The sequence below is a fragment of the Sphaerisporangium sp. TRM90804 genome (genome assembly GCF_029846175.1).
Lineage (GTDB): Bacteria > Actinomycetota > Actinomycetes > Streptosporangiales > Streptosporangiaceae > Sphaerisporangium.
Genome location: NZ_JARWAC010000004.1, coordinates 1 through 57,671 on the forward strand (window position 1 = coordinate 1; position 57,671 = coordinate 57,671).

Below are 57,671 nucleotides of genomic sequence, written 5' to 3' on the forward strand. Positions count from 1 at the left end.
TGGTGCTGCCGCTCACCCGCGCCGCGATCGCCGTCGGCGCCGACGGCGTCATCATCGACGTCCACCCCCAGCCCGAGCAGGCCCTGTGCGACGGCCCGCAGGCCCTGGTGGACGGCGACCTGGAGGAGCTGGCGAACGTCCTGCGGGCCTTCGCGCCGCTGACCGGCCGCACCCTGGCGACCACGCTGACCCCGGTCGCCTGACCCGAGCCGCGCTTCCGGCTCCCGGACGGCACAGCGCCGGGCCCCCGCGCCCACTCGCGCGGGGGCCGCGCGGCCGACGTGGACGGCGCCCTCGGGCCTCCCGCGCCCAGGGCCGCCCGTTCCGGCGGTGGCGCGGGCCGCCACCGCCGAACCCGCGCCATGTGCGGGCCGCCTCCGGTCAGCGCTCGCCGGCTCCGGCGACCAGGCGGCGGTGGTACTCCTGCGTGCCCTCCGGGAGGGCGTCCGGGGGGAACCAGCGCGCCTGGAGGATCTCGAAGGCGTCGACCTCCAGCGTGCCGCCGGTGACCTCGGCCTCGTAGGCGACCTCCACCCGGAGCCGGTAACCGCTCCTGAGGCCGGCCAGGCCGTGGACGCGGACCTCCAGGCCGGTCTCCTCGCGGACCTCCCGCGCGACCGTCTCACGCAGGGTCTCGCCCCGCTTGGCGTAGCCGCCGGGCAGGCCCCACCTGCGGCCCTCGGGCCAGAAACGGTGCTCAAGGAGCAGGACGCCGCCCTCGGCGTCGCGGACCACGCCGGTCACCCCGACCATGAACGTCGCGTTCCGGAGCCGGACGACCCGCCACTGCAGCGGGCCCTCGATCATGCGCCAGAGCCGCGCCAGCAGTGTTCTCAACGGTGCCTCGCCGATCGTGTTCGCCGGACGACTCGCGTGGGCGGCCTCAGGACTCGATGGTGTAGTGCTGGATGGAGTCGGCGAGCTGGACGGCGAGCTCCTCGGCGTCCAGGCGCTTCTCGATCTGGCGCAGGTCGGCGATCTTGGCGCGGGTCTCGGCCCGGCGCGGGGTGAGCAGGGTGCAGCAGTCCTCGTCGGGCAGCTCGGAGATCTCCAGGGTGCCGATGCGCCGCGCCTCGGCCATGATCTCGGTCTTGTCCATGCCGATCAGCGGCCGCAGGATCGGCAGGGTGACGGCGTCGTCGAGCGCGGTGATGTTCTGCAGGGTCTGGGAGGAGACCTGGCCGAGGGAGTCGCCGGTGACCAGCACGCGGCGGCGCATGCGGTGGGCGACCTCCTCCGCGGTCTTGAGCATCAGGCGGCGCTGGGCGACCACCTGCAGGCGGTCGGCGCCGGAGGTCTTGAGCGACTGCTGGGCCTTGCCGAACGGCACCACGAACAGCCGGCCCTGCGGCTGGAAGCGGTTCAGCGCCCGCACCAGGGCGTACGCCTTGTAGATCGACTCGGACGTGGTGAACGGGATGCCCGAGAAGTGCAGGAAGTCGACCTGGAGGCCGCGGCGGATCATGCGGTAGGCCGCCACAGGCGAGTCGATGCCGCCGGACATGAGCACCAGGCCGCGCCCGCTGGTGCCTACGGGCAGGCCGCCCTGGCCGGGCAGGCCGTCGGTGAAGACGAAGACCTCGTCCCTGTCGACCTCGATGTGCACGGTCAGCTCGGGGTTCTTCAGCCGCACCGGCAGGCCGTACTTGTCGTTGATCTCCCCGCCGACCATGCGGTCGAGCTCGTTGGAGCGCAGCGGGAACCGCTTGTCGCGGCGGCGGGAGCGGACCGCGAACGTCGCGCGGCGCTCGACCTCGGGACGCCCGGCGACCAGCTCCAGCGCGGCGGCGGTGACGGCGTCGGGGTCCTTGGCGACCCGCCAGGCGCGGTGGACCCACACCAGGCCGACCACGTCGGTGAGGCGGCGGGCGACGGCCTCGGCGACCTCGACCGTGGTGCCCTCGGGCAGCAGCACGGCGATGACGCCGTGGCGCTGCCGGACGTCCGCCTTCAGGTCGAAGTCCTTGAGCGCGTGCCGGATGTTGGCCTGCAGGCGCCGCTCGAACACTTCGCGGTTCTTGCCCTTGAGCACGACCTCGCCGAGTTTGAGCAGCACGCAGGGCTCGCCCAGAGCTGACGGGGGCACGACGGACATGGGGTTGCCTCCGGGCGGTGGGAAACGGGCGGGGCCGCGCTCGGAACTCGGATCCGGTGCTCGGCACCCATCAATTTATCCCGGATGAGCAGATGCCGGATCCCTACCGGCCCGGCACACCACCGTGCGGCCGTACACGGCCGCGGCGCCCCGCCCGCCGCGGGCGGGGCGGAGCGCCGATCGTGCGGACGCGGAGAGCCGCTTGGGCCGGCACGGGCGCCGAGCGGGGTACGCCGGCGCCCGCGGGGCCGGTCAGCCGAAGAAGACCTCGGACTCCTTGTAGCGGGACTCCGGCACGGTCTTCAGCTCGGAGGTGGCGGCGTCCAGGCCGACGCGGACGATGTCGGTGCCGCGCAGCGCGACCATCTTGCCGAAGTCGCCGTCGTGCACGGCGTCGATCGCCTGGAGGCCGAATCGGGTGGCCAGCACGCGGTCGAACGCGCTCGGGGTGCCGCCGCGCTGGATGTGGCCCAGCACGGTGGTGCGGGCCTCCTTGCCGGTGCGCTTCTCGATCTCGTGGGCGAGGTGCTCGCCGATGCCGCCGAGGCGGACGTGGCCGAAGGCGTCGAGCTCGCCGGCCTGCAGGGCCATCTGGCCCTCGATCGGGTGCGCGCCCTCGGCGACCACGATGATCGGCGAGTAGCGGATCTTGAACCGGCTCTCGACGTACTCGCACACGCGGTCGATGTCGAAGGGCTTCTCGGGGATGAGGATGACGTTGGCGCCGCCCGCCATGCCCGCGTGCAGCGCGATCCAGCCGGCGTGACGGCCCATGACCTCGCAGATCAGCGCGCGGTGGTGGGACTCGGCGGTGGTGTGCAGCCGGTCGATCGCCTCGGTGGCGATGTTGACGGCGGTGTCGAAGCCGAAGGTGTAGTCGGTGGCGTTCAGGTCGTTGTCGATCGTCTTGGGGACGCCGACGACCTTGACGTCGAGCTCGGAGAGCTGCTTGGCGACGCCCAGGGTGTCCTCGCCGCCGATCGCGATGAGCGCGTCGACCCCGCCCTCGGCGAGGTTCTTCTTGATGCGGTCGACGCCGCCCTCGATCTTCATCGGGTTGGTCCGCGAGGAGCCGAGGATGGTGCCGCCGCGCGGGAGGATGCCGCGTACGGTCGAGACCTCCAGCGGCATCGTGTCGCCCTCGAGCGGGCCGCGCCAGCCGTCGCGGAAGCCGACGAACTCGTGGCCGTAGACGCCGACGCCCTTGCGGACGACGGCGCGGATCACCGCGTTGAGGCCGGGGCAGTCTCCGCCCCCTGTCAGTACTCCGATACGCATGCCGGGTCCCTCCCGATGGGGTCAAAGTCAGACTACGTCGAGCTCCACGGCCGCCGGAAACCGATACCGGCATACCTGCATGTGAGCCGCCAACGCATGGCATTGTGCCCGAGCCGCCAACATTGGTCTAGACCAACGTGTGAGAAGCCGTCCGCGGTCTCGGCACGCCGATGAATCCTAGCCGCTGCCCGCCGCCCGCCCGCCGTCCGGGCACCGCGGCCGGACGCGCGGGGGCGCGGGTCGGTCGGGCGGCGCGGGGACACCGGAGGGGCCGCCCGCCGGGGCCCGGGTCAGGCGGGCAGCGCCAGGACACCGGAGAGCCGCCCGCCGGGGCGCGCGTCAACCGGGCGTCAGGCGGGCGGCGCCAGGACGCAGGAGGGGCTGCCGACCTCGAACGTCTCCGCCACCGGCCCCGGGACGCCGTCGAGAAGGGGCAGGGCGGCGACCGTGCCGGAGCGCTGGCCCGCGACGTACAGGTAGCCGTCCACGAGCGCGAAGTGCCGGGGCCAGGCCACGCCCGCGGAGACCTCGGCGACCAGGGTGAGCCCGGCGGCGCCGCCGGGCTCGAAGACGCCGATCGTGTCGGGGCCGCGGTTGGCGACGTAGAGGTGGCGGCCGTCGGCGGAGAACTCGAGGTGGGACGCCAGGTTCGGGCCGGGGGCCCCGCTCGCCGCCACGTGGCCGATCTCGTGCCACCGCTCGTCGTACACCCTGACCGTGCCGTCCAGCTCGCAGGCGAGGTGCCAGCGGCCGTCGCGGCGGGCCAGGTGGCGGGGGCCGCAGCCCGGCGTCAGCCGCACCGGGCCGCCGGGGTGCGGGGCGGGCTCGGGGCCGAGGGTGTAGCGGCGGATCTCGTCGGCGCCGAGGTCGGTGAGGTACAGCACGCCGTCGGGGCCGAAGGTGGCCTGGTGGGCGTGCGGCCCGGCCTGCCGTTCGGCGTCGGGCCCCCGGCCGCCGCCGGGGAACACGAGCGGCGGGCCGTCGAACAGCCCCTCCTCGTCGAGCCGGAAGAGCGCGAGCACGCCGTCGCCGTAGTTGGCCGCCGCGAGCCAGGAGCCGTCCGGCGCGACCGCCACGTGGCAGGGGTGGGACCCGCCGCTGGACCGCTCGGCGAGCGGGCGGGGGCCGCCGGGATCGGCCGAGAAGGCGGCGACGCGGCCGGCCTCCTCCTCCAGGGCCGCGTACAGCACCGGGAGCCGGGGGTGCAGGGCCAGGAAGGACGGCCCGGGGGCGGGCGTCTGGGCGACGGTCTTGAGCACCCCGCCGCCGTCCCTGCGGGCGACGGTCAGCCCGGGGCCCGTTCCGCCGGTGCCGGAGGTGTACCCGCCTATGTAAAGCACGTCGAGGCCCGCAGTCATGTGATCGAGAATAGCGCCGCCCCCGCGAGCGGAATCCTGCCGCGCCGAGTCTCGGACGCCGGGGCCTCCGGCGGCGCGCCCCCGGCGGACGTGGGCCTCGCCGAGGGTCTGGATGCCGGGCACGCGCATATGCTTGACTGAGTCAACTGATCTGTTGATTGGAGCAACGATGGACGAGCAGATCGCGGGCGTCCGCGCGTTCAACCGCTTCTACACGCGTGTCATCGGCGTGCTCGGCGCCGGCATGCACAACACCCCGTACTCGCTCACCGAGGCCAGAGTGCTGTTCGAGCTGTACGGGCGCGAGGAGGCCGAGACGGGAGAGCTGCGCGGGCCGCTCGGCCTGGACGCCGGCTATCTCAGCAGGATGCTGACCCGCTTCGAGACCGCCGGGCTCGTCACCCGCGAGCGCTCGGCCGCCGACGCCCGCCGCCAGGTCGTCCGCCTCACCGAGGAGGGCCGGGCCGTCTACCAGACGCTCGACAAGGCATCGGCCTCGGCGGTGCGCGAGCTGCTCGACCCGCTGACCGAGGAGCGGCGGCGCCGCCTGCTGTCGTCCATGGCCGCCGTCCAGCGCGCCCTGGACCCCGCCGCCCCGCCGGAGTCGTACGTGATCCGCCCGCTGCGCGCCGGGGACCTGGGCTGGGTGGTGCACCGCCACGGCGTCCTGTACGGCCGGGAGCAGGGCTGGGACGAGACGTTCGAGGCGCTGACCGCGCGCATCGTCGCCGACTACGCCGACGGCCGCGACCCCAGGCGCGAGACCGCGTGGATCGCCGAGGTGGACGGCGAGCCCGTCGGCTCGGTCTTCTGCGTCCGCAGGGACGACCGCACCGCCCAGCTCCGGCTGCTCCTGGTCGAGCCGTCCGCGCGCGGCATGGGCCTGGGCGGGCGCCTGGTGGAGGAGTGCCTGACGTTCGCCCGCGCCGCCGGATACGAGCGCATCGTCCTGATGACGATCGCGGTCCTGGCCGCCGCCCGTCGCATCTACGAGCGCTCCGGCTTCCACCTCGACGAGGAGCACACCGAGCGGGCCTACGGCACCGAGGTCACCCACCAGACCTGGAGCCGCGACCTGTGACCGCCGGCGGGCCGTGACGCCCTGAGCCGCCGGGGCCGTCCGCCAGGCTGATGCGGCGAGGCCGGCGGGCCGTGACGCCCGGGCCGTCCACCCGGCCGATACGGCGAGCCTGCCGGGCCGCCGCGCCCCGGGCCGCGGCGCGGGTGCGCAAACCGCGGGCAAAGATCCGGCCGGGCGCGCTCGTGCCTGGCGGAGCGGCGATCGGGGCTCTGGCAGCATCGGCGGTGCGCCTACCACGCGGCCGTGCGGATCCCGGGGCGACGAGCCCGCCCCCCGGCCATGGGAGACCGCCAATGACGTCGATGATCGTGTCCGCGCCGCCCGCCCCGACGATCAGGACCCGCAGGGCCCTGGTCTTCCTCGACCGCGACGACGGCGCCGAGCGCCGCGGGGCCGCGCGGCCGGGGACCGGGGCCGACCGCCGGCTCGTGCACGCCCTCTCCTCCGAGGGGTACGCCGTGGAGACCGCCGAGGGCGACGCCGGCGACCACCGCCGGGTCGCCTCCTTCCTGGACGCCGTCCAGCCCGGCGACCTGCTGCTGATCCGCTGGTCCACCGAGTCGGGGTGGGGGCGGCGCGAGTTCGGCGCGCTGATGAGCGAGTTCGCCCGCCGCGTCGAGCGCTCGGACGGCGCCGCGCTGCTGCTCGTGGTCGACTTCGGCTGGCTGGTGACGGCCAACCCCGACGGGCCGCACGAGGGGCTGGGCAGGCTGCGGGTCAGGGGCGAGCCGGTCGCGGCCGCCGCCGCGCTGACGACCAGCGCCACCATGCCCGGCGAGCGCCCCGGGGGCGCGGTGTCGCTGACCGCGATCCTGGCCGACGGCATCCTGTCGGGCGAGGCCGACCTGGACCGGGACGGCACCGTCTCGGTCGGCGACCTGTTCCGGTACGCCGAGGAGCGCTGCGCGGAGATCGGCGCCGACCGCCGGCCCTACCTGCTCACCTACGGGGAGGGCGAGCTGATCGGCGTCGCCGCCACGCGCGGCCCGGCGCGCGACCTCGGCCCCGCCTTCGGCACCGCACTGGCGCGGCTGGCCGTCCTGGGCGACACGGTCCCGCCCGCCTCCGCCGCCGAGCTGGTCGGCAGGGTCTACGAGGTCCATCTCAGCGAGGACGCCCGCCAGCTCCTGCGCCGCGCGGCCCTGCTCGCCGAGGACGAGCCCCTCACCCCCGAGCTGGCCCGCCTGCTGGCCGAGGAGGAACCCCCCGCCCCCGACCCGGACGCACGACGTCCCGAAGGGACCCGGCCGGAGCCCGGCCGCCGTCACCCGGGGCAGGCCCCGCCCGACTCGGACGGACGACGTCCCGCAGGAGACCCGCCCGAGCCGGCCCGCCGGGGCCCGGCCGGGCCGGGCAGGAGGGTCCCGGCACAGGGGGCGGCGCGAGGGCGGGCCGGGCTCGACGAGGGCGGGACGGCGGGCGGCGCGGAGCCGGGCGCGCCCGGAGCGCGGGGCGGCGCGGAGCGGGCGCTGCTCGAACTGGCCGACTGGGGCCTGCTAGGGCGGGGCACGCCGTTCGCCGACCCCGCGGTCCGCCGGGAGGCCGCCCGGCGGCTGGAGCCCGAGGAGCAGGCGCAGGTCTCGGCGGCGCTGCGGCGCCGGCGGGCCGCGCGCCGCGCGGTGCGGCCCCGGGCCCGGCTGACCGGCGACCGGTGGACCACCCACGACCAGCTCGGGCACCGCGTGCACGCCGAGGCGGTCGCCGCGTTCATCCGGCACCCCGACACCCGGCCGCCGCTGACGATCGGGATCAAGGGGCCGTGGGGCGCGGGCAAGACGTCCCTGATGCGCATGGTCCAGGACCTGCTGGACCCGGGCGCCGCCGAGGACCGGCCCGCCGAGATCCACCTGGCCCGGCTGCCGCGCGGCACGGCCAGGCTGACCAACGCGCAGCTCCTGGCCGAGGTGGGGGCGGCCGGCGACCGGCACGGCGCCGAGCGGGCCGTCCCCGGCGAGCTGCCGATGCGCGACGGCGACTGGCGGCCGACCGTCTGGTTCAACCCGTGGATGTACCAGAACGGCGAGCAGGTGTGGGCGGGGCTGGCCCACGAGATCATCAGCCAGGTCACCGGCCGCCTCCCGCGCGGCGAGCGCGAGCGCTTCTGGCTCACGCTCAACCTGTCGCGCGTGGACCGCGAGGCGGTGCGCCGCCGGGCCTACCGGCTGGCCGCGACGCGACTGCTGCCGGTGGCCCTCGGCTTCCTCGCGGCCCTGCTCGTCACGGCGGTGCTGGCGTCGGCCGCCCTGGTGCCCGCGATCGCCTCGGTGCTGCGCGGCGCCGCCGCGGCGATCGGGTCGGGCGGCACGCTGCTCATGCTGGGCGCCGCGGCCGTGCGGCTGACGCGGTTCCTGCGCGAGTCGGCCGACACCGCCTTCGGCAGGCTGGTGCGCCAGCCGGACCTGCTCGGGCCGGCGCCCGGCCTGGCGGGCGACCTGACGCCCGACCCCGGCTACCGGGCCAAGACGGGGTTCCTGCACCTGGTGCAGACCGACATGCGCCGGGTGCTGGGCATGGTGGCCACCGTGGAGCGTCCGCTGGTGGTCTTCGTCGACGACCTGGACCGGTGCTCGCCGGGCACGGTGGCGCAGGTGATCGAGGCGGTCAACCTGTTCCTGGCCGGGGAGTTCCCCAACTGCGTGTTCGTGCTGGCGATGGAGCCGGAGGTGGTCGCGGCGCACGTGGAGGTGGCCTACGCCGACCTCGCCCGCTCACTGCCGGTCCCGGCCGAGGACCGCTCGGGCCTGGGGTGGCGGTTCCTGGAGAAGATCGTGCAGCTTCCGCTGAGCGTCCCGTTGCTGGACGACGCCGACCGGGTGCCCGCGTTCCTGCGAACGCTGCTCGGCGTCCCGTCCGCACCGCCCGGCACGCCGGAACCGGCCGCGCCTGCGGCCTCGGTGCCCGATCCCGGCCTGGTGGACCGCATGGAGGCCGCGATCAGGGCCCTGTCCCCCACGGCCGACGATCTGGACGCCGTCGCCCGCCGGGTCCAGGCCGACGCCCTGGAACGGCCCGCGCCACGGGCCCGGGCGGAGACAGGGGACGGCCCCGGGCCGCGACTGCGGGCGAACGGACGGCCCGCGCCGCGCATCCGAACGAAAGCGGCGGAAGGGCCCGCGCTGCGGATCCCCCTGGACGCCGCGGGACGGCCCGTGCCGCGGCTCCGGGCGAGGGCCATGGCGGGGCCCGCGCGGTGGATGCCGGCGAACACCCCGGGTCGGCCCGCGTCACGGGCGGACGGCGGCGGCCGGGACGCCTGGACGCACGGCGGACCGGCCGAGGACCGCGGCCTGATCGGCGGGCTGTCGGCCGCGGCGCGGCTGGCCGCCGACCGTGTCTACGACGACCTGTACAGCGACCAGAACGCCTACGACGCGATCCGGCGGATCCTGCCCACGCTCACCGCCGGGAACCCCCGGGAGCTCAAGCGGTACGTCAACGTCTTCCGGTTCTACTCCTTCGTCACCTACCGCCACACGCTGGCGGGCGCGCCCCGGACCGGCGAGGACGAGATCGCCAAGCTGGCGATGCTGACGATTCGGTGGCCGCACCTGCTCTCGGCCCTGGCCCGGGAGCAGGACTCCGGCCGCCGGCCCCGGCCCCCGGCCCCGGCGGCGCGGGGCAGAACGGTGCTGGAAGCGCTGGAGGAGGCCGCTTCCGGCGACGACGGCGAGTGGGCCCGCGTCCTCACCGAGACCGGGCTGCTGCGTCCCCCCGCCGGCGAGGCCTTCCGCTGGGAGGCCCTGCGGACGCTCCTGTCGACCGCCCCCTCGATCACCCGCATCGCCCGCGACCTGCTGTGAGCGCCTCACCGCCGCCCGGCACGACCCGGCCGGGCGGGCCGGCGCGCGCCGCGCGACGGGCGGCTCGGCCATCGACGGGCGGCGCGCCATGGGGCGGCTCGCCCCGCCGGCGGGCGGCGCCCGGGGGGTTCCCGCCGCCCCGGCCGTTCCGTCACCCGCCAGGCCCGGCCGGGTGCGCGCATGAGGCAGGGCCACGACGTGACGCCGCGCGGCGGCAACGGCCTCGCGACGGCGGCACGCCGTGGCGCACCGCGACCGGCCCCCGTCCGTCGCGGTGTTCACCGGCGCGTCACGCGGTCAGCGCTGCGCCTGGATCATCCAGTGCTGCTTCTCCAGCTCCTGCGTGATCTCGATGATCAGATCCTGCGTCACCGGGTCCGCCTCCTCGGTGGCCTCGACCCGGTCGCGCATCCGCTCGATCAGCATGCCGAGGATGTCGGTGAACGCGGCGATGACCTTTCCGTCCTCGATGTAGCCCCCGTCGAGCTGGTCGAGCCGGGTGTCCCGGGCGATGGTCGCGGAGCGGCCGTCCGGGTTGACCCCGAGGGCCACGGCGCGCTCGGCGACGGTGTCGGCGCCTTCGCGGGCCATGGTGACGATCTCGTCGAGCTGGAGGTGCAGCGTGCGGAAGTTGCGGCCGATCAGGTTCCAGTGCGCCTGCTTGCCCACGAGCGACAGGTCGAGCAGGTCGATGAGCGCGCCCTGCAGGCACTCGCCGGTGATCCTCTGGTTCTCGCCGGTCAGCGGGCTGGTGATCTGGGCCATGAGATATGTCCCCTTAAGCGGTTGTTTGTGCCTTTTACGTGAAAAGCCGTAACCCGTTCCAGGAGTTCTAAACGTTGACACTGTAATCATTGCAGTGTCAGTATGGGGGCATGAGTGACACCTGGACCATCGGCGAGCTCGCGGAGCGGGCGGCGGAGACGCTGCGCCCCGCCTCGCAGCAGCCCAACGGCCGGGTCCGCGACGTGCCCAACGAGCGGCTCATCCGGTGGTACACGACGATCGGCCTGGTCGACCCGCCGCTGACCCGGCGCGGCAGGGTCGCGCTGTACGGGCGCCGCCACCTCCTGCAGCTCGTGGCGGTCAAACGGCGCCAGGCCGAGGGCCGGTCGATCGCCGACATCCAGACCGAGCTCGCGGGCGCCACCGACACCGCCCTCGAAGGCATCGCCCTCCTGCCCGCTCCCCCGGCCGGCCGCACGCCCCCGCCACCGCCCCCCGCCCGCCCGCGCTTCTGGGCGCAACGCCCCACCGCCCCGCCCACTCCGGCACCCGCGCCCGCTCCGTCCCCCGCACCCGCGCACCCGCCGTCGGCCCCCGCCGTCGACGGCCGCCCCCGGCCGGCCGGCCGGCCCGCGCCGGTCACACCGATCGGGACGCCGCCGGCCGGCACACCGCCGGAAGCGTCCCTCACGGACACACCGCCGGAGGCGTCCCCTGCAGGCACGCCCGCCGGGCTCGTCCACGGCGTGCGGCTCGCGCCGGGCGTGACACTGCTGCTGGAGGGCCGCGCCCCGTCGCCCGAGGACGTCGCGGCGCTGCGCCGGGCCGCCGAGCCGCTGCTGGCCGCCGTCCAAGCCCGCTCCCTGGCGACGCCCGGCGACGTCACCCCCGCCACCCGCGACGCCGTCGCGCCCGGCGCCGGCGGGGACCTCACGGGAGAGGCCGCGCGGCAAGCGCCTCTCCTCGCCACGCCGGCGGCGCACGACCGGCCCTCCGACGACCTCCGCCCGTCCCGTTCCGAAGGGATCCAGAGATGAGTGTCCAGATCACCTCGTTGAAGCCCGGCGAGTACACGCCGCTGCCGGACGCCGGGCTCGGCGCGCTGCGTACCGGCAGGGGCAACCTGCCGCTGGAGAGCGTCGACGTGAACGCGAGGATCACCGGCCTGGTCTCGGGCGTCGAGGTCGCCCAGGGGTTCCGCAACCCGTACGACGTGCCGCTGGAGGCCACGTACGTGTTCCCGCTGCCCGACCGCGCCGCCGTCACCGCGTTCCGCATGGAGGCGGACGACCGCGTGGTGGAGGGGGTGCTGAAGGAGCGCGGCCAGGCCAGGCGCGACTACGACCAGGCGCTCTCGGAGGGCCGCCGGGCCGCCATCGCCGAGGAGGACCGGCCGGACGTCTTCACGATCCGGGTCGGCAACATCGTCCCCGGCGAGCGGGTGACCGTGCGGCTGACCCTCAGCCAGCCGCTCCCGTACGAGGACGGCGCGGCGACCTTCCGCTTCCCGCTCGTCGTCGCCCCCCGGTACATTCCGGGCAACCCGCTGGACGACGCGTCCTCGGGCGACGGCGTCGTGCCCGACACCGACGCGGTGCCGGACGCCTCGCGCATCACTCCCCCGGTGCTGCTGCCCGGCTTCCCCAACCCGGTGCGGCTGTCGCTCGCGGTCGCCGTCGACCCGGCGGGGCTCGACCTGGCCGAGATGCGGTCGAGCCTGCACGTGGTCACCCGGGAGGACGGCGTCGTCCGGCTCCAGCCCGGCGAGCGCCTCGACCGCGACTTCATCCTGCGCCTGGGCTTCACCGCCTCCAGCTCCCTGGCCCTGATCCCCGACCACGCCCCCTCCCACGCCGACGGCGAGACCACCGGGGCTCCCGAGGACGACACCCGCACGACGACCGCCTCGGACACTCAGGCCGGCGCGGGAAGCGACGGGGACGGCACGTTCACGCTGACCGTGCTGCCACCGGCGCCGGACGAGCCGGCGGCGCGGCGTCCACGGGACGTGGTGCTGCTGCTCGACCGCTCCGGAAGCATGACGGGCTGGAAGATGGTCGCCGCCCGGCGCGCGGCGGCGCGCATCGTCGACACGCTGACCTCCGGCGACCGGTTCGCGGTCCTGGCCTTCGACTCCGTCGTCGAACGCCCGCAGAACCTGGACGCCGGGCTCGTCCCGGCCACCGACCGCAACCGCTACCGCGCGGTCGAGCACCTGGCCCGGCTGGACGCACGCGGCGGCACCGAGATGCTCGACCCCCTGGAGCAGGCGCTCGCCCTGCTCGACGACGCGACCCGTGAGCGGGTGCTCGTCCTGGTGACCGACGGGCAGGTCGGCAACGAGGACCAGATCCTCGAACGGCTCGGCACGCGGCTGGCGAGCGTGCGGGTGCACACCGTCGGCGTCGACCGGGCCGTCAACGCCGGCTTCCTCGGCAGGCTGGCGGGCCTCGGCTCGGGCCGCTGCGAACTGGTGGAGTCGGAGGACCGCCTGGACGAGGCGATGGAGCACATCCACCGCCGCATCGGGTCCCCCCTGGTCACCGGGCTCACGCTCAAGGCCGACGGCCTCGACGTGCTGCCCGGCACGGTGACGCACCTGGGCTCCCTCTACCCCGGCGTGCCGCTGACGGTGTCCGGACGCTTCCGCGGCCCCGCCCGCGGTGCCCTGGCCGTGCACGGTCTGGACGCGGCGGGGCAGCCGTGGGAACGGCGTCTCGACGGCACGCGGGCGGACGACCAGTCGGCCCGGGCGATCTGGGCCCGCGCCCACCTGCGCCGCCTGGAGGACCGGTACGTCATCGGCGAGCACGATCTGGAGGAGCGGATCGTCGCGACGTCGCTCCGGCACGGGGTGCTGTGCCGCTTCACCGCGTTCGTGGCCGTGGACACCCGCGTCGTCACCGACGGCGGGCACCGCCACCGCGTCGTCCAGCCGGTGGAGACGCCCAGCGGCTGGGAAGCCCCCGCCGAGGCGTCGCCCCTGATGGCCACGCCCGTGGCGTACACCACCGCCGCCACCCCGGCCGTCTTCAGCATGGCCCGCCGCCAGACCAGCGCCCAGGGCGCCCCTCCCAGCCCGAACCCCAAGCCCGCCCGCCCCGCGTCCCCCGGCGCTCCCACCTGGCCAACGCCGCCCACCCCCGCCGGCCCCTCTCCGGACGCACCCATCGAGCCCCACGGCCCCCTCATCCCAGGCCCAGGCGACCCGTCCCCGGACGACCCGAACAGCCCCTTCCCCCCCGGCACCCCCGGACGCCCCTACACCCCGGCCCCTGGCGAGCCCGGCGGACCGCACACCCCCGGCGACCCGAACGACCCGTACACCCCCAGCGACCCGAACGACCCGTACACCCCGGGCTGGCCCGGCGACCCGAGCGGACCCTACGCACCCGGCGGCCCCGCCGACCCGGGCGGACCGTACACACCGGGCCGGCCCGGCGACCCGGGCGGACCGTACACACCCGGCGGCCCCGCCGACCCGGGCGGACCGTACACACCCGGCGGACCTGGCGACCCGAACGGACCGTACACACCCGGCGGACCGGGCGAGCCTGGCGGGCCGTACGCGCCGGGCGGGCCCGAGGGGCCCTCGTGGCCGGGGCCGCTTCCCAAGATCGGCTCTTCCCGAGGCCGGATGGTGATCCGTCCCGTCGCACCCGGCGCGGCCCCTCCCGGCCTGGTGCCGCACTCGCTGGACGCCGCCCGCCCCCAGCTCCTGGAGGAACTGGCCCGCCTGCGCGACCTGCGGTCGCTTCCGGAGGACGAGCGCCGCGGTTACCTGGCCGACCTGGCCAGCCGCGTGGCCGCCCTGGCCGCCTTCCTGGGCGGCGACGGCCGCCTGACCGCCCTGGCCGGCGAACTCGCCGCCTGCGAGCTCCCGGGAGCCCCCGTGGACGTCGACGCCCTGTGGCAGCGCGCCACAACCGTCCTGGCGGAACTGGTCGGCGCCCCGGAATCCCCCACCACCCCGGCCGAAGACCAGCCCACCGACCCCCCTCCTAGCCGCCGCCCGTTCTGGAAGCGCTCCTGATCACACCCACTCCCCCACCCGGCGGCGCACCCGCCGCATGGCGGCGCCGACCTCGCCGAACCGGTACAGGCCATGTCGGCGCCGTACCGGTGGGGCGGGACAGGCCTCAGGGGGAAGGTGCCGTCCGGCACCTTCCTCCGGCCCCCACCGGCATGAGCCGGTCGGCACAGCCGGAACACCGGCCCGGCGCAGGCGCCTCCCGTCCCGGCAACTGCCCCCGCACCACCACTCGGCGCCGATGCGGCGAGCACCAGTACGGCGAAGTCGGCGCCGCCGCACGGCGCTTCACCCACGAAGGCACCGACCGGCAGCTTCCCCCACCAGTCCCCGCGATCGGTGCCTTCGGCCCAGCCCTTCTCAAGGGCGACCCTCCGTCTGACCCGCCCCACGGTGGCGCAGCACCCGTCCTCAGCCGCCGAAGGAATGGGAGAGGGCGAGCGGTCGTCGTCGCACCGCATCCGCGACCGGCTGGTGAGCGGGGCGTGGCGTCGATGGCCGCCCTGGCTCGGACGACTAAGGCGGTTGCCCGCGCGACGGGTGAGATGGACTGAGTGAGGGACGCCCCTTGAAAGCGCGCCGAAGGCACCGTTCCCAGGATGGTCACCGGTTGATGGCAGACGGCGGTGAAATGGTGGCGCTGTAGGGCTCAGGTTTATGTAGGCCCAGGTTTCTGGCGCGGTTCAGTGGGCGGTGCCTGCCAGGTGGAGGCCTACTACGCCGGCGAGGATGAGAAGGATCGAGGCGATCTTGAGCAGGGACGCGTTCTCGCCCAGGAGGACGATGCCCAGTGCGGCGGTGCCTACGGCGCCGATGCCCGTCCAGACGGCGTAGGCCGTGCCGACGTCCAGGCTCTTGAGGGCGAGTGCGAGAAGGCCGAAGCTGACGGCGGCCGAGGCGACGAAGCCGATCGTCGGCAACGGTGCGGAGAACCCGTCGCTCAGCTTGAGCGCGTAGGCCATGACGACCTCGAACAGACCCGCGACGACGATCATGAGCCATGCCATGACGACAACCTCCCGTTAAGGAGCGTCGTCTTCGCAGACCGGGTACGGCGCGTCTCGTCCGGACGAGCCCCGATCGGGGCCCGCATTGGCCACAACGGCTGCGGTTCCACGCGAATTCCCGGCGGTGCGGGCGGCCCTGGCGATCGCACGCGGCGAGAGGATGGGCCGGCGAGGGCGAGGGTTGGTGGTCGGCGAGCTAGGGGCGGGGGCCCAGCTCGCGGTAGGCGGGGCGGAGGATGTCCAGCAGGGGGATGTGGCGGATCTTGACCGTGGGTGGTTCCAGGACGCGGAGGAGCAGCTCCGGCGGGGCCTTGGGGGTGCCGGGGCGGGGGCGCAGGCGGGCCAGGGGTGTGGAGGGGGTGTAGAAGTCGGTCAGGCGGTCCTCGAACGGCTCGTCGGGGACGGATAGCGGGTCATCCTCGGCGTCGCCGTCCGAGGCCGCGGCGGCCAGGGCGCCTTTCTCACCCGCGAGCCCGGTAACGGCGCTCTTCTCGCTGGCGACCCCGGTGGGCGCGCGCAGCGCGTCGAGGAGCTCGTCGCGGGCGCGGCCGCGCCAGGCGAGGACCAGGAACGGGTCGTCGTCGAACGCCTCGGCCAGCAGGTACAGGACCGCCGACAGGTGCTTGCACGGCACGCCCCAGTCGGGGCAGGAGCAGTCCATGTCAAGCTCCGCCGGGAACAGCGGGAGACCCAGCGCGTCGAAGACCTCGACGATCTCCGACGGCATCTCGCCGGCCAGCAGCTTCGCCCGGTACAGCGCCTGCCGGGACAGGGCGTCCTGGACACGGCCCCACGCGGCCTCGTCGTAGGCGTCGATGCGCACCGACACCCGGTACGGCTCGGGCCGTGAGCCCTGCACCCGGGACACCACCAGCCCGGGGCCGAGGTCGAGCCCCAGGACCTGGCCCTTCCTGGCGTACGCGCGGCCACGGCTCAGGCGGCCGGGCGCGCAGACGCGCTCCAGGATGTCGATGAAGCGCCGCGACCACCACTGCTCGCCGATCGTCCCCCGCCGCCCGCGCGCCCGCAGCCCGTTCTCGACCTCGATCGGCGCGGAAGCCTCGAACCAGCCGTCCTTGCCCACGGGCATCTCAGCCCTCCTCTCCCGACCTGCCACACCAAGCCACAACACCCATATCCGTCACCGACCCACCGCAGCAGGACCGGCGACCCGGACCGGGCGCCCTGCCTACACCCACGTCGACCCCCGGCCGATCACGCCGACTCCGGAACACCGCGCCCACGTCCGTCACCGACGCACCACACCAGGGCGGACGCCCCCGATCGGGCGCCACGGCAACCCGCACGTCAGCTTCCGCCCGATCACGCCGACTCCGGAACACCGCGCCCACGTCCGTCACCGACGCACCACACCAGGGCGGACGCGCCCGATCGGGCGCCACGGCAACCCGCACGACAGTCCTCGGGCCGCCAAGCGGAACCGGCATCGCCCCGACCATCCTCATCGTCAGCTCACCGCGCCGGGGCCGAGGCGGAAGAGTTCGCGGAGCTGGTCGGTGGAGAGGCCGGTGATCCAGTCCTCGCTGGCGCCCACCACGCTCTCGGCCAGGGCCTTCTTGCGCTCGATCATCTCGTCGATGCGCTCCTCCAGGGTGCCCGCGCAGATGAACTTGCGCACCTGGACGTTCTTCGTCTGGCCGATGCGGAACGCCCGGTCGGTGGCCTGGTCCTCCACGGCCGGGTTCCACCAGCGGTCCACGTGCACGACGTGGTTGGCGGCCGTCAGGTTGAGGCCGGTGCCGGCCGCCCGGAGGGACAGCAGGAAGATGGTGGGCTCGTCGCCGTGCTGGAACCGGTCCACCAGCTCGTCGCGCCTCTTCTTGGACAGCCCCCCGTGCAGCCACAGCACCGGGCGGTCGAGGTGCGCGGCGAGGTAGGGCTGCAGCAGCGACCCCCACTCGGCGTACTGGGTGAAGACCAGCGCCTTGTCGCCCTCCTGGAGGATCTCATCGGCCAGCTCCTCCAGGCGGGCCAGCTTGCCCGACCTGCCGGCGAGCCGGGAGCCGTCCTTGAGCAGGTGGGCCGGGTGGTTGCACACCTGCTTCAGCCGCGTCATCGTCGCCAGCACGTTGCCGCGCCGCTCGATGCCCTCGGTGCCGGCGATCCTGTCCATCATGTCGTTGACGACGGCCTGGTAGAGGCTCGCCTGCTCGGGTGTGAGCGTGCACCAGACCTTCATCTCCTGCTTCTCCGGCAGGTCCGAGATGATCGTCTTGTCGGTCTTGAGGCGGCGCAGCACGAAGGGGCCGGTCGCGCGCCTGAGGGCCCTGGCCGCGTCCTCGTCGGCCCGCGCCTCGATGGGCTCCTGGTAACGCTCGCGGAACCGCTTGGCCGGGCCCAGCAGGCCGGGGTTGCAGAACTCCATGATCGACCACAGCTCGGCGAGGTGGTTCTCCACCGGCGTGCCGGTCAGCGCCAGCCGGGTGCGCGACGGGATCGAGCGCACGGCCTGCGACTGCCGGGCGGCGCTGTTCTTGATGGCCTGCGCCTCGTCGCAGACCACGCGCCCCCACTCGAACGCCGCGAGCACACCGGCGTCGCGCAGCGCCGTGCCGTAGGTCGTCAGGACCAGGTCGGACTCCCCCACGGCCGACACCAGCTCCTCGCCGCGCTTGCGGGTGGACCCGTGGTGGACGTAGACCCGCAACGAGGGCGCGAAGCGGTCGGCCTCCTTGCGCCAGTTGCTCACCAGTGACATGGGGCACACCAGCAGGGTCGGGGCGGGGCGCTCGCGCGTGCGCTCCTCCAGCAGCAGCGACAGCGTCTGGGCGGTCTTCCCCAGGCCCATGTCGTCGGCGAGGATGCCGCCGAGGCCGAGCCCCGACAGGAAGGCCAGCCACGACAGGCCGCGCTCCTGGTAGGGGCGCAGCGTGCCGTTGAAGGTGCCGGGGGTGGCGACGGCCGCCAGGCGGCGGTCGGCCTCGCCGGAGAGCAGGTCGCCGAGGAGGCCGTCGGCCTGCACGTCGACCAGCGGCAGTTCCTCCTCGCCGCCGTTGACGACCTCCTGGATCACCTCGGCGACCGTCATCCGGCCCGACCGGCGCCGCTCGATCGCCGACAGCGCGGCCTTGAGCTGGCGGTCGTCCAGCTCGACCCACTGGCCGCGCACCCGGACGAGCGGCACCTTGAGCCGGGCCAGCTCCTCCAGCTCCTCCTCGCTGATCGTGTGATCGCCCACCGCCAGGTCGACCTGGAAGTCCACCAGGGCGCCGAGCCCGAACCCCTGGGAGGCGGCCGCCCGGCCCGGAGTGCTCGTGTGCGAGCGGGTGGTGAGCTTGAGGCCGAGCCCTTTGCGCCCGGCCCAGGCGGGCAGGCTGACGCCGTACCCGGCGGCCTGGAGCAGGGGCGCGGAGCGGCGCAGGAAGCCGAAGGCCCACGCGGTGTCCACCACCATGCCGGACGGCCGCGCCTCGCCCAGGGCCCGGTACAGCTCCGGGCAGAGCCGCACGGCGCGGCCGAGCCCGGCCAGCAGGATCTCGTCGGGGCGCTCGGGCAGCCCGGCGATCCGCCCGGCCTCCCAGAGCCGCGCTGCGGGAACGTACAGGCTGGGGTCGTCCACCGACTGCAGCGCGAACTCCAGCTCCCACCGATCGCCCGCATCGCCTCCGCCACCGGCTCCCGCCTCCTGCCGGGCGTCGGCACCGGCACCGCGTTCCGGCGCCTGGTCCGCGGAGGCGGTCAGCCCGGAGGCGGTCTCCCCGGCGGGGATCCGTCCGGAGGCGGTCTCCCCGGCGGAGGTCTGTCCGGAGGCAGCCTCCCCGGAGGCGGTCTCGCCGGAGGCGGTCTCGCCGGAGGGCGGCTCGATGAGGCGGAAGCACACGCGGATGGGGCCGTCCATGCGCATCGCGGCGTCGAACCACTCGCGCAGGGCTCCGCCGAGGACGCGGGCCTCGCCCGCGCCGGCGCCTGGGATGGCGGCGTCCTCGGCGGTGAGGGCGAACAGCCACCGCTCGGTGAGCGGGCTCCTAGGGGTGGGACGGTTGCCGAGCAGGAGCTTGCTGGGCATCGCCAGCCTGGTGGCACCGTCGGCGAGCGCCCCGACGGCCTCGCGAAGAACCCGCGCCGCCGGGCGCTGCTCGCGCACGGCCCGGCAGATCGGCGGCATCGCGACGGCAAGCTCGCGGAACGCGGCGGCGTCCGCGCCGGTCAGCACGGGAACCCAGCGGCCGGCGTACTCGCCGTCCTCGGTGACGAGCTGCGGCAGCACCCGCCCTCGCCGCACCAGGCCACGGGCGCGCTCGGCGACCACGGCGAAGTACCGCAGCGAGGCCCCCGGCCCCCACTCGGGCGGGCCGGGCTCGGCCGGCTCTCCGACCGGGCGCTCCGGCCCGGCCACCTGAACCGACGAGGCTTCTGACCCGGCCACCTGAACCACCCGGGCCTGCGGCCCAGCCACCTGAACCACCCGGGCCTCTGACCCGGCCACCTGAACCACCCGGGCCTGCGGCCCAGCCACCTGAACCACCCGGGCCTCTGACCCGGCCACCCGGCCCTCCTGGACCTCCTGCACCTCCTGGACCTCAGGGACCTCCGGGGCGGTGGGCCGGCTCGCTGGAGTGCCTGGTGGGGTGGTCTGGGCGGACAAGATCTCCGGGTCGGCGGACTCGCCCGCCGGCGGGTCGGGCGGCCGCGCGGGGCCGCTTGTGGACGTCGTGGCCAGGGCGTCGAGGAGGCGGAGTGCTTCGGCGGGCCGCAGCAGCAGGGCCGGGACGCTCCAGGCGGTGATCTTCGGCGCGCGGACCGTCGTCTCGATGCCCGACTCGGGGGACGGCAACGGGCTCTTCGCCGACCCGGGCAGCAGCAGGGTGAGCCGCTCGACGGTGGCGTACCCACCCAACACGGCGGCCCCACCCCGCACGGCCTCGCCGCGCACAGCGGCCTCGCCGCGCACGGCGGCCTCGCCGCGCACGGGGGCCTCGCCGCGCACGGGGGCCTCGCCCAGCACGGCGGCCTCGCCCAGGGCGGCCACCAACTCGGCCGGCTCGGCCGCGAACGGATGCGGCCGGGCCCCGCCGGGCGCCCGCCGGCGCCCGGAGGCGGTCGCTTCGTGGGCCGCACCCGTCGCGGCCCCCGCGCCGTCGCCCCGCGGCGAGGTGTCCTCGGCCCACAGGGCCAGGCGGCCGTCCGTCCACGCCCCGTGGAGCACCAGCACCCGACCACCCCCGCCTGACGACGCCGCCAGAACCCCTGCCCCGTGGGCGCCGGCACCGCTCGTCGGAGGGTGTGGCGCCGCCCTTCGCCCCCGCACGTTACCGGCCGCCCCGGACGAACGGGACCCGCTGGACCGGGCGCCCTCGCGGCCCAGGCACCCGCGGCGCCGCGGCGGGGGATCGTGCTCGTGCGTGGCGACTGCCCGACCTGGCCCCACATAGGGTATATGCGTGATTCCCCAGGCCGACAGGATCGACGTCCTCCTCCTCGACGGCGGTCTCGCCACCCATCTGGAACAGCTCGGCCACGACCTGAGCGACGAGCTGTGGTCGGCGAGGCTGCTCATGGAGAACCCCGAGGCGATCCTGCGCGCCCACCTCGACTACTTCGACGCGGGCGCGGACGTGGCGATCACGGCCAGCTACCAGGCGAGCTTCCCCGCGTTCGTCCGGCGCGGCCGGGTCGAGCACGAGGCGCAGGCCCTGATGCAGCTCTCGGTCGAGCTCGCCAAGGAGGCGCGGGACGAGTCCGGCGGCGGCATGGTGGCCGCCAGCGTCGGGCCCTACGGCGCCTACCTGGCCGACGGCTCGGAGTACACCGGGGCCTACGACCTGGACGAGGACGGCCTGTTCGCCTGGCACCGGCCCCGATGGGACGTACTCGCCGACAGCGGCGCCGACCTGCTGGCCTGCGAGACCATCCCCTCCTACGCCGAGGCCCGCGCGATCGCCCGGCTGCTGGAGACGACGCCGAACGTCAACGCGTGGGTCAGCTTCTCGTGCCGGGACGGCGAGCGGGTCTGCGACGGCACGCCGCTGCGCGAATGCGCCGCCCTGTTCGCCGGCAACCCGCAGGTGGTGGCGGTCGGGGTGAACTGCACGGCGCCCGGCCACGTCACAAGCCTGGTCGGCGGGCTGAGCCAGGTCCCGGTGGCCGCGTACCCGGACTCCGGGCAGGACATCGGCGGGCTGAGCCGGACTCCGGTGGTCGCGTACCCGAACTCCGGGGAGGACTGGGACGCGGAGAACCGGCGCTGGGTGGGCGTGACCGACCCCGGGGAGTTCGCCGAGGCCGCCCTGGAGTGGCGCGACGCGGGCGCCTCCATCATCGGCGGCTGCTGCCGCACCACCCCCGAGCACATCCGCCGGATCGCCGACGCCCTGCGCCGATCGCCCGGCCCGGGGATCGGGAGGAGATAGTGGTCCGCGAGTAACATCCCGGTCATCCGCGAGCACCACGGCGGCAACATTGCCACGGTTCACTCCTGACAGACACCGATCTAGGGCTGTCAACAGGAGGCGCGATGACGTCCCTGCCGCACCCCCCTGACCGACGGGCCGGACGGCGAGACGATGCACCCATGGCCGAGGTATGGCTGGACGCCGCCGCCATGACGACCCGTGAGATCAACGGGTCGCTGCGCGCCCTCCCGAGCGGCAGGGCGGTGGTGACCAACCCCGCCGGCCGGCACAATCTCGCCGTGGGCCTGGACGCCCCGCTGCGGGTCGAGATCGACGGGCCCGCGGGGCACTACCCGGGCGGCCTGGGCAAGCGGGCCAGCGTCACGGTGAACGGCGCGGCCGGGTTCGGGGTCGGGGAGAACCTCATGTCGGGGACCGTCCGCGTGCGGGGCTCGGCCGGGCAGTCCGCCGCCGCGTCCGCCCGGGGCGGGACGGTGGTGGTGGAGGGCGGCTGCGCCTCCCGCGCGGGCATCTCGCTGAAGGGCGCCACCCTGGTCATCGGCGGGGACGCCGGCCCGCTGTGCGGGTTCCTCGCCCAGTCGGGCGTCATCCTGGTCGGCGGCGACACCGGCCCGCACCTGGGCGACTCGCTGTACGAGGCGGTGGTGTACGTCGCCGGGACGATCGCCGGCCTGGGCACCGACGCCGTCACCGAGGAGCTCAACGAGCACGACGTCACCTACGTGAAGATCCTCGCGGACGGGTACGGGTTCGACCACATCCGCCCCGAGGACGTCACCAAGGTCGTCTCGGCCCGGCGGCTCTACCACTTCGACCTCCACGACAACGGGGCGTACTGATGAGCCACACCTTCTCGCCCGAGGTCGTCGCGGAGATCCAGGAGCGGGCCCGCCTGGGCCGCTCGGAGGTCCGCGGCTGGGGCGCCAGGCGCGCCGTGCCCGGCTTCGACGACCTGCTCATCCTCACCGCGGGCCTGTCGCCGGCCCCGCTGGAGGGCCGCAGGGAGCCCTGCGACACCCGCACCGTGCTCGGCACGCGCCACGCCGAGGAGCCCGTGGTGCTCGACATCCCGATCACGATCGCGGGCATGTCGTTCGGCGCCCTGTCGGCGGGCGCCAAGGAGGCGCTCGGCCTGGCCGCCACCATGACCGGCACCTCCACGACCACCGGCGACGGCGGGATGACCCCCGAGGAGCGCGACGCCGCCAAGACGCTCGTCTACCAGTGCCTGCCCTCCCGGTACGGCTTCGACCCCGACCACCTGCGCGCCGCCGACGCCGTCGAGATCGTGCTCGGGCAGGGCGCCTCCCCCGGCTGCGGCGGCGTGCTGCTCGGGCAGAAGATCACCACCCACGTGGCCTACATGCGCGACCTGCCCGAGGGGGTCGACCAGCGGGCGGCCAGCCGCCACCCCGACTGGTCGGGGCCCGAGGGCCTGCGCGTCAAGATCGAGGAGCTGCGGGAGGCCACGTCGTGGCGCATCCCGGTGTACGTCAAGATGGGGGCCGCCCGGGTGGCCTCCGACGTGCGGCACGCGGTCGAGGCGGGCGCGGACGTCGTGGTGGTCGACGGCATGCAGGGCGGCACGGGCGCCGCGCACAACGTCTTCATCGAGCACACCGGCATCCCCACGCTCGCCGCCGTGCGCCTGGCCGCCGACACGCTGCGCGCCCTCGGCGTCCAGGACGAGGTCCAGCTCGTGGTCTCCGGAGGCGTCCGCGGCGGCGCCGACGTCGCCAAGGCGCTGGCGCTCGGCGCCGACGCCGTGTCGGTCGGGGTCGGGGCGCTGATCGCCCTGGGCTGCAACTCCGCCTCCGACGACACCGGCGCCGACGTGAGCCTGGGGTACCGCGCCCTCGGCACCATGCCCGGCTCCTGCACGGCCTGCCACACCGGCGGGTGCCCGGTGGGCATCGCGACCCAGGACGACATGCTCGCCGACCGCCTGGACCCCGACTTCGGGGCCGAGCGGGTGGCCAACTACCTGCGCTCCCTGGCCATGGAGACCACGATGCTCGCCCGCGCCTGCGGCAAGGCGTCGGTCCACGACCTGGACCCCGGCGACCTGGTGGCGCTCACCGTGGAGGCCGCCGCGATGGCCCGTGTCCCGCTGGCCGGCACCACCTGGATCCCCGGCGTCACCGGCTGACCCGGGGCCGGTCAGGCTTGGGAGCCGCCGGGGCGGGCGAGCGTGCCGGAGCGGGCGCCGGGCGCGCCGACGGCCGGGGGCCGGCCGGGGATGAAGTGGGTGATCAGGACGCCGAGGGTCGCGACCCCGCAGGTGATCAGGAGCGCCACCTGCAGGCCGCGCAGCGAGGGAAGGCTGAACGCGCCCACCGTGATCGTCATGTGCGCGAGCACGACGCTGATCACGGCGCTAGAGGCGGAGGTGCCGATCGAGCGCATGAGGGCGTTGAGGCCGTTGGCCGCCGCCGTCTCCGACGCGGGCACCGCCGTCATGATCAGCGCGGGCATCGCGGCGTACGCGAGCCCGACGCCCGCGGCGATCACCGACGAGCCGATCACGACCTGGATCGCGGAGCTCATCAGGCCCAGCGTGGCCGCGTACCCGGCGGCGATCACCACCGTGCCCAGCATGAGCGACACCTTCGGCCCCCACCGGCGCGTGATGCGCGCCGACAGCGGGGAGAGCAGCATCATGAACAGCCCGCCCGGCGCCAGGCACAGGCCCGCCTCGAACAGCGACAGCCCGAGCCCGTAGCCGCTGGCCGTGGGCGCCTGCAGCAGCTGGGGCAGCACCAGCGACATGCCGAACATGCCGAAGCCGACGACCACCGACGCCAGGTTGGTCAGCAGCACCTGCCGCCGCACCGTGGTGCGCAGGTCGACCAGCGGGTCCCTGACCCGCAGCTCCATGTAGCCCCACAGCAGCAGGATCACCACGGCGCCGGTGAACAGCCCGAGCGTCAGACCGCTCCCCCAGCCCCAGTCGCCGCCCTTGGTGATCGCCAGGAGCAGGCACGTCAGGCCGGCGGTGAGGCCCAGCGCGCCGGGCACGTCGAACCGGCCGGACGTCAGGGGCGGCGCCTTGGGCACCACGGCCGCCACCAGGAGCAGGTTGACCGTGCCGAGGACCGCGGCCATCCAGAACAACGCGTGCCAGTCGGCCCGCTGGGCGACGTAGGCGGCGAGCGGCAGCCCGATCGCGCCCCCGACGCCGAGCGTGGCGCTCATCAGCGCCATCGCCGAGCCGAGCCTTTCGGGCGGCAGCTCGTCGCGCATGATGCTGATGCCGAGCGGGATCACGCCGATGGCGCACCCCTGGAGCACGCGGCCGGCCACCACCGGCACGAGGCCGTCCGAGAGCGCGCAGAGCACCGACCCGGCCACCATGACCGCGAGGCTCCACAGCAGCACGCGGCGCTTGCCGTACAGGTCGCCGAGCCGCCCGCTGACGGGGTTGCACACGGCGGCGGCGAGCAGCGTCGCGGTGATCACCCACGAGGCGTCCGAGGCCGAGGCGTTCAGCAGGCGGGGCAGCTCGGGCACCAGCGGCACCACGAGGGTCAGCATCAGCGACACGACGATGCCGCACAGGGCCAGCACCGCGACCACCAGGCCCGAACCGCCCGGACGTGCGCCGACAGGGGTAGGTGGCGTCACTCGGCCCTCCCGCCCCTCGATCGCGTGACCTAGGCACCATACAGAGCCGTCGCCGCCCGGCCGCGAGCCGGGGTGGGGATCCCCGGCGCCGGCCGCGACGGGCGGGGGTCGTCCGGCCGGTCACTGGCGCGACCGTCCCGCACACGTTTTAATGAACGCCGACCACTGGAGGAGCCGGATGACCACGGGCAACGCCGGCGCGGTGAGCATCAAGCAGGTCGCCGCGCAGGCCGGGGTGTCGCCGGGCACGGTGTCCAACGTGCTCAACCGGCCGTACAAGGTGGCCGCGGGCACCCGTTCGCGCGTCGAGGAGGTCATCGCGGAGCTGGGCTTCGTCCGGCACGGCTCGGCGTCCACGCTGCGGGCGGGGCACAGCCGCACGATCGGGCTCTCGGTGATCGACATCGGCAACCCCTTCTTCACCGACGTCGCCGCCGGCGTGGAGGACATGGCGAGCACGCTGGGCTACGCCGTGATCCTCGGCAACTCCTCGGGAGACCGCCGCAAGGAGGAGCGCAACCTGCGCGTCTTCGCCGAGCAGCGGGTGCGCGGGCTCCTGATCACCCCCTCCGACGAGGACCCCGGCCGCCTCGACGCCCTGCGCGCCCGAGGCATCAGCGTCGTGCTCGTCGACCACCCGGCCCACCGGCCCGACCAGTGCTCGGTGGCCGTCAACGACCTCGCGGGCGGGCGCCTGGCGGCCGGGCATCTGCTCGACGGCGGCGCCGCGCGGCTGGCGTACGTCACCGGGCCGCTGACGATCAGGCAGTGCCTCGACCGCAGGCGAGGCGCCGAGCAGGCGCTCGCCGCGGCCGGGCTCGACCCCGCGCGGGCGCTGGAGGTCGTCGAGATGCCGGCGATGAACGCCAAGGCGGGCCAGCTCGCGGCCGAGCTGCTGCTCTCGGGCGGCGGCCCGCCCGCGGCCGTCTTCTGCGCCAACGACCTGCTGGCGCTCGGCCTGCTGCGCGGCCTGCTCCAGGCGGGGGTGCGGGTGCCAGGCGACGTCGCCCTCATCGGGTACGACGACATCGACTTCGCCGCCGCCTCGGCGGTGTCGCTCAGCTCCGTGCGGCAGCCGACCTACAAGCTCGGGCGGATCGCCACCGAGCTGCTGCTCGACGAGTGCGACAACCCCGAGACCCATGCCCACCAGCAGGTCATGTTCCAGCCCGAGCTCATCGTGCGCGAGTCGACCCGGCCCTGAGCCCGCTGCCGGCCGGGCCGCCGCAGGTCAGGCGGCCGTGCCGGAGGAGGCGTTCCTGGCGGCGCGGGCCTGCTCGACCTTGGCGCTCGCGGCGTACTTGTCGACGTACTCCTGGCCCGACAGCTCCATCAGCGCGTACATGATCTCGTCGGTGACGGCGCGCAGCACCAGCCGGTCCTCCTCCATGCCGTAGTAGCGGGAGAAGTCGAGCGGCTTGCCGTACTTCACGCCGGGGCGGATGCCGAACTTGGGCACCGGGTGACCGGGCGGCATCATCTCGAAGGTGTTGACCATCGCCCAGGGGATCACCGGCACCCGCGACTCCAGCGCCAGCCGGGCCACGCCGGTCTTGCCCTTGTACAGGCGGCCGTCGGGCGAGCGCGTGCCCTCGGGGTAGATGCCGAGCACGTGGCCCTCGCGCAGGACGCGCAGGCCGGTGCGCAGCGCCGCCTCGCTGGCCTTGCCGCCGGACCGGTCGATCGGCACAGTGCCGACGCCGGTGAAGAACGCGCGGCTCAGCAGCCCCTTCAGGCCCTTGCCGGTGAAGTACTCGGCCTTGCCGAGCGAGATGACCTTGCGGGGCAGCGGCAGCGCGCCGAAGAAATGGTCGGCGAACGACAGGTGGTTGCCCGCCAGGATGACCGGGCCCTCCTTGGGCACGTGCTGCGCGCCCTCGGTCCAGGGTCGGAACACCAGATGGAGGAACGGCGCCAAGATGGCCTTCACCACCCAGTAGAACACTCCGGCACCCCATCTCCACTCGACTCATGTTCACCGCCCCGTAACGGGCGTGGCGTCATCTTCGCATGCCCGGCGCGTCGCACCTACACCTCAGCGGTGACAGGAGGGCGACACCGGGCGCGGGCATCTCGCCGGAGAGGCCCCGAACGTGCGACGATCGGGACGAGCCGTACCAGGAGAGGAACCGCCATGCCGCTCATGCCCGGCTCGGAGCCCTACCAGCACGAAGGGGGTCCGATCGGTGTCCTGCTCTGCCACGGTTTCACCGGCTCGCCGCAGTCGCTTCGCCCCTGGGGCGAGCACCTGGCCGCCGCGGGCCTGACCGTGTCGCTGCCCCGGCTGCCCGGCCACGGCACCACCTGGCAGGAGATGAACCGCACCCGCTGGGAGGACTGGTACGCCGAGCTGGAGCGGGCGTTCGAGGGCCTCCGGAGCCGGTGTCAGGAGGTGTTCGTCATGGGGCTGTCGCTCGGGGGTTGCATGGCCCTGCGGCTGGCCGAGGTGCACGGCACGTCGGTGCGCGGCGCGGTGGTGGTGAACCCCTCGATCGTCAACGACGTGCCGATCCTCAAGCTGGCGCCGGTGCTGAAGTTTCTGATCGCCTCGGTGCCCGGGGTGGCGAACGACATCAAGCGCGAGGGCGTCACCGAGCTCGGCTACACGCGCACCCCGGTCAGGGCGGCGGCGACGCTGCCCAAGCTGTGGTCGCTCGTGCAGTCGGAACTTCATCTGATCACACAGCCGGTGCTGGTGTACCACAGTGCCGAGGACCACGTCGTGAAGCCGGCGAGCGTCGAGCTGATGAGAAGATCACTCGGCGACAACCTGACGGTCCGCGAGTGCCTCGACAGCTACCACGTCGCGACGCTCGACAACGATGCGCCCGCCATCTTCGAGGGGAGCCTCGACTTCATCCGGACCCACGCCTCGGTACCCTTGCAAAGAGACTGATCCGTCGTCAGCGGCGGGCCCGCCGGGGGGCCACCGCGGAGCGCGACGCGCACTCGCCCCGGCGAAGGAGCCCGCGACCACCGCCCAGCAGCACCGTCGAGCCAGCGACCGTGATCATGAGTATTGGAACGAATCGAAGTGACCGGTGACGCCACAGAGCGATGAGGACGAGGTCTGGCGTCAGATCGTCGCCTCGTTCAACCAGACCGCCGAACCGACCTCGGCCGTTCAGCCGTGGCCGGAGCGCGAGAACGTCCCCGCCGAAGACCCCCCGCAGCCGGTGAAGGCGGAGGCGGAGGCGCCGGCGCGCCTGCACGAGGAGGACCCCGACACCGAGGAGCGCGAGGCGCCCGTCGCGGAGGAGGACGACCACTACGTCCCGCCGCCTCCCCCGCCGCTCCCCAAGATGGACTCCGGCACCCGCGTCGCCTGGCTGGCGCTGTTCGGCGGGCCGGCGTACCTGCTGCTGGCGGCCCTGCTCTCGTGGCCGATGGACGGCTGGATCGTGTTCGCCGCCATCGCGGCGTTCATCGGCGGCTTCGTCGCGCTCATCGTGCGCATGGGCGACGGCCCGCCGCCCGGCTCCGGGTGGGACGACGGCGCGGTCATCTGACGCCGGGCGTCATCGCTCCGGCGGGGTGCCCTCCGGGCGCGGGGCCGCCGCGCCGTCGGCGTCCTCGGGCTGGAAGCGCTCGACGATGTCGGTGTAGCGGTCGCGCTCGTCCACCGCGTGCCCCACCGCGAGGGTCAGGTCGCCGACGTGCGTGACGGCCTGCAGGCGCACGGCGCGCGGCCTGGCGGCCGCCTGGCCGCGCACCACCCGCCACCCCGAGCCGCCGCCGCGCAGCAGGAACGCCTGGCCGGGGTGCCCGGGGTCGAAGCCCGAGATCCAGTAGTGGCCCTCGCCGTCCCCGGTGACCCCGTACAGCTCGGCGTGGCGCTGGGGCATCGAGGCCCGGCTCCACCGCTTGCCGTTCCACTCCAGCACCAGCGGCGCGATCTTGCCCTGCCCGTGGTAGACGCCGCCGACGGCCACCGCCCTCTTGGCCCCGTCGGCGTAGACGTCACGCAGGAAACCGCCGGGGATGGACGGCACCGGGACGTCCTTCCACTCGCCGTCGGACAGGCGCACGACCACCGGCCCGTCCTCGGAGTCGCCGACGGCCCAGCCCTCGTCCTTGCGCGTCAGCGTGACGCCGTAGAGCGTGCCGGTGAAGTCGCCCTCCCAGACCGTCCAGCCCTTGGCGGTGGCGGTGGCGATCATGGCCCTGGGGTCGGCGCCGCCCACGGGGTCGGCGCGGTTGCGGTTGCGGTTGCTGCTGCCGACGGCGACCATGCGGCCGGGGATGGCGTCGACGGCGCCCAGCCAGTCGCCGGTGCCGAACTGCGGGACGCTGACGCGGTCGAACACCGAGCCGTCGCCGCGCACGACGTACGGCAGGCCGTCGTGGCCGTCGCCGACCGCCCAGATCTCCCTGGCGGAGGCCGCCGCCACCGAGCGCAGGTGCCCGGCGCCGGAGGCGTCGTTGCGGATGCCGAGCTCCGTCCAGGTGGAGCCGTCCCAGTGGGCGATCACGCTGCGGTTCTGCCAGGCCTCCCAGACGTCCTCCTGGCCGACGGCCCAGACGTCGGACGCCGACAGCCCCACGACGTCCGACAGCGAGCCGTCGGGCTGCAGCCGGGCGGTCGCCGACTCCTGCAGCAGCCGCACGTGGCCGCGGTCGGCGGCGTGCGGCCGCGCGGGGTCGGCGTGGGCGTGCGCGGAAGGCGTGGCGCGCGCGGGCAGACCGGCCGACATACCGATCAGCAGCACGCACATCGCCGACGCACGCCGCGAGAGGCGGCGGGACATGACCAAATCGTACGTGGCGCGCGATCGCCGCCGCGGGAGGTCCCCGCAGTGTTGTCCGAACGGTCACCTGGACGCCGCCTCCGGGCGCGGGCGGGCCGGTCGGGCCGGGCGCCCGCCCCCCGCCGCCGGGCGGGCCCGGCCGGGCGCCCGGACACCGCACGGCGGGCCGCCGGTCAGCCCGCCAGGAGCTCGGCGACCACCGGCAGGTGGTCGGTGGCGGCGGCGAGGTCGGCCGCGGGGGCGTCCACTCCGCCGCACGACCGCACCGACACCCCGCCAGCGGTGAAGATCACGTCCAGGCGCATGCCCGGCCGCCCGGAGGGGAACGTGAGACCGTCACCCCGGGGCGCCAGCGGGTAGCAGTCGGCCAGGCGCCGGGCGAGGTAGCGCCAGACGGCCCCGCCGGGCTGCTCGTTGACGTCGCCGGCGATCACGAGCGGGGCGCCGAACCGCGCGGCGACCGGCTCGGCCAGCGACATGATCTCGGCCACATGGCAGACCCGCGCGCCCTGGACCAGGTCGAGGTGGATCGAGACGGCGGTGATCCTGGCGTCCCCGCGCTCCACCACCGCCATCGCCACCCCGCGCCGCTCCATGCCCGCGAACGGCCGCAGCAGGTGGCTCTCGGCGTGCACCACCCGCGTGCCCGGGGCCGCCAGCACGGCCACCCCGCCCCACCGCCTTCCGGTCACCAGGCGCAGCCCCGCCGCGCGGGCCAGGCGGGCGCGCCTGGCCCGCCAGGCGAGCAGGCGCGGGGCCTCCTGGACGCACAGCACGTCAGGCGCCATGGCCCTGATCACCCGGGCCAGGGCGGCGTTGTCGTCGTACATCGAGCGCACGTTGTAGGTGCCGACGCGGATCGGCGTCACGGCGGGCTCGCCGGGCTCGCCGGGCCGTGCCGGGTCAGGGGTGGCGGGCGAGGTCGGCCGCCCCCACCAGGCCGGCGGACGGCCCGAGCTCGGCGGGGCGGATGGCGGCGTGCGGGCGGTGCTCGCGGCCGGTCAGGGCGCGCAGGTAGGCCGCCCGGGCGCTGTCGATCCACATGTCGGCGGCGCGCGAGACGCCGCCGCCGAGGATGAAGCAGCCCGGGTCGAGCACCGCGGCCATGTCGGCCATGCCGCGCCCGAGCCACTCGGCCATGCTGGCGAAGGCCTTGCGCGCGGCGGGGTCGCCCTCCCTGGCCGCGTCGGTGACGTGCTTGCCCTCGATGTCGGAGACCGAGCCGCCGGCCAGGGCCAGCATGCGGGCGGCCTCCTCGGGGTCGGCCGCGGCCGTCACCCGCGCCTCGTGCACCAGGGCGTTGCCGCTGGCGTACTGCTCCCAGCACCCGAGGTTGCCGCAACCGCACAGGCGCCCCGCCGGGACGACCTGCATGTGGCCGAGCTCGGCGCCCATGCCCCACCGGCCGCGGTACAGCGACCCGCCGAGCACGATGCCGCCGCCGATGCCGGTGCCGACGGTCACGCAGACCACGTGGCTCTCGCCGCGCCCGGCGCCGAAGCGGAACTCGCCCCAGGCCATGGCGTTGGCGTCGTTCTCGACGACCACCGGCAGGTTGACCCGCTCGGCGACCTTCTTCTGCAGCGGCTCCTCGCGCCAGGCGAGGTTCGGGGCGAACCGGACGATCGACCGGGTCTCGTCGACGAAACCCGCGGCGCCCACGCCGACGGCCTCGACGTCGTGCCGCCCGGCCAGTTCGAGCACCGCCGACGAGATCGTCTCGGCCACCTGGTCGGGGTCGTCGGCGGGGGTGGGCCGCAGGAGGTTCTCCACGATGTGGCCGTCCTCGTCCACGACCCCGGCGGCGATCTTCGTGCCACCGACGTCAACGCCGATCGTCAGCGCCATGTCTCATCCCTTCCCCCGAACCGCCGCCCGGCTCTCAGCCGAGGTCGATGTGCTGGACTCGGGTGTCCGTGTCGCCGGAGGACCGCGGCGGAGCGGGCCGCGAGACGGCCTCCACCGCCTGGCGGAACGCGGCGAGCAGCTCGCCTCCGGCCGCGAGCAGGTGGTCGGAGACGTCTCCGCCGCCGTCGCGGCGGGCGGCCTTCAGCCTGCAGACGGGGCAGGCGCGGCAGATGTACTCGTCGTCGTGGCGCACGGCCTCGCCCCAGACGTCGCCGCGGGCGCGGCCGCCGAGCACCTGCCCGACCCCGTGGCCGAGGCCGGCCACGCCACCCTTGACGACTCCCTTGCCGATCTCGCGGCCGACGCGCTGCTGCACCGAGTCGAAGAGCCTGCGCGCCTCGTCGACGGCGGAGCCCAGCGGGTCGGCGGCCGGCTCGCCGGACGCCTCGGCCTGCCGCTCGCGGTCGCGCTGGCGGAACCACTGCTCGCGGTCGACGGGCGGCGCCGCGGCGCGGGCGGCGCGGCCCTCGCTCCCGGCGGCCGGCTCGCCGCCGGACGCCTCAGGCTTGGCACCGCCCGCCTCGGGCTTGCCGCCGGACGTCTCGGGCTCGGTGCCGGACGCCTCGCGCAGCACCTGCTGCCAGACGTCCTCCCCCGGGCGGCCCGTCGCGCGGGCGCGGCGTTCCCGGCCGCGGGCGCCGGGCTGTTCGTTCTGGGTCTCATCCATATCGGTCATAGGGCCCCTCCTGCCTCGAACCGTACCCGCAGGCGGCCGTCGCGGAGCGCCGCGTCGCGGACCGATGCGCGGGCGAGGGCGGCGGGCAGCGCCAGCACCCGCCGGTAGGAGCCGGCCGTGATGATCAACTCGTCGCCCTTGCGCGCCAGGTCGACGTCCTCCTTGCCGGCCAGGGGCAGGGCGAGCACCAGCTCGTGGACCTCGCCGGCGGAGGTGATCGTGAGCGGGGGCTCGCCCCCGGGAGGCGCGAAGGGGTCGGCAGTGCCGTACAGCTCCTCGGCGAGGGACGCCAGGGCGTCGGGCCCGAGCGGCTCGGCCGGCAGGTAGGGGACGGTGTGGATGGGCAGCGGGGCGAAGGACTCGCGGACGTTCGCGAGGTGCTTGGCCTGGGCCTCGACCCAGCCGCGCCGCCACTCGTCCATGCCCTCGGCCGGGAACACGCGGTTGGCGACGACGGCGTCCAGGCGGTAGCCGTACAGGCTCAGGGAGGTGAAGGTGCGCCGGGCCTCGGCCACCACGACGGCCTCGGGGGTGAGCACGAGCCGCACCGAGGCGTTCGGGCCGGTGAGCAGCTCGTGCACGCCCATGAGGCCCGCGTGCAGCCGCTCGCCGGCGTTGACGACGTCCTCCTCGGGCACCGTGACCCGCGCCACCTGACGGATGAGCGGCGACAGCACGCGCAGCAGCCTGCGCCCGGCCGGGAGCAGGCGGCTGACGTGCCAGTCGAGGGCCTCGGGCAGGGCCAGCAGGCGCAGGGTCTCGGCGGTGGGGGCGCAGTCGACCACGACGACGTCCCATTGGCCGGTGCGCACCTGCTCGCGCAGCTCCAGGAGGGCGATGACCTCCTCGGCGCCGGGCAGCACGGTGAGCTCCTCGGAGGTGACCGCGTCGAGGCCCAGCTCGGCGAGCACGCCCTTGGCGTACCGCTGCAGCTCGCCCCAGTGGCGTTCGAGCGCCCGCTGGGTGTCGACCTGCTGGAGGTGGAGGCCGGGGGCCGCCTCGGACGGCTCGGGCGTGCCGGGCACGCCGAGGGCGTCGGCCAGGGAGTGCGCGGTGTCGGTGGAGACCACGAGCGTCTTCAGGCCCCGGCGGGCGGCGAGCGTGGCGGTGGCCGCGGCGACCGTCGTCTTGCCCACCCCGCCCTTGCCGGTGAAGAGCAGGATGCGCGGGCTCTGCGGGATCATCGGCCCTCGACGCGCTTCTTGAGACCCTTGAGCGCGGTGTCGACGATGACCTTCTCGGCCTTGCGCTTGATCATGCCGATCATGGGGACCTTGAGGTCGACCGCGAGGTCGTAGGTAACCTCGGTGCCGGCGCCCCGGGGCGCGAGGCGGTAGCTGCCGGTCAGCGCGGAGACCATCTTGCCCGGCTCGGCGATCTGCCAGTCGACGGCCTCGTCGCCCCGCCAGCTGTACGCCAGCGTGTACTCGTCGCTGATCACGCCGGCGTCCAGGACGAAGCGGACGGTCTCCGGGCGGCCGTCGTCGCCCACGGACAGGACCCGCGCCGACTTCACCTGGCCGGCCCATCCGGGGTAGGACGGGAAGTCGGCGATGACCGCCGTGATGGTCGCGGGATCGGCGGCGATCGTGATGCTGGACGTGGTGCGATCAGCCATGGGCTTACCGTACTCGTTCACCGCCCCCGCGCGAACGCCGGAGGGTTGATCATGGCGTGGCGCGGGTTCCCGTGCCCGCCGCACTCACAGGTCGAGGGCGAAGGGGACGCCGCGCCCCCGGAAGTGGCCCACGTTGACGCACTCGGTGCGCCCGATGCGGGTGCGGGCGGCGAGCGGCTGGTGGACGTGGCCGAACAGCGCGTACCGGGGCTGGGTCTCGCGGATGGCCGCCAGCGTGGCCTCGCTCCCCCGCTCGAACCGCCGGGCCACCACGTCGTACAGCAGCCCGGGCACGGCGGGCGGTATGTGGCAGCACAGCACGTCGACGGCGCCGACGGCCTCGACCTTGCGCGCGAACTCCTCGTCGTCCACCTCGTTGGGCGTGCGGTAGCGCGTGCGCAGGCCGCCGCCGACGAAGCCGAAGGTCAGGCCGCCGATCTCGGCGGTCTGACCGTCCAGGACGTGGTGGCCCTCCCGCACGTAGTCGCCCCACAGGGCGGGCAGGTCGACGTTGCCGTAGGTGAGGTAGGCCGGTGTGGGCATGGCCGCGAACAGCTGTTCGTACTGCTCGCGCACGCGGTCCTCGATGTGCTGGCGCGGCTCGCCGCCGAGGGTGGCCCACAGGGCGGCCGACATCTCGCGCGCCTCGTCCAGGCGGCCGGCGGTGCGCAGCCCGATGAACCGCGAAGCCCGCTCGGCGCCGAACAGCTCGGCGAAGATGCCCTGCGAGTGATCGTCGTAGTCGACGAACAGCAGCAGGTCGCCGAGGCAGACCAGCACGTCGGCGCCCTCTCCGGCCCGGGCGAGGGCGTCCGCGCGCCCGTGGACGTCGCTGACCACATGGACTCGCATGGCCGATATCGTACCGGCGGCGTACCGACCGGCCGCTTGGCCGGGACGCCGGCGACACGCCCGGCGGCGCCCTCGGGCGCCCCGCCGCACCGAGGAGCGCTGCTAGCGTGGATTCCCCCTGATAAAGGGTGGGTGACGAATCTACCCATGCGTAACCTGACGCGGTAACGTCCATGCAACCTTGAGTCAGAACAGCTTCACACCGTTGCGCCCCGAGGAGTGACCGTGCGCGAGTACAGCGTTCCCGTGCTGGTGGACGTCCCCCTGTCCGTCAACCTGTCGGACATCGTGTTCGAACGTGGCGATGCGGACCCCGGCGCCGTCGTCATCGGACGCAAGGCCGGCGAGGGCTGGGAGCCGGTCACCGCGGCGGAGTTCCGCGACCAGGTCGCGGGCGTGGCCAAGGGCCTGATCGCCTCCGGGGTCGAGCCCGGCGACCGGGTCGCGCTCATGTCACGCACCCGCTACGAGTGGACGGTCGCCGACTACGCCATCTGGGCGGCCGGCGGCGTCGGCGTGCCGATCTACGAGACGTCCTCCGCCGACCAGGTCGCCTGGATCCTGTCCGACAGCGCGGTCAAGCTGGTGATCGTCGAGACCGGCACGCACGAGGAGACGGTCGCGCAGGCGCGCGCCGACAGCCCCGGCGACGCCGCGATCCTGAGCATCGACGGCGGCGCGATGGCCGAGCTGGCCGCCAGGGGCGCGCAGGTGTCCGACGAGACGCTCGCCGAGCGGCGCCGGTCCCGCAGCGGCCACGACGTCGCCACGATCGTGTACACCTCGGGCACCACCGGGCGTCCCAAGGGCTGCGTCATCTCGCACGACAACCTGCTGTTCACGGCGCGCAACATCATCAAGGGCCCGCTGCAGCAGATGTTCGACACCGAGGGCCGGGCCGCGCTGCTGTTCCTGCCGCTGGCCCACAGCTTCGCGCGCATCATCCAGGTCGTGCTCATCGAGAGCGCCACGGTCATCGCGCACACGCCCAGCATGAAGAACGTCGCTCCGGACCTGCAGTCCTTCAAGCCGACGTTCCTGGTCGGCGTGCCGCGCGTGTTCGAGAAGGTCTACAACGCCGCCGAGCAGAAGGCCATCGCCGCGGGCGGGCTCAAGACCAGGATCTTCCGCGGCGCCGTCGCCGCCGCGATCGACTTCAGCCGCGCCGAGAGCAGCGGCGGGGCCGGGGTGGCGCAGCGCGTGCGCCACGCGGCGTTCGACAAGCTCGTGTACGCCAAGCTGCGCGCGGCCACCGGCGGGCGGCTGCGGTGGGCGGTGTCCGGCGGCTCGGCCCTGGGCGAGCGCCTCGGCGACTTCTTCCGCGGCGCGGGCATCGAGATCCTGGAGGGCTGGGGCCTCACCGAGACCTCCGCGCCCTCGTCGGTCAACATCCCGGGCGCCAACAAGATCGGCACCGTGGGCAAGCCGTTCCCCGGCGTGACGATCGGCGTCGCCGACGACGGCGAGGTGCTCGTCAAGGGCCGCCACGTCTTCGGCGGGTACTGGAACAACGACGAGGCGACCGCCGAGGTCATCGACTCCGACGGCTGGTTCCGCACCGGCGACGTCGGCGAGCTGGACGCCGACGGCTACCTGCGCATCACCGGCAGGAAGAAGGAGATCATCGTCACGGCCGCGGGCAAGAACGTCGCGCCCGCGCCGCTGGAGGACCGCATCCGCGCCCACCCCCTGGTCAGCCAGGCTCTGGTGGTCGGCGACGACCGTCCGTTCGTCGCGGCCCTGGTCACGCTGGACCCCGAGGCCCTGGAGCAGTGGAAGGGCGCCAACGGCAAGGAGGGCGCCACGCTCGCCGAGCTGTGCTCCGAGCCCGCGATCGTCGCCGCCGTGCAGAGCGCCGTCGACGACGCCAACACCCAGGTCTCCCGGGCCGAGCAGGTGCGCAAGTTCACCATCCTGGACACCGACTTCACCGAGGAGTCGGGCTACCTGACCCCCTCGATGAAGATCAAGCGCAACCTGGTGACCCGCGACCACGCCAAGGACATCGAGGCGCTCTACAGCTGACCGCCCGCCGCCCGCACGCCCGGCCGCACGGCCGCGCCGCCGCGCGTCCGGACCACCACGACGTGGCCTGGCCGCGCGGCGCTGTTTTTATACGATGTCGTGGCCAGGCGTTGGCAAAGGACCCGTAGAGGTGGACATGGTGGAGAGCGTCAGCACGGCCAAGCGCGGCAGGCCCGGGCGCGCAGGCGCCGGCGGCCCGGAGGTCGACCTGCGCCAGCTGCTGGCCGGCCTCACGGCCGTCCGCGACGGGGACTTCGGCACGCGGCTGCCCGAGGACGGCGACGGGCTCTACAAGGAGATCGCCACCGTGTTCAACGGCATGGTGGACCAGCTCTCCCTGTTCACCTCGGAGGTGACCCGCGTGGCCCGCGAGGTCGGCACCGAGGGCCAGCTCGGCGGCCAGGCCGAGGTGCCGGGGGTCTCCGGCACCTGGAAGGACCTCACCGACTCGGTGAACGCCATGGCGGGCAACCTCACCGACCAGGTGCGGTCGATCGCCCAGGTGACCACCGCCGTCGCCAAGGGCGACCTGTCGCAGAAGATCACCGTCTCGGCGCGCGGCGAGATCCTGGAGCTGAAGAACACCATCAACACCATGGTCGACCAGCTCTCCTCCTTCGCCGACGAGGTCACCCGCGTGGCCCGCGAGGTCGGCACCGACGGGCGCCTCGGCGGGCAGGCGCAGGTCACCGAGGTGGCGGGCACCTGGCGCGACCTCACCGACTCGGTGAACTCGATGGCGGGCAACCTGACCGACCAGGTGCGTAACATCTCCCAGGTCGCGACGGCGGTGGCCCGGGGCGACCTGTCGCAGAAGATCACCGTCTCGGCGCGCGGCGAGATCCTGGAGCTGAAGAACACCCTGAACACCATGGTCGACCAGCTGTCGTCCTTCGCCGACGAGGTCACCCGCGTGGCCCGCGAGGTCGGCACCGAGGGGCGGCTGGGCGGCCAGGCCGACGTCAAGGGCGTGTCGGGCACCTGGAAGGCGCTCACCGAGTCGGTGAACGTCATGGCCGACAACCTCACCGCCCAGGTGCGCAGCATCGCCGAGGTCACCACGGCGGTCGCCAAGGGCGACCTGTCGCAGAAGATCCGGGTGGACGCCCGGGGCGAGATCCTGGAGCTGAAGGAGACCATCAACACGATGGTCGACCAGCTCTCCGCGTTCGCCGACGAGGTCACCCGCGTGGCCCGCGAGGTCGGCACCGAGGGCAACCTGGGCGGCCAGGCGACGGTCCGCGGCGTGTCGGGCACCTGGAAGGACCTCACCGACAACGTCAACGTCATGGCGTTCAACCTCACCAACCAGGTGAGGTCGATCGCCCAGGTGGCGACGGCCGTCGCCAAGGGCGACCTGTCGCAGAAGATCACGGTCGAGGCGAAGGGCGAGGTCGCCGCGCTGGCGCAGACCATCAACACCATGGTCGACACGCTGAGCGCCTTCGCCGACGAGGTCACCCGCGTGGCCCGCGAGGTCGGCACCGAGGGCCAGCTCGGCGGGCAGGCGCGCGTGCCCAACGTCGCCGGCACCTGGAAGGACCTCACCGACAACGTCAACTCCATGGCCAACAACCTGACCAGCCAGGTGCGCAACATCGCCCAGGTGACCACCGCGGTCGCCCAGGGCGACCTGACCAAGAAGATCGACGTCGACGCGCGGGGCGAGATCCTGGCGCTGAAGACGACGATCAACACGATGGTCGACCAGCTCTCCTCGTTCGCCGCGGAGGTCACCCGCGTGGCCCGCGAGGTCGGCAGCGAGGGCCGGCTGGGCGGCCAGGCCGAGGTCGAGGGCGTCTCGGGCACCTGGAAGCGGCTGACCGAGAACGTCAACGAGCTGGCGGGCAACCTCACCCGCCAGGTGCGCGCGATCGCCGAGGTCACCAGCGCCGTGACCTCCGGCGACCTCACCCGCTCGATCACCGTGGACGCCTCGGGCGAGGTGGCCGAGCTCAAGGACAACATCAACTCCATGGTGAAGTCGCTGCGCGAGACCACCAGGGCCAACCAGGAGCAGGACTGGCTGAAGACCAACCTGGCGCGCATCTCCGGCCTCATGCAGGGCCACCGCGACCTCGCCGTGGTCGCCGAGCTGGTGATGAACGAGCTGGCGCCGCTGGTGGCGGCCCAGCACGGCACGTTCCTGCTGGCCGAGGACACCGCGAGCGGCACCGAGCTGGGCGTGGTCGGCAGCTACGGCCACCAGGACGTCTCCCGCCGGTACGCCCTGGGCGACTCGCTGGTCGGCCAGGCGGCGCTGGCCCGGCGCACCATCCTGGTCAAGGACCTGCCGCCCGGCTACCTGACGATCTCCTCCAGCCTCGGCCAGGCCGGGCCGGCCAACCTGATCGTCCTGCCCATCGTCGTGGAGGACCAGGTGCTCGGCGTCATCGAGCTGGCCAGCCTGACCCGGTTCACCCAGGCGCACCGCGACTTCCTCGAACAGCTCGTGGAGACCATCGGCGTCAACGTCAACACCATCGTCGCCAACGCCCGCACCGACGCCCTGCTCACCGAGTCCCAGCGCCTGGCGATCGAGCTGCGGGTCGGGCAGGAGGAACTCCAGCGGTCCAACGCCGAGCTGGAGGAGAAGGCCGAGCTGCTGGCCCGGCAGAACCGCGACATCGAGACCAAGAACATCGAGATCGAGCAGGCCCGCCAGGAGCTGGAGGACCGCGCGCAGCAGCTCGCCCTCGCCTCCAAGTACAAGAGCGAGTTCCTCGCCAACATGAGCCACGAGCTGCGCACGCCGCTCAACTCGCTGCTCATCCTGGCCCAGCTCCTCGCGCAGAACCCCGCGCGCAACCTCACCGCCAAGCAGGTGGAGTACGCCAACGTCATCCACTCGGCGGGCACCGACCTGCTCCAGCTCATCAACGACATCCTCGACCTGTCCAAGATCGAGGCCGGCAAGATGGACCTCACCCTGGAGCCGTTCCACATCCGCCAGCTCCTCGACTACGTCGAGGCGACGTTCCGCCCGATGACCACCGAGAAGGGCCTGCGGTTCGACGTCAAGGTCGCGCCCGACGTGCCCACCCAGCTGCTGATGGACGAGCAGCGGCTGCGTCAGGTGCTGCGCAACCTGCTGTCCAACGCCGTGAAGTTCACCGAGACCGGCTCGGTCGGGCTGCACGTCGAGCGGCTGGGCGGCATGAGCCTGCGCGGCGGCCCGTCCGAGGACGTCCTGGCCTTCCACGTGGTCGACACCGGCATCGGCATCGCCGAGGAGAACCTGTCGCAGATCTTCGACGCCTTCCAGCAGGCCGACGGCACCACCAGCCGCAAGTACGGCGGCACCGGCCTCGGGCTCTCGATCAGCCGCGAGATCGCCACCCTGTTCAGCGGCGAGATCCGGGCGGTCAGCGCCCTGGGCGAGGGCAGCACGTTCAGCCTCTACCTGCCGATGTACCACACCTCAGGGGAGCCGGCCGGGCAGATCACGCCCGAGGCGCCCTCCGCCGGCCGGTTGAACGACCTGCCCGGGGAGACCGTCGAGCACCCGCCCGCCGTCGACGACCGCCCCAACGGCTCCGACGGAGAGGACGGGCGGCGCCTGCTGGTGGTGGAGTCCAAGACCAACGGCCTGCTGTCGCTGCTCGCCCAGAGCGTGGTGGCCGACCTCAGCGAGACGCACGGGGTCGTCAGGGTGACCACCGCCAGCGATCCGGCCGCCGCCCTGACCGCGCTCGGCAGGCACCGCTACCACTGCATCGTGCTCGACCTCGGCATGCCGCACGACGCGGCGGCCGAGTTCCTGCGCAAGCTCGACGAGGACGGCACGCTGCGCTCGCTGCCGGTGCTGGCGCACCACAGCCGCAAGCTGACCCGCCCGCAGGAGAACCTGCTCCAGGGCCGCTCGCGCACCCAGCCCCTGGAGCGGCTGCCCAGCCTCGACGAGCTGCGCGAGCGCATCACGCTCCACCTGTCGGCCGAGGGCCCCGGCGACGTGCTCCCCCTGGTGCAGGCGAGCCCCGAGGAGGCGCCGCGCGAGGTCGAGAGGGTCGACAGCGACCTGCTCGGCCGCAAGGTCCTGGTGATCGACGACGACGTCCGCAACGTCTTCGCGCTCACCAACATCCTGGAGCTGCACGGCATGCAGGTGATCTACGCCGAGAACGGCCGCCGGGGCATCGAGATGCTGATGCGCAACGACGACGTCGACCTGGTGCTGATGGACATCATGATGCCCGAGATGGATGGTTACGCCGCCACGGCCGCGATCCGCGAGATGCCCCGATTCGCCAACCTCCCCATCATCGCCGTCACCGCCAAGGCCATGCACGGCGACCGCGAGAAGACCCTCACCGCCGGCGCCAGCGACTACGTCACCAAGCCCGTGGACGCCGAGGAGCTGATCGACCGCATGCAACGCTGGCTGGAGCTCTGACCCCGAGGCCGGGGGGCCACCCGGCCCTCCGGCCGAGGCGGTGCCCGCCGGTGCCACGCCGGCCCGGCCGCACTCCTCCATGACCACCGTGCACGGCGGGCGGGTCAGGGAAGGGTTTCGGCCGAGTCGGGCTTGGGGGGGTCTTCGCCGGTGAGCACCGTGGCGAAGCGGTCGGAGACCAGGTCCCAGTGCCACTCGCGTTCGATCCAGGCGCGGCCTCGCTCGCCCATGGCGCGGGCGCGGGCCGGGTCCTTGAGGAGGGACGCCACCGCGGACGCCACCTGGGCGGGGCGCGTGCCGTCGACCAGGACGCCGGTCTCGCCGTCGCGGACGGCGTCGGGCGCGCCTCCCGAACGGCCGGCGACGACCGGGAGGCCGGTGGCGGAGGCCTCCAGGTAGACGATGCCGAGGCCCTCGGCGTCCAGGCCGTTCAGGCGGGTGCGGCAGGGCATGGCGAACACGTCGCCGGCGTCGTAGTACGCCGGCAGGCTGCTCCACGGCACCGAGCCCGTCACGATCACCGACGCCTGGAGGCCTCGCTCGGCGATCGCGCGCTCCAGTGCCTTGCGGGACGGCCCGCCGCCGACCAGCAGCAGCACCGCGTCCGGCACCTGCCGCAGCACGGCGGGCCACGACCTCACCAGCATGTCCTGCCCCTTGCGCGGCACCAGGCGCGAGACGCATACCGCGACGGGCCGGTTGCCGACGCCGAGCGCCACCCGCACCTCGGCGCCGCCCGCCCCGGGCCGGAACACCTCGGTGTCCACGCCCGGCGCCAGCCGCACCAGGCGGGAGGCGGGGATGACCGGCGCCAGCCGCTTCCTGGTGTACTCCCCGAGGTAGGTGACGGCGTCGGCGTGCCGGCCGATGCGCGCCAGCAGGGCACGGGTCGGCTGCATCCCCGCCCAGGCCGCCTCGTGGCCGTGGGTGAGCATGACGACCCGCCGGGCCCCGGCCGCGCGCATCGCCGGCGCCAGCAGCCCGAGGGGGGCCGCGGCGCCGAAGACCACCGTGCGGCACCGCTCGGCCCGCACGAGCTCCGCCGCCCGCCTGGCCACGCCGGGCCCCGGCAGCATCAGCGACGTCGGGTGGCGCACCACCCGGTACGGCTGCCGCGCGTCGAACTCCTCGCATCCCTTCCACCGGGGCGCGTAGACGACCACGGAGCCGGGCGGGCGGCGCACGGCCAGGGCGTGGACGAACGCCTGGATGCCGCCCGGCCTCGGCGGGAAGTCGTTGGTCACGATCAGCGCCCGGTCGCCGTGGTGCCCGGTCACGGCTCCGGCAGCCCGTTCACCCGTGCCCAGGACCGGGCGAGCGCGAGACGCTGCGGCGAGGTGGGGTGGGAGGCGTACATGAGGTACTCGAACGCGCTCGGCGACAGGTCGGAGATGTTGGTGACGGCCAGGCGCTTCTGCATCGCGGCGAACGTCGCGGGGTCGCGGGTCAGGTCGAGGGCGTGCACGTCGGCACGCGCCTCGATGTGCCGGCTGACGAGGTTCTCGGCCGGCCCGGACAGCACGGTGGCGATGCTCATCAGCCCCAGCAGCAGCCCGGCCGCCCGCGGGTCGCCCACGGACGCCACGCCGGTCCTGCGGCGCAGCCGGCCGCAGGACAGCACGAGGAAGAGCAGGCACGCGCCCGCGGCGGCGCCGAGCGCGCCGACGAGCGTGCCGTACAGGACGTCGCCCTCGTCGGCGTGGCCCAGCTCGTGCGCCACGACCAGCTTCACCTCGCCGGCCGGGGCGCGCAACAGCGTGTCGTAGACGACGATGCGCCGGGTGGCGCCGAACCCCGAGACGTAGGCGTTCAGCGCGGTCGTGCGGCGCGAGGCGTCGGCGACCAGGACGTCCTCGACGGGCACGCCGTCGCGGGCGGCCATGGCGATCAGCTCCGAGCGCAGCGGCCCGGCCGGGAGCGGGGTGAAGTCGTTGAACAGCGGCTCGACCACCAGGGGGTAGACGAACGACGCCACGACGGTGAGCGCGGCGGCGCCGCCGGCGGCCGGGATCCACCACCGGCGGGGCGCGCGCCGGGCCAGCCAGACGACGGCCAGCACCATGATCGTGATGAGCACGGTCTGGACGGCGAAGCTCTTCAGCCGGTCGGCGGACCAGGCGGGCCAGCCCTGCGTGGACAGGCCGTACTCGCGCAGCCGCGCCTCGAACCACATGCCGAGCGGCCACTTGAGCAGCAGGCTCACCGCCGAGATCAGCGGCACGGCGAGCAGCGTGCGCAGCCACCACGGCCCCTTGAGGCGGGACGCGGCCCAGGCTCCGGCCGGCGTCAGCACGAGCACGCCGGCCACGACGAGCGTGACCGCCAGGGACAGGTACGACGGGAGGCTGACGGCGGCGTCGAACGCCTCGGCGCGCGCGATCTGCGCCGCGGTGAAGTCGCGCGCGGGATCGGGGACCACGGCGGGCGCGCCGCCGGGCAGGGAACGCCACGGGGTCGTGAGCGCGGCGACCACGACCAGCGCCCCGCCGAGCACGAGCAGCCCCACGCCGGCCGCCCGCGCCCCCGCGCCGCCCACACCGTGCCGCCGGGTGTCCTCCATCAGCCCTCCCGCCGTGGACCGGCTCACGGCCGGAGCTCGGCGCGGACGTGTGAGCGCCAGGCGGCGGTGAACTCCGCCGGGGTGAGCCCGAGTGTCCGCCGGAGGGCCGTGCGGGGGTCGCTTCGCATGGATTCACGGTAGAGGGTCACCAGGGCCCGCTCGCCGAAGCGGGCCGCGACATACCGGCAGGCGAGCCACGCCTCCTGGTACGCCTGGGCCAGGCGCGGCGCGCCGGTCGCGAAGTCGGCGCGATCGGGCAGCGACCGCGGCGCCCGCCCGGCGCGCACGTCGGCCGCCAGTTCGGCCGCGGCCGTGCGGACCGGGATGCCGGCGTCAAGGTAGCCGATGTAGTCGGCCAGGCCCTCGACGAGCCACTTGGGCGTCCGCCCGTCGGTGGCGGCGCCGAGGGCGACGTGGGCCAGCTCGTGAGCGAGCACGACGTCGCGCCCGGCGACCGTCAGCCGGTCGAAGGAACGGGGCTCGACGATCACGCGGTCGGGGCCGGCCACCGCCGCCAGCCCGCCGAGCGCGGCGGGCGCCGCGAGCACGGCGGCCTGCTCGGTGGTGGCGGGCACCAGGATCAGCGGCCGCACCGTCCCGGCGAGACGGGCGACGGCCCTGCTCGCCCGGTCGGCCGCGCGGGCGATGCCGGCGAGCCGGCTCCGGGCCGCGGCGACCGCGCCCGCACGGGCGGCGGTGCCCGCGGGCGCCGCGACGGCCCCGGCGAGTGCGGGGAACGCGCCGGGCAGGCCGATCACCAGTGAACGCTCGCCCCGGACGACCTCCGCGCCCGCCCAGATCTCGGGGTGCGCGGCGAGCACGGCCTGTGCGCGGCTCTGGAACCCGCCGGGCGCCGCCTCGGCGGGCCCGGGGGCGATGACCGGCGGCTGGCCGGTGAGCGTGCCCAGCAGCCCCGCCAGGACCGCGCAGAGCCAGATGACACGCATGCGGGCAATCTACCGCCGTCACCGCGGTGCGAGCGGTACGGGGCATGCGAAGGCCCCGTCCACGCGAGGGGTGGTGGACGGGGCCTTCACGGGGGGCGTGTCAGCGTGCGCCTGGAGATGCCTCTTGGGAAGGCGTCCCTGGGAGGTCTCCCGGCGCGCGGATCACATGCCTGGGCGGACGGCGCCGACGAAGCTGGACTTGCGGTAGCCGCTCAGCTTGTCGACCCGGACCCGCGAACCGCTGTTCGGCGAGTGGATCATCTTGCCCTTGCCGACGTACATGCCGACGTGACCGAGGCCGCGGAAGAACATCAGGTCTCCTGGCTTGAGGTTCTTCCAGGAGATCTTCTTCTTGATCGAGCGGTACTGGCTCGCCGCGATCCGGGGAAGCTTCACGCCGGCCTTGCGCCAGGAGAACATCACGAGCCCCGAGCAGTCGAACGCGTGCGGTCCGCTCGCGCCGTACCGGTAGGGGTCGCCGATCTGCTTCCTGGCCACGGTCACCGCCGTGGTGGCCTTGATCCGCTGCTTGGCCGCCTTGCTGAGCTTGGCGGCCGCCTTCTGCGTCGCTCCCTGCCGCGTGCCGGCCTGCTGTGTCCCCGCCTCCTGCGGGGCTGCGTGCTGTACCCCCGCCTCCTGCGGGTCTACCTGCTGCACCCCCGGTTCGCGCGGGGCTACCTGCTGTACTCCGGCCTGCTGCGTGGCGGCGTCAGCCGCCGTCGCCTGTGCCGCGACCGCTCCGACGGAGGCCGTCACGGTGAGAGCTACCCCACCGGAGAGACGAGCGAAGCGAGACAGGCGAGGGGTGTTGGTGGTGCTGGACAGGATCGCTCCTTGGTTCTTCCACTTTCGCCTACCGGGTTAGCTGACGGATTCGGGCTTGGAAGTCGCCCTACGGCCCGCAAAGGCGCCGATTCACCCCCGATCCCCTGGTGAGGGGATCAATTGGGTCCCCGGTTCCGTGCTCCTGGCTGCACGGATTCGGCTGGTCACCGCCACCGCGGTCCTTGTTCGCGCATAACTGGGACGGCGGTGACCAATGGATTTGTCTGGACATACCGGTCGAGGCGACCGGCTTTCCTCGCGGCGGCATGGCGTGCTCGCTGCGGGCCAGAAGCTACACAGAACGCCAAATCTAAGCAAAGGCCGGGGACATAAGCCGTAGATCAGTACGAATGATCGACGCAGGAAACCCCTGCATAACGGTCGCCCCTGTTATGCGAATGTGATTCCCCTCACACATTCCAGAACAGGGCCTGCGACTGGCCCCATCTGTCACTTACGTCACATCTGTCGACGATCTTGCCCGGCGGAACGATCCGCGGAGGCCCTCCAGTACACCTCGCAAAGCGGACATATCTCTCGCTCGAACCTCGTCCACCGAAGGCCCTGACGGCGACGCATCGTGACCGGGCAGTCCGATCCGGTATACCTGCAACAAGATTTTCTAAATCGCCATTGCGCAACAACCGTTGCGCATGTCAGCGTGAGCGCATGGACAAGAGGAACGTGCGGCAGATCACCGACTCGCGGGTGCTCGCGGCCCTGGCCCACCCCCTGCGCCGCCGGCTCATGGACGTGATGAAGGTCGACGGGCCCGCCACCGCGAGCGCCCTCGCCGCCGCGACCGGCCAGGCCGTCGCCAACATCAGCCACCACCTGCGGGTGCTCGCCGCCTGCGAGCTGGTCGAGGAGGCCCCCGAGCTGGCCCGCGACCGCCGGGAGCGCTGGTGGCGGCTGGTGTCGGCCGGCGTGCGCTGGTCCACCGCCGACTTCGCCGACGACCCGGTGGCCAGCGCGGCCGAGTCGCTCAACCTCGACCACCACGTCGGCCTGGTCAGGGCCTGGTTCGCAGCCGGCGAGCAAGAGCGCGCCGCGTGGGAGGACGCCCCCTTCTCCACCGACAAGTGGCTGCGGCTCACCCCCGGCGAGCTGTCGCGGCTGTCGGCGGAGCTCACCGCGGTCCTCGACCGCTGGGCGGACCGCGAGATCCCCGACGACGGCGAGCGCCGCGACCCGGTCTTCCTGTTCGCCTTCGGCGTGCCCGGCCGCCCGTGACCCCGCCGTCCCGCTCCCCCACGCCCCCGCGAAGGCCCCCGCACCCGCCGAACGCCCCCGCACCTCCCTCCGAGACCGCCGTGAGCCGCCCGCCCGCCCCTGCCGCCGCCACGCCCCCTCCGGCCCCCGCCGAGCGACGGCGTCCCGGCGGGCTGCTGCGACAACGCGACTTCCGGATGCTGTGGATCGGCGAGACCACCAGCGCGTTCGGCAGTACCCTGACCGGCGTCGCGCTGCCCCTGGTGGCGGTCACGACGCTGGGAGCCGGCACGTTCACCGTCGCGCTGCTGACGGCCGCCACCTGGCTGCCGTGGCTGGTCGTCGGGCTGCCCGCCGGAGCCTGGATCGACCGGCTCCCCCGTCGGCCGGTGATGCTGGCCTGCGACCTCGCCTCGCTCCTGCTGCTCCTCAGCGTCCCCGTCGCCGCGTGGATCGGCATGCTGACGATCACGCACCTGCTGGCCGTCGCCCTGCTCGCGGGCGTCTCGACGGTGTTCTTCCAGACCGCCTACCACGTCTACCTGCCGACGGTGGTCGACGCCGCCGACCTGCCGGAGGCCAACGCCAAGCTCCAGGGCAGCGAGTCCGCCGCCCAGGTGGCCGGGCCCGGCGCGGCCGGCCTGGCCGCCCAGGCGCTCGGCGCGGTCAGCGGGCTGCTCGCCGACGCCGCCACCTTCCTGGTCTCGGCGCTGTGCCTCATGGCCGTCAAGGCGCGGGAGAAGCCCGTCGAACGCGCCCGCCGCGCAACGAGCCTGCGCACGGAGATCGGCGCGGGCCTGCGGTTCGTGGTCCGCGATCCCTACCTGCGGGTCCTGACCGCGTTCGGCGCCGCCAGCAACCTGGCGCTCACGGGGTACCAGGCGATCCTGGTCGTCTTCCTCGTCCGCGAGGTCGGCGTGGGCCCGGGCGTGGTCGGCGGGCTCATCGCGGCGACCGGCCTCGGCGGGGTGGCCGGCGCCGCCCTCGCGCCCTGGATCGGCCGGCGTCTCGGGACGGCCCGGGCCCTGCTGACGTGCCTGCTGTGCGGCTCGCCCGCGGGCCTGCTGATCCCGCTCGCCCGCCCGGGGGCCGGCCTGGCCTTCATGGTGGCCGGTGGGCTGGTCGTGTCCGCGGCGGTGGTCGCGGGCAACGTGATCAAGGGAAGCTTCCGTCAGGTCTACTGCCCGCGCCCCATGCTGGGCCGCATCACCGTCAGCATGCAGTTCCTCAACTACGGGACGATCCCGCTGGGCGCCCTGCTCGGCGGCACGCTGGGCACGGCCCTGGGCACCCGCCCCACCATGTGGATCATGACGGGGATGGCGGCGGTGTCGGCGCTCGTGCTGCTGGCGGGGCCGATCCGGCGCCACCGCGACCTGCCGGCCGCACCGCCCGGCCATGGTCACGAGCCGGCAGGCGCGCGCTGACCGCCCGGCCGGCCCGCCCGGCCTCGGCGGAGCGGAGCGGCCGTCAGGGGCGGATGGCGCCCATGAGGCCGTGGTAGGACGACAGCGGCACGACCTTGACGACGTCGCCCGTGCGGGGGGCGTGCACCATCTTGCCGTCGCCGGCGTACATGCCGACGTGCCCGAGGCCCGAGCGGAACACCAGGTCGCCCGGCTGCAGGGCGCTCAGCGGCACGCGCCGGGACGCCCCCCAGGAGTACTGCGACGCCGCGGTGCGGGGCAGGGAGACCCCCGCCGCCCGCCAGGCCGCCTGCGTGAGCCCCGAGCAGTCCCAGGAGCCCGGCCCGGTGCCGCCGTAGCGGTAGGGCTTGCCGACCTGCGCGTAGGCGAACTGGAGCGCGGCCCGCGCGTTCCCGGAGGCGGGCCCGGTGTACTTGATGCCACCGCTGTTGGGGTTGCCGGCCTTGAAGGCGTTCAGCCGGCGCAGCAGGCGTTCCTGCTCGCCGACGAGCTTCTCGACGTCCTTCTTCTGCTCGCGCAGCTCGTCGAGCAGCTTCAGCGCGTCGTCGTAGCCGTTCTTGGCCTTGTCGCGGTCGCCCTTGAGGCCCTTGATGGCGTTCTCGTACTCGGCCAGCGAGCGAGAGCGGCCGGCGGAGAGCTGGTCGACGGAGGCGAGGCCGCTCAGCAGCATGTCGGGGTCGCCCTGGGTGATCAGGTTCGGCCAGGCGAGCAGGTCGCCGGTCTGGTAGCTGCTGACGGCGACCGACACCAGGCCGGCGCGCAGCCCCTCGATGCGCTCGAGCTGCCCCTTGAGCCGGCCGTTGAGGGCGTTGTAGGCCTTCCTGGCCTTCTTGTAGCGCTCGCTCGCGTCGTTGTACTTGTCCACCACCTTGTCGGCCTGGTCGCTGAGCTTCTCGAGCCGCGCCTTGGCCTGGGCGGCGGTGGGCTTGGGCTCGGCCCCGGCCCCACCGGCCTGCGTCACCATGACGACGGCCATCAGGCCGGCGGTCACCGAAACACGCGCGACTGACCGGATGCGCACGACCACTGGGACGCCAGCCCCCTCAAAGGTGAGACAAGTGAGTAAACCTGGGCCGTGATCCTACAGAAGGGTCAAGAACGCCTCTACCTTTACCCATGAAATGTTCTGGTCTTGCGTGGGTCGAAACGCCGCCGTGACCTGGAGGCGGAGCGCGACCGCCCGGCGGGGCCGCGCGGTCAGGGCCGGCGGTCAGGAACGGCGGTCAGACGGGCCCGGGCGACCGGCCCCGCCGGGCTTCCGCGGCGGCGCTCAGGAGCGGCCGAGGCGCCGCAGCAACAGGGTGGCGGGGACGGGGCGGGCGCCCATGCGCCGCACCGACTCGGCGACCTCGCGGTCGGAGGAGACCACGGCCACCGCCCGCCCGGGCGGCTCGGCGCGGACGAGCTGCCGGATGAGGTCGTCGGCGATCTCCCCGGGCGCGCTGAACAGCACCCGCACCCCGCGCGGGGCCGACACCTGCACCGGGCCGTTCAGCTCGGCGCCGTCGAACGCGCACGTGACCTCCGCGCGGGTCTGCACGGCGATGCCGCCGAGCCCGGTGACCAGCCGCGAACGCTGGTCGACGAGGGTCAGCGACGGGTAGCCCGACTTGGTGACGTTGTAGCCGTCCACGATGAGGTGCAGGTGCGGGATGGCCAGGAGCTGGTCGAGCAGGGCCGGGTCGTCGTCGGCGAGGGCGCGGGCCGGCACGGCCCGCACCGAGGGGCCCCTGGGGGCCACGGCGCTCACGGAGTCGGCCGGCCTGGTGATCGCCACGGGCAGGCCCAGCTCGCTGCGCAGCCCCGCCGAAGCGTCCTGCAGGGCGTCGAGCAGCACGCGGATGCGCGCGTCCTCGATGCTGCGGCCCTCGCGCGCGGCGCGGCGGCCGGCCTCCAGCGCACGCTCGGCGTCGGCCAGGCGCTCGCGCAGCCGGCGCAGCTCGGTGTCGACCGCGCCCGACGCGGAGGCCGCCGCGGCCCGTGCCTCCTGGGCCAGGGCCTCGGCCTCGGCCGCGCGCTCCTCGGCGAGCTTGCCGCGCTCGCGGACGTCGTGCAGGCGGCGGCGCAGGTCGGAGACCTCGGCGCGGGACGCCTTGAGCTGCTCGCGCAGCCGGTCGGTCTCCTCCTTGGCCGCGACCCGCTGCGTGGCGAGCTGCTCGCGCAGCCGCACGACGGTCTGCTCCTGGGCGTTGCCCTCCGCCGCGGCGGCCGACTGCTCCAGGTCGGCGCGCGCGGTCTCCACCAGGTCGGGCCAGCCGGGCGGGCGGGTCAGATAGGCGGCGGCCGCGACGAGCACCGGCTCGGCGGCGGGCGGGACGGTGCCCTCCCGCAGGCTGGCGACCATCTCGGGCCACGCCTCCTGGAGCGACTCGGCGACGGTCTCGCGGAACTCCTTGTCGGTCTCCAGCTGCGCGGCGATCGGCGCGCTGCCCAGGCGGGCGCGCTTGCGGGGGTCGAACCTGGCGATGCCCTTCAGCGGGGCGGGGATCGTCGCGGGCGGCATGGTGCCGAGCACCTGCGCGGCGAGTTCGACGACATGTAAACGGACCTGCTCGGGCAGCGGGCGAGACAGGCCTTCTCCGGCTGAACTCATCCGTCTTCCCCTAGCTATCGGCCTCTTCAATAGTTGTCTATCCGTCAAGGGTACGGCTGACGGGTATGTGGTCAGGGCGGTTCCGGCGCGTGCCCGGGTGAGGGTGGGGTCCGCTCGAAACTGTCGGAGAGTGCTCGTATGGTCATGGGCGTGGAGATCGGCGTTCAAGGCACTCTTGACGAACTCGGCACCCCGCTGCGGCAGGTGACCTTCGTCGTCTTCGACCTTGAGACGACGGGCGGGTCACACCTGGAGCACGCCATCACCGAGATCGGCGCGGTGAAGGTCCGGGGCGGCGAGGTGATCGGCGAGTTCGCCACGCTGGTCGACCCCGGGCGGCCCATCCCGCCGTTCATCACCGTGCTCACCGGCATCACCGACGCCATGGTGATCGCCGCGCCGCCGATCGAGCGGGTGCTGCCCGCGTTCCTGGAGTTCGCCGGCGGCGCCACCCTGGTGGCGCACAACGCCCCCTTCGACGTCGGCTTCATCAAGGCCTCCTGCCAGGCGCACGGCTACCCGCCGCCCGCCAATCCGGTGGTCGACACCGCCGATCTGGCCCGGCGGGTGCTCACCCGCGACGAGGTGCCCAACTGCAAGCTGTCCACGCTGGCGCGGGTGTTCCGCAGCGCCACCGAGCCCTGCCACCGGGCCCTGGCCGACGCCAGGGCCACCGTCGACGTGCTGCACGCGCTGATCGAGCGGGTGGGGTCGTTCGGCGTGCAGACCCTGGAGGAGCTCAAGGGGTTCGTCCGGGCGCCCACGCGCGAGCAGAAGCGCAAGCGGCACCTGGCCGACGGCATCCCGAGCGTCCCCGGCGTCTACGTCTTCGAGGACGAGCGCGGCGAGGCGCTGTACGTCGGCAAGAGCGGCGACCTCCGGCAGCGGGTGCGGTCCTACTTCACGGCGAGCGAGACGCGCCCGCGCATCCGCGAGATGATCGGCATCGCCGAGCGCGTCCGGCCGATCGTCTGCGCCACCGGGCTGGAGGCCGAGGTCCGCGAGCTGCGGCTCATCGGTTCCACCAAGCCGCGCTACAACCGCCGTTCCCGCTTCCCCGAGAAGGTCGTGTGGCTCAAGCTGACCGACGAGCCGTTCCCCCGGCTGTCGATCGTCCGTGAGGTCAAGGCCGACCGGGCCACCTACCTGGGCCCGTTCAGCTCCGCGCGCGGCGCGGAGGACGCCAGGTCGGCCCTGCACGAGGCGCTCCCGCTGCGCCAGTGCACCGAGCGCCTCAGCGCGCGCGTCAGGCGCCCGGCCTGCGCGCTGGCCGAGATGGGCCGCTGCGGCGCGCCGTGCGAGGGCCGCGAGAGCGCCGACGACTACGGCCGCCACGTCGAGGACGCCCGGGGCGCCATGGAGCACGATCCGGGGCCGGTGTTCTCGGCCCTGGAGGCGCGCATGCGGCGCCTGTCCGACGAGCAGCGCTACGAGGAGGCCGCCGTCGACCGCGACCGGCTGGCCGTCTACGTCCGCACGGCGGCGCGCATGCAGCGGCTGCGGTCGCTGACCGGCATCCCCGAGCTGGTCGCGGCCAGCCCCGCCTTCGACGGCGGGTGGGAGATCCACGTCGTCCGGCACGGCCGGCTGACGGCGGCGGGCGTGATGCCGAGGGGCGCGCACCCCACGCCGTTCGTCGACGCCCTGGTGGCCACGGCCGAGACCGTCACCCCCGGCCCCGGCCCGCTGCCCGCGGCGATCGCCGAGGAGAGCGAGTGCATCCTGCGCTGGCTCGACTCCCCCGGCGTTCGCCTGGTCCGCGTCGAGGGCACCTGGAGCCAGCCGGCCCGCGGCGCGGGCCGCCTCAAGGAACGCATCGACCTCGCCTACAAGGGCCGCGACGTCCGCCACCCGCGCGAGGGCCGCCCGCTGCGCTGACCCGCGGCCGGGTTGGCCGGGTTGGGCCCAGGGGGTGGCGGCGCGGCGGCGACGCGGCGCTAGAGTCGGGCGCAAGCCGCACTCGAAGGAGAGAGCACGTATGGTCACCGCGATCGTGCACATCAAGGCGGAGGTCGACCGCATCCCCGAGGTCGCCGAGACCATCGCCGAGCTCGACGGCGTCAGCGAGGTCTACTCGATCACCGGCGACTACGACCTGGTGGCGATGGTGCGCGTGAACGCCTACGAGCAGGTCGCCGAGGTCGTCCCCGGCCGCATCAACAAGGTCGCCGGCGTCCTGGCCACCGAGACCCACCTGGCCTTCCGCACCTATTCGAAGCACGACCTCGAAGCGGCCTTCTCCATCGGCTTCAACGAGGCCGACTGAACGAGGCCGTGAGCGACCACGCCGCCGGCCTCGCGACCGGCTGACGCACGGCCGGCCGACGCGCGGCGCGCGGCTCCACGGGCCGGGCGTCTGCCCGCCGCTTCACGCCCCGGCGGGGAGGGCGCGTTCCACGCGCGCCCGCGAGCCCCCTCACGTCCCGAGGGCGCCCGCACCCGGCCGCCGCACCATGTGGACGTCGATCGGGTCCTGCGCCTCCACGGCGAACCCGTGCCGCTCGTACAGCCGCCGTGCGGCGCTGCCGCGCAGCACGTCGAGGCGGACGAGCGCGCCGTCGGCGTCGGCCCGCGCCAGCAGGGCGCGCAGGACGGCCGATCCGACCCCCCGGCCCTGCAGGCCGGGGGCGAGATAGAAGTGTTCCAGCCACCGCCCGTCCTCGGCCGGGCGCACGGCGACGCAGCCCGCGAGGGCGCCGGCGGCCACGATGACCGAGGTGTGCCGCGGGGAGAAGGAGTCGCGCAGCCGCTGCCGCACCCGGTGCTCGTCGAACCGTCCCAGCCGTTCCAGGTCGGGACGCATCACCGCCGCGCGCAGCTCCGCGATCGCCTCGACGTCGGCCGGCTCCGCGGGCCGCAGCGCCCACTCCACGGGACGGCCCGACCCGGCCCACGGCGCCGCCCGGACCGGCCGTATCGGATCCGTCGTCGCGCTCGCATCCATGGCCGGAATATCTCAGCGACCGGTTGTGAGCACGTACGCGGCGGCATCGCTCCGGCCGGGGCGCGGGGCCGCGCCGTGGTCAGGAGGCGCGGTGGGAGCGGCTGATGTCGATCCAGCGGGCCAGGGTGGCGGCGGCCTTTCCGGTGTCGACGGCGGTGGCGGCCCGGGCGTAGGCCTGCGACATGGCGGCGGTCAGGGCCTCGCCGGGGGCGGCGTGATCGGACGCGGGGGCGTTCGCGCTCAGGGCGTCCAGGGAGACCAGGCCGGCGGCGGCGTTGAGCAGGACGGCGTCGCGGACGGGGCCGGGCTTGCCGCCGACCAGGTCGTGGACGGCGCGGGAGTTGAACTCGACGTCGCCGCCGCGCAGCGCGTCGGGCTCCGAGCGCGGGACGCCGATGGCGAGCGGGTCGAAGGTGGTCTCGGTGGCCGTGCCCTCCCTGACGACCCACACCGAGGAGGTCGCGGCGGTGGACAGCTCGTCGAGGCCGTCGTCGCCCCGGAAGACCAGGGCCGACACGCCGCGCTCGGCGAAGACCCCGGCCACCACCGGCAGCATGCGGGCGTCGTACACGCCGATCGCCTGGGCGGACGGCCGCGCCGGGTTGGTCAGCGGGCCGAGGAAGTTGAAGACCGTCGGGACGCCGATCTCGCGGCGGGCCGGGCCCGCGAACCGCAGGGCCGGGTGGTAGACCGGCGCGAAGCAGAAGGCGATGCCCGCCTCGCCGGCCGTGCGGGCGGTGAGCTCCGGCGGCAGGTCGAGCACCACGCCCAGGTGCTCCAGGACGTCGGCCGCGCCGCACGAGGACGACGCGGCGCGGTTGCCGTGCTTGACGACCCGCGCCCCCGCCGCCGCGGCGACGATCGCGGCCATCGTCGAGACGTTCACGGTGTGGGCGCGGTCGCCGCCGGTGCCGACGATGTCGAGCGTCGGCCCCTCGACCGACAGCGGGGTCGCGCGCTCCAGCATGGTGCGCGCCAGGCCGGTGACCTCGGCGACCGTCTCGCCCTTGGCCCGCAGCGCGATGGCGAAGGCGGCGATCTGGGACGGGGTGGCCGCCCCGGTCATGATCTCGTCCATGGCCCAGGCGGTCTCGTCGGCGCTGAGGTTCTCGCGCGTGAGCAGGGCGGTGAGCAGCGCGGGCCAGGTGGTGCGCGCGTCCATGACGGCTCCGGTCAGTGAGAGGAGATGCGGGAGGCCGAACGGCGGCGCATGAGGCCTGCCACGGCCTCCGCCATCGCCATCGGGTCGATCGGCTGCGCCACGACGGCGTCGGCGCGCGACCAGTCGGCCAGCCAGCGGTCGTCGCGGCGCGCGATGATCAGGCAGATCGGCGGGCAGTCGTACACCTCGTCCTTGGCCTGGCGGCTGACGCCCATGCCGCCCGCCGGGACCGCCTCGCCGTCGAGCACCGCGACGTCGATCTCGCCGGAGTCGAGGTGCTTGAGGACCGCCGGCTGCGTGGCGCACTCGACGACCTCGACGAGGGGCACGTCGGCGGCGGGACGCCGCCCGATCGCCAGCCGCACCTTCTCACGGGTGCTTGCGTCGTCGCTGTAGACGAGAACCCTCATGCTCACGGTGGCGCTCACTATCGATCGAAGAGGAGGTATGGTCACCACGGATGGTACCCGTCCCCGCCGACGGAAGCCCAGGGCAGCCGTAGTTGACGTGGTTCCTGCTGTATGTCCGGTTTTTGGGCGCGGAAGTGCCCTCAACCGGGGGGTCGTGCGCCGACCGACCACTCCAGCCGCAATAATGCTGCGCGTGGCGACAGCATCCGCAATTACGACGACAGCACACTCGTCCCGCCGGCCCAACTTGGTCAGCGTAGGCACGATCGTGTGGCTGTCTTCTGAGCTCATGTTCTTCGCGGCGCTGTTCGCGATGTACTTCACCATCCGGTCGGTCACCCTCGGCCAGGGCAATCCCTGGCCGACGCTGCCCGAAGGCGCCCACCTGGACGTGCCCTACGCGCTCGTCAACACGATCGTGCTGGTCCTGTCGAGTGTGACCTGCCAGCTCGGCGTGTGGGCTGCCGAGAAGGGTCAGGTCCAGAAGCTCCGCTTCTGGTACATCGTCAGCTTCCTCATGGGCGCGTGGTTCGTCGGAGGCCAGGTCTACGAGTACAGCGTCCTCATGGGTGAGGGCCTGTCGCTGTCGACCAACGCCTACGGCTCGGTGTTCTACCTGACCACGGGCTTCCACGGGCTGCACGTGACCGGTGGTCTGATCGCGTTCCTGTTCATGCTGGGACGCACGTACGCCGCGAAGCGCTTCACCCATGAGCAGGCCACCAGCGCGATCGTCGTGTCCTACTACTGGCACTTCGTCGACGTCGTCTGGATCGGCCTCTTCGCGACCATCTATATCATCAAATGATCGGAACGAGGGTTTCGGTGAACTCGATCACCGCACGGAGGCGGCATCCGCTCGCGCGATACGCCGTCCTCCTGCTGGCGCTGAGCCTCCTCGGAGGGGTGTACGCCCTGCTGGCGCCCGGAGGAGACCGGGCCGACGCGGCGATCGCCTCCGGCAAGGCGGACGACGTGGCGGCGGGCAAGGATCTGTTCGCGGCGCACTGCGCGAGCTGTCACGGCCTCAACGCCGAGGGCACCTACTCGTCTGGCGGTGCGTCGGGCCCGAGCCTCATCGGCGTCGGCGCCGCCGCCGTCGACTTCCAGGTCTCCAGCGGCCGCATGCCGTTCGCCAACCCGGCCCCCCAGGCCCCGCGCAAGCGCCCGCCGGAGTGGGTGAACCCGACCACCGTGCGGCAGCTCGCCGCGTACGTGCAGTCGCTGGGCGGCGGCCCCACCAAGCCTTCGCTGGAGGAGGTCGACCCCGCCAAGGGCGACCCCGCCAAGGGCGGCGAGCTGTTCCGGGCCAACTGCATCCAGTGCCACAACTTCGTCGGCTCGGGAGGCGGCCTCACCTACGGCAAGTACGCGCCCGACCTGAACCCCGCCACGCCCACCCAGATCTACGAGGCGATGGCGACCGGCCCGCAGGCGATGCCCGTCTTCAACGACAGCACGATCACCCCCGAGCAGAAGCGCGACATGATCGCCTACATCGTCACGATGCGCGAGCAGACCGACCCGGGCGGCAACGGCCTCGGTCGCATCGGCCCGGTGACCGAGGGCCTGGTGGCCTGGATCGCCGGCATCGGCCTCCTCATCCTCGCCGCCATCTGGATCACCGCGAAGAAGCGTCAGGTCACCCATGACTGAGAACCCGAACGACCCAGGCCTGCCGGAGGAGCGCGTGCCCAGGCGCGTCCTCGGCACCCCCCCGCCGGGGAACGGCTCCGCGCTCGGCGCGCCCGTCGCGGACGCCGAGCCGATCGTCCACGAGGGCGTGCAGTTCCCCGACCCCGCCACCGCCCGCAAGGGCGAGCGCGCCGCCGCCCTGCTGTTCCTGGTCGCCTTCCTGGCCGGCGTGGGGTTCGTGGCGGCCTACGTGATCTTCCAGGTGGGCTCGATCGACAAGGTCGCCACCTCGAACATGGCGCTCGGCGGCACCCTGGCCGTCGCGCTGCTGGCGCTGGCCGCCGGCATCGTGGTCTGGGTCCG

At 74.0% G+C, this 57,671-nt stretch carries 45 protein-coding genes, 1 pseudogene and 2 riboswitches (1 of these 48 running past the window's edge); of the genes and pseudogenes, 20 read left to right on the forward strand and 26 right to left on the reverse strand.

The features are described from left to right. Nucleotides 1-203: pseudogene (locus tag PYR91_RS03785) on the forward strand (3-deoxy-7-phosphoheptulonate synthase); the annotation flags it as partial. 178 nt (nt 204-381) lie between these two features. Here PYR91_RS03785 and PYR91_RS03790 read toward each other — a convergent pair. The 4 genes from PYR91_RS03790 to PYR91_RS03805 all read right to left on the reverse strand — a co-directional run bounded on the left by PYR91_RS03790 (nt 382) and on the right by PYR91_RS03805 (nt 4,731). Next, nucleotides 382-837, reverse strand: a complete 456-nt coding sequence (locus PYR91_RS03790) for an NUDIX domain-containing protein (RefSeq protein WP_279777507.1) — start codon at nt 835-837, stop codon at nt 382-384. Nucleotides 838-883: 46 nt separating this feature from the next. After that, nucleotides 884-2,095 carry a tRNA uracil 4-sulfurtransferase ThiI gene (thiI, locus tag PYR91_RS03795; protein ID WP_279777508.1) on the reverse strand — a complete coding sequence of 404 codons (1,212 nt, stop codon included), beginning with the start codon at nt 2,093-2,095 and terminating at the stop codon, nt 884-886. Nucleotides 2,096-2,347: 252 nt separating this feature from the next. Then, nucleotides 2,348-3,373, reverse strand: a complete 1,026-nt coding sequence (locus tag PYR91_RS03800) for a 6-phosphofructokinase (RefSeq protein ID WP_279777509.1) — start codon at nt 3,371-3,373, stop codon at nt 2,348-2,350. A 350-nt stretch (nt 3,374-3,723) separates the two neighbouring features. Then, entirely contained in the window at nt 3,724-4,731 is a 1,008-nt protein-coding gene (locus PYR91_RS03805) for a beta-propeller fold lactonase family protein (protein WP_279777510.1), read from the reverse strand. A gap of 169 nt (nt 4,732-4,900) precedes the next feature. Between PYR91_RS03805 and PYR91_RS03810 the strand changes: the two genes are divergently transcribed. Both PYR91_RS03810 and PYR91_RS03815 read left to right on the forward strand, forming a co-directional pair. Then, nucleotides 4,901-5,812 (forward strand): helix-turn-helix domain-containing GNAT family N-acetyltransferase, encoded by a 912-nt coding sequence (locus PYR91_RS03810; RefSeq protein WP_279777511.1) that lies wholly within the window; start codon nt 4,901-4,903, stop codon nt 5,810-5,812. Between the two features lie 293 nt (nt 5,813-6,105). Further along, entirely contained in the window at nt 6,106-9,612 is a 3,507-nt protein-coding gene (locus PYR91_RS03815; protein WP_279777512.1) for a P-loop NTPase fold protein, read from the forward strand. A gap of 297 nt (nt 9,613-9,909) precedes the next feature. Here the strand turns inward: PYR91_RS03815 and PYR91_RS03820 are convergent, their stop codons facing one another. After that, nucleotides 9,910-10,377, reverse strand: coding sequence for a DNA starvation/stationary phase protection protein (locus PYR91_RS03820; RefSeq protein ID WP_279777513.1), 468 nt, complete (start codon nt 10,375-10,377; stop codon nt 9,910-9,912). 110 nt (nt 10,378-10,487) lie between these two features. Here PYR91_RS03820 and PYR91_RS03825 point away from each other — a divergent pair, with 110 nt between their 5' ends. Both PYR91_RS03825 and PYR91_RS03830 read left to right on the forward strand, forming a co-directional pair. Next, complete coding sequence (locus PYR91_RS03825) at nt 10,488-11,375, forward strand: MerR family transcriptional regulator (protein ID WP_279777514.1); 888 nt, start codon at nt 10,488-10,490, stop codon at nt 11,373-11,375. Continuing rightward, nucleotides 11,372-14,371, forward strand: coding sequence for a VIT domain-containing protein (locus PYR91_RS03830; RefSeq protein WP_279777515.1), 3,000 nt, complete (start codon nt 11,372-11,374; stop codon nt 14,369-14,371). The genes PYR91_RS03825 and PYR91_RS03830 overlap by 4 nt, the downstream gene beginning before the upstream one ends. A gap of 680 nt (nt 14,372-15,051) precedes the next feature. Here PYR91_RS03830 and PYR91_RS03835 read toward each other — a convergent pair. From PYR91_RS03835 to PYR91_RS03845, 3 genes are all read right to left on the reverse strand, one after another. Further along, on the reverse strand, nt 15,052-15,375 hold the full coding sequence (locus PYR91_RS03835) for a multidrug efflux SMR transporter (RefSeq protein WP_279777516.1): 324 nt from the start codon (nt 15,373-15,375) through the stop codon (nt 15,052-15,054). Between the two features lie 19 nt (nt 15,376-15,394). Beyond that, a riboswitch (guanidine-III (ykkC-III) riboswitch) is annotated at nt 15,395-15,460 on the reverse strand. A 111-nt stretch (nt 15,461-15,571) separates the two neighbouring features. After that, a complete protein-coding gene (locus tag PYR91_RS03840) occupies nt 15,572-16,465 on the reverse strand; it encodes an SWIM zinc finger family protein (RefSeq protein WP_279777517.1) in 894 nt (297 codons plus the stop codon). 378 nt (nt 16,466-16,843) lie between these two features. Next, entirely contained in the window at nt 16,844-20,548 is a 3,705-nt protein-coding gene (locus PYR91_RS03845; RefSeq protein WP_279777518.1) for a DEAD/DEAH box helicase, read from the reverse strand. A gap of 229 nt (nt 20,549-20,777) precedes the next feature. On the opposite strand from PYR91_RS03845, the gene mmuM reads away from it, so the two are divergent. The 3 genes from mmuM to PYR91_RS03860 all read left to right on the forward strand — a co-directional run bounded on the left by mmuM (nt 20,778) and on the right by PYR91_RS03860 (nt 23,898). Continuing rightward, nucleotides 20,778-21,746 carry a homocysteine S-methyltransferase gene (gene mmuM, locus PYR91_RS03850; RefSeq protein ID WP_279777519.1) on the forward strand — a complete coding sequence of 323 codons (969 nt, stop codon included), beginning with the start codon at nt 20,778-20,780 and terminating at the stop codon, nt 21,744-21,746. 161 nt (nt 21,747-21,907) lie between these two features. After that, nucleotides 21,908-22,588, forward strand: a complete 681-nt coding sequence (locus PYR91_RS03855) for a hypothetical protein (protein WP_279777520.1) — start codon at nt 21,908-21,910, stop codon at nt 22,586-22,588. Further along, nucleotides 22,588-23,898 carry an FMN-binding glutamate synthase family protein gene (locus tag PYR91_RS03860; RefSeq protein ID WP_279777521.1) on the forward strand — a complete coding sequence of 437 codons (1,311 nt, stop codon included), beginning with the start codon at nt 22,588-22,590 and terminating at the stop codon, nt 23,896-23,898. The genes PYR91_RS03855 and PYR91_RS03860 overlap by 1 nt, the downstream gene beginning before the upstream one ends. 11 nt (nt 23,899-23,909) lie before the next feature. Here PYR91_RS03860 and PYR91_RS03865 read toward each other — a convergent pair whose 3' ends face one another. Next, entirely contained in the window at nt 23,910-25,373 is a 1,464-nt protein-coding gene (locus tag PYR91_RS03865) for an MFS transporter (RefSeq protein ID WP_279777522.1), read from the reverse strand. A 178-nt stretch (nt 25,374-25,551) separates the two neighbouring features. On the opposite strand from PYR91_RS03865, the gene PYR91_RS03870 reads away from it, so the two are divergent. Then, nucleotides 25,552-26,577, forward strand: a complete 1,026-nt coding sequence (locus PYR91_RS03870; protein ID WP_279777523.1) for a LacI family DNA-binding transcriptional regulator — start codon at nt 25,552-25,554, stop codon at nt 26,575-26,577. A 27-nt stretch (nt 26,578-26,604) separates the two neighbouring features. On the opposite strand, the gene PYR91_RS03875 is transcribed toward PYR91_RS03870, so the two are convergent. Beyond that, nucleotides 26,605-27,318, reverse strand: coding sequence for a lysophospholipid acyltransferase family protein (locus PYR91_RS03875; protein ID WP_279777524.1), 714 nt, complete (start codon nt 27,316-27,318; stop codon nt 26,605-26,607). Nucleotides 27,319-27,507: 189 nt separating this feature from the next. Between PYR91_RS03875 and PYR91_RS03880 the strand changes: the two genes are divergently transcribed. Next, nucleotides 27,508-28,269, forward strand: a complete 762-nt coding sequence (locus PYR91_RS03880; RefSeq protein ID WP_279777525.1) for an alpha/beta fold hydrolase — start codon at nt 27,508-27,510, stop codon at nt 28,267-28,269. A 145-nt stretch (nt 28,270-28,414) separates the two neighbouring features. Beyond that, a complete protein-coding gene (locus PYR91_RS03885; RefSeq protein ID WP_279777526.1) occupies nt 28,415-28,882 on the forward strand; it encodes a hypothetical protein in 468 nt (155 codons plus the stop codon). A 9-nt stretch (nt 28,883-28,891) separates the two neighbouring features. On the opposite strand, the gene PYR91_RS03890 is transcribed toward PYR91_RS03885, so the two are convergent. The 7 genes from PYR91_RS03890 to PYR91_RS03920 all read right to left on the reverse strand — a co-directional run bounded on the left by PYR91_RS03890 (nt 28,892) and on the right by PYR91_RS03920 (nt 35,175). Then, nucleotides 28,892-30,121, reverse strand: coding sequence for a hypothetical protein (locus tag PYR91_RS03890; protein ID WP_279777527.1), 1,230 nt, complete (start codon nt 30,119-30,121; stop codon nt 28,892-28,894). A 173-nt stretch (nt 30,122-30,294) separates the two neighbouring features. Then, complete coding sequence (locus PYR91_RS03895) at nt 30,295-30,990, reverse strand: endonuclease/exonuclease/phosphatase family protein (RefSeq protein WP_279777528.1); 696 nt, start codon at nt 30,988-30,990, stop codon at nt 30,295-30,297. A 34-nt stretch (nt 30,991-31,024) separates the two neighbouring features. Then, entirely contained in the window at nt 31,025-31,969 is a 945-nt protein-coding gene (locus PYR91_RS03900) for an ROK family glucokinase (RefSeq protein ID WP_279777529.1), read from the reverse strand. Nucleotides 31,970-32,003: 34 nt separating this feature from the next. Beyond that, nucleotides 32,004-32,705 carry a hypothetical protein gene (locus tag PYR91_RS03905; protein WP_279777530.1) on the reverse strand — a complete coding sequence of 234 codons (702 nt, stop codon included), beginning with the start codon at nt 32,703-32,705 and terminating at the stop codon, nt 32,004-32,006. Beyond that, entirely contained in the window at nt 32,702-33,889 is a 1,188-nt protein-coding gene (locus PYR91_RS03910; RefSeq protein ID WP_279777531.1) for an ArsA family ATPase, read from the reverse strand. The genes PYR91_RS03905 and PYR91_RS03910 overlap by 4 nt, the downstream gene beginning before the upstream one ends. Beyond that, entirely contained in the window at nt 33,886-34,323 is a 438-nt protein-coding gene (locus PYR91_RS03915) for an SRPBCC family protein (protein WP_279777532.1), read from the reverse strand. Before PYR91_RS03915 ends, PYR91_RS03910 begins: the two co-directional genes overlap by 4 nt. Before the next feature lie 84 nt (nt 34,324-34,407). Then, nucleotides 34,408-35,175 (reverse strand): metallophosphoesterase, encoded by a 768-nt coding sequence (locus tag PYR91_RS03920; RefSeq protein WP_279777533.1) that lies wholly within the window; start codon nt 35,173-35,175, stop codon nt 34,408-34,410. Between the two features lie 225 nt (nt 35,176-35,400). Here PYR91_RS03920 and PYR91_RS03925 point away from each other — a divergent pair, with 225 nt between their 5' ends. Together PYR91_RS03925 and PYR91_RS03930 are read left to right on the forward strand one after the other, a co-directional pair. Then, a complete protein-coding gene (locus tag PYR91_RS03925; RefSeq protein ID WP_279777534.1) occupies nt 35,401-37,200 on the forward strand; it encodes a long-chain fatty acid--CoA ligase in 1,800 nt (599 codons plus the stop codon). Nucleotides 37,201-37,336: 136 nt separating this feature from the next. Further along, the gene (locus PYR91_RS03930; protein WP_279777535.1) at nt 37,337-41,593 is read left to right on the forward strand and encodes a HAMP domain-containing protein; all 4,257 of its coding nucleotides are present in this window, start codon (nt 37,337-37,339) and stop codon (nt 41,591-41,593) included. A gap of 104 nt (nt 41,594-41,697) precedes the next feature. Here PYR91_RS03930 and PYR91_RS03935 read toward each other — a convergent pair whose 3' ends face one another. From PYR91_RS03935 to PYR91_RS03950, 4 genes are all read right to left on the reverse strand, one after another. Further along, the gene (locus PYR91_RS03935; protein WP_279777536.1) at nt 41,698-42,870 is read right to left on the reverse strand and encodes a glycosyltransferase family 4 protein; all 1,173 of its coding nucleotides are present in this window, start codon (nt 42,868-42,870) and stop codon (nt 41,698-41,700) included. Beyond that, nucleotides 42,867-44,153, reverse strand: coding sequence for a M48 family metallopeptidase (locus PYR91_RS03940; protein WP_279777537.1), 1,287 nt, complete (start codon nt 44,151-44,153; stop codon nt 42,867-42,869). The genes PYR91_RS03935 and PYR91_RS03940 overlap by 4 nt, the downstream gene beginning before the upstream one ends. A 23-nt stretch (nt 44,154-44,176) precedes the next feature. Beyond that, complete coding sequence (locus tag PYR91_RS03945) at nt 44,177-45,100, reverse strand: hypothetical protein (protein ID WP_279777538.1); 924 nt, start codon at nt 45,098-45,100, stop codon at nt 44,177-44,179. Between the two features lie 162 nt (nt 45,101-45,262). Then, entirely contained in the window at nt 45,263-45,856 is a 594-nt protein-coding gene (locus tag PYR91_RS03950; protein WP_279777539.1) for a C40 family peptidase, read from the reverse strand. A 79-nt stretch (nt 45,857-45,935) separates the two neighbouring features. Then, a riboswitch (cyclic di-AMP (ydaO/yuaA leader) is annotated at nt 45,936-46,097 on the reverse strand. A 497-nt stretch (nt 46,098-46,594) separates the two neighbouring features. Between PYR91_RS03950 and PYR91_RS03955 the strand changes: the two genes are divergently transcribed. Together PYR91_RS03955 and PYR91_RS03960 are read left to right on the forward strand one after the other, a co-directional pair. Continuing rightward, a complete protein-coding gene (locus PYR91_RS03955) occupies nt 46,595-47,158 on the forward strand; it encodes a helix-turn-helix domain-containing protein (protein ID WP_279777540.1) in 564 nt (187 codons plus the stop codon). 80 nt (nt 47,159-47,238) lie between these two features. Then, the gene (locus tag PYR91_RS03960) at nt 47,239-48,564 is read left to right on the forward strand and encodes an MFS transporter (protein WP_279777541.1); all 1,326 of its coding nucleotides are present in this window, start codon (nt 47,239-47,241) and stop codon (nt 48,562-48,564) included. A 43-nt stretch (nt 48,565-48,607) separates the two neighbouring features. Here the strand turns inward: PYR91_RS03960 and PYR91_RS03965 are convergent, their stop codons facing one another. Together PYR91_RS03965 and PYR91_RS03970 are read right to left on the reverse strand one after the other, a co-directional pair. Beyond that, nucleotides 48,608-49,555 carry a C40 family peptidase gene (locus PYR91_RS03965; protein ID WP_279777542.1) on the reverse strand — a complete coding sequence of 316 codons (948 nt, stop codon included), beginning with the start codon at nt 49,553-49,555 and terminating at the stop codon, nt 48,608-48,610. 279 nt (nt 49,556-49,834) lie between these two features. Then, nucleotides 49,835-51,157 (reverse strand): NYN domain-containing protein, encoded by a 1,323-nt coding sequence (locus PYR91_RS03970; protein ID WP_279777543.1) that lies wholly within the window; start codon nt 51,155-51,157, stop codon nt 49,835-49,837. Nucleotides 51,158-51,301: 144 nt separating this feature from the next. Between PYR91_RS03970 and PYR91_RS03975 the strand changes: the two genes are divergently transcribed. Then, complete coding sequence (locus PYR91_RS03975) at nt 51,302-53,035, forward strand: DEDD exonuclease domain-containing protein (RefSeq protein WP_279778019.1); 1,734 nt, start codon at nt 51,302-51,304, stop codon at nt 53,033-53,035. A gap of 100 nt (nt 53,036-53,135) precedes the next feature. Next, on the forward strand, nt 53,136-53,423 hold the full coding sequence (locus PYR91_RS03980) for an Lrp/AsnC ligand binding domain-containing protein (protein WP_279777544.1): 288 nt from the start codon (nt 53,136-53,138) through the stop codon (nt 53,421-53,423). A gap of 150 nt (nt 53,424-53,573) precedes the next feature. On the opposite strand, the gene PYR91_RS03985 is transcribed toward PYR91_RS03980, so the two are convergent. From PYR91_RS03985 to PYR91_RS03995, 3 genes are all read right to left on the reverse strand, one after another. Further along, nucleotides 53,574-54,101, reverse strand: a complete 528-nt coding sequence (locus PYR91_RS03985) for a GNAT family N-acetyltransferase (protein WP_279777545.1) — start codon at nt 54,099-54,101, stop codon at nt 53,574-53,576. 79 nt (nt 54,102-54,180) lie between these two features. Beyond that, the gene (gene trpD / locus PYR91_RS03990) at nt 54,181-55,263 is read right to left on the reverse strand and encodes an anthranilate phosphoribosyltransferase (protein ID WP_279777546.1); all 1,083 of its coding nucleotides are present in this window, start codon (nt 55,261-55,263) and stop codon (nt 54,181-54,183) included. Between the two features lie 11 nt (nt 55,264-55,274). Beyond that, nucleotides 55,275-55,673, reverse strand: coding sequence for a hypothetical protein (locus PYR91_RS03995; RefSeq protein WP_279778020.1), 399 nt, complete (start codon nt 55,671-55,673; stop codon nt 55,275-55,277). Nucleotides 55,674-55,857: 184 nt separating this feature from the next. Between PYR91_RS03995 and PYR91_RS04000 the strand changes: the two genes are divergently transcribed. The 3 genes in view from PYR91_RS04000 to PYR91_RS04010 are tightly spaced (at most 17 nt apart) and all read left to right on the forward strand, a layout consistent with a single transcriptional unit that may run on beyond the window. Next, nucleotides 55,858-56,481 (forward strand): heme-copper oxidase subunit III, encoded by a 624-nt coding sequence (locus PYR91_RS04000; protein ID WP_279777547.1) that lies wholly within the window; start codon nt 55,858-55,860, stop codon nt 56,479-56,481. A gap of 17 nt (nt 56,482-56,498) precedes the next feature. Then, nucleotides 56,499-57,329 (forward strand): cytochrome c, encoded by an 831-nt coding sequence (locus PYR91_RS04005; RefSeq protein WP_279777548.1) that lies wholly within the window; start codon nt 56,499-56,501, stop codon nt 57,327-57,329. Continuing rightward, on the forward strand, nt 57,322-57,671 hold the 5' end (the start) of the coding sequence (locus PYR91_RS04010) for a Rieske 2Fe-2S domain-containing protein (RefSeq protein ID WP_279777549.1). 727 nt of this gene lie beyond the right edge of the window; 350 of the gene's 1,077 nt are visible here — the first part of the coding sequence; its start codon is at nt 57,322-57,324; its stop codon lies beyond the right edge, outside the window. The genes PYR91_RS04005 and PYR91_RS04010 overlap by 8 nt, the downstream gene beginning before the upstream one ends.

Excerpts from the sequence above, each read along its gene's own strand:
- PYR91_RS03840 (WP_279777517.1), bottom strand. The coding sequence starts at position 16,465 with ATGCCCGTGGGCAAGGACGGCTGGTTCGAGGCTTCCGCGCCGATCGAG.
- PYR91_RS03905 (WP_279777530.1), bottom strand. The coding sequence starts at position 32,705 with ATGACCGATATGGATGAGACCCAGAACGAACAGCCCGGCGCCCGCGGC.
- PYR91_RS03890 (WP_279777527.1), bottom strand. The coding sequence starts at position 30,121 with ATGTCCCGCCGCCTCTCGCGGCGTGCGTCGGCGATGTGCGTGCTGCTG.
- trpD (WP_279777546.1), bottom strand. The coding sequence starts at position 55,263 with ATGGACGCGCGCACCACCTGGCCCGCGCTGCTCACCGCCCTGCTCACG.
- PYR91_RS03855 (WP_279777520.1), top strand. The coding sequence starts at position 21,908 with ATGGCCGAGGTATGGCTGGACGCCGCCGCCATGACGACCCGTGAGATC.
- PYR91_RS03945 (WP_279777538.1), bottom strand. The coding sequence starts at position 45,100 with ATGCGTGTCATCTGGCTCTGCGCGGTCCTGGCGGGGCTGCTGGGCACG.
- PYR91_RS03985 (WP_279777545.1), bottom strand. The coding sequence starts at position 54,101 with ATGGATGCGAGCGCGACGACGGATCCGATACGGCCGGTCCGGGCGGCG.
- PYR91_RS03815 (WP_279777512.1), top strand. The coding sequence starts at position 6,106 with ATGACGTCGATGATCGTGTCCGCGCCGCCCGCCCCGACGATCAGGACC.
- PYR91_RS03900 (WP_279777529.1), bottom strand. The coding sequence starts at position 31,969 with ATGGCGCTGACGATCGGCGTTGACGTCGGTGGCACGAAGATCGCCGCC.
- PYR91_RS03915 (WP_279777532.1), bottom strand. The coding sequence starts at position 34,323 with ATGGCTGATCGCACCACGTCCAGCATCACGATCGCCGCCGATCCCGCG.
- PYR91_RS03805 (WP_279777510.1), bottom strand. The coding sequence starts at position 4,731 with ATGACTGCGGGCCTCGACGTGCTTTACATAGGCGGGTACACCTCCGGC.
- PYR91_RS03980 (WP_279777544.1), top strand. The coding sequence starts at position 53,136 with ATGGTCACCGCGATCGTGCACATCAAGGCGGAGGTCGACCGCATCCCC.
- PYR91_RS03920 (WP_279777533.1), bottom strand. The coding sequence starts at position 35,175 with ATGCGAGTCCATGTGGTCAGCGACGTCCACGGGCGCGCGGACGCCCTC.
- PYR91_RS03825 (WP_279777514.1), top strand. The coding sequence starts at position 10,488 with ATGAGTGACACCTGGACCATCGGCGAGCTCGCGGAGCGGGCGGCGGAG.
- PYR91_RS03820 (WP_279777513.1), bottom strand. The coding sequence starts at position 10,377 with ATGGCCCAGATCACCAGCCCGCTGACCGGCGAGAACCAGAGGATCACC.
- PYR91_RS03830 (WP_279777515.1), top strand. The coding sequence starts at position 11,372 with ATGAGTGTCCAGATCACCTCGTTGAAGCCCGGCGAGTACACGCCGCTG.
- thiI (WP_279777508.1), bottom strand. The coding sequence starts at position 2,095 with ATGTCCGTCGTGCCCCCGTCAGCTCTGGGCGAGCCCTGCGTGCTGCTC.
- PYR91_RS03835 (WP_279777516.1), bottom strand. The coding sequence starts at position 15,375 with ATGGCATGGCTCATGATCGTCGTCGCGGGTCTGTTCGAGGTCGTCATG.
- PYR91_RS03955 (WP_279777540.1), top strand. The coding sequence starts at position 46,595 with ATGGACAAGAGGAACGTGCGGCAGATCACCGACTCGCGGGTGCTCGCG.
- PYR91_RS03860 (WP_279777521.1), top strand. The coding sequence starts at position 22,588 with ATGAGCCACACCTTCTCGCCCGAGGTCGTCGCGGAGATCCAGGAGCGG.
- PYR91_RS03930 (WP_279777535.1), top strand. The coding sequence starts at position 37,337 with ATGGTGGAGAGCGTCAGCACGGCCAAGCGCGGCAGGCCCGGGCGCGCA.
- PYR91_RS04000 (WP_279777547.1), top strand. The coding sequence starts at position 55,858 with ATGCTGCGCGTGGCGACAGCATCCGCAATTACGACGACAGCACACTCG.
- PYR91_RS03810 (WP_279777511.1), top strand. The coding sequence starts at position 4,901 with ATGGACGAGCAGATCGCGGGCGTCCGCGCGTTCAACCGCTTCTACACG.
- PYR91_RS03870 (WP_279777523.1), top strand. The coding sequence starts at position 25,552 with ATGACCACGGGCAACGCCGGCGCGGTGAGCATCAAGCAGGTCGCCGCG.
- PYR91_RS03970 (WP_279777543.1), bottom strand. The coding sequence starts at position 51,157 with ATGAGTTCAGCCGGAGAAGGCCTGTCTCGCCCGCTGCCCGAGCAGGTC.
- PYR91_RS03995 (WP_279778020.1), bottom strand. The coding sequence starts at position 55,673 with ATGAGGGTTCTCGTCTACAGCGACGACGCAAGCACCCGTGAGAAGGTG.
- PYR91_RS03880 (WP_279777525.1), top strand. The coding sequence starts at position 27,508 with ATGCCGCTCATGCCCGGCTCGGAGCCCTACCAGCACGAAGGGGGTCCG.
- PYR91_RS03940 (WP_279777537.1), bottom strand. The coding sequence starts at position 44,153 with ATGGAGGACACCCGGCGGCACGGTGTGGGCGGCGCGGGGGCGCGGGCG.
- PYR91_RS03975 (WP_279778019.1), top strand. The coding sequence starts at position 51,302 with ATGGGCGTGGAGATCGGCGTTCAAGGCACTCTTGACGAACTCGGCACC.
- PYR91_RS03800 (WP_279777509.1), bottom strand. The coding sequence starts at position 3,373 with ATGCGTATCGGAGTACTGACAGGGGGCGGAGACTGCCCCGGCCTCAAC.
- PYR91_RS03910 (WP_279777531.1), bottom strand. The coding sequence starts at position 33,889 with ATGATCCCGCAGAGCCCGCGCATCCTGCTCTTCACCGGCAAGGGCGGG.